This window comes from Pseudomonas sp. AU11447 (assembly GCF_001672555.2).
Lineage (GTDB): Bacteria > Pseudomonadota > Gammaproteobacteria > Pseudomonadales > Pseudomonadaceae > Pseudomonas > Pseudomonas nitroreducens.
This window is the reverse complement of sequence record NZ_LZDG02000057.1, coordinates 114,757-170,744: the sequence shown is the minus strand read 5'-3', so window position 1 is coordinate 170,744 and position 55,988 is coordinate 114,757. Positions and strand designations below refer to the sequence as shown.

The window sequence follows — 55,988 nt, the reverse complement described above, 5'->3', positions numbered from 1 at the left end:
TCGTGTCTGTCTTCGGCTGTCCTTGACTTGTCAAGGCAACCACTGTCCAGTAAGATTCGCCGTCTTATTTTCAGGCGGCCCCTGAGGCTATAACGAATGAAAACTTATACCGCGAAACCAGAAACTGTTAAGCGCGACTGGTTCGTCGTCGACGCTGCTGGCCTGACCCTGGGTCGTCTGGCTACCGAGATTGCTACCCGCCTGCGCGGCAAGCACAAGCCGGAATACACCCCGCACGTTGACACCGGCGACTACATCGTCGTGATCAACGCCGAGCAGGTTCGTGTCACTGGCGCCAAAGCTACCGACAAGATGTACTACCATCACTCGGGCTTCCCGGGCGGTATCAAGTCGATCAACTTCGAGAAGCTGATCGCCAAGGCTCCTGAGCGCGTCATCGAGACTGCCGTCAAAGGCATGCTGCCGAAGAACCCGCTGGGCCGCGACATGTACCGCAAGCTGAAAGTGTACAAGGGTGCCAACCACCCGCACACCGCTCAGCAGCCTCAAGAACTGAAGATTTAACGGGATAGCTCATTATGTCGGCGACTCAAAATTACGGCACTGGCCGTCGTAAGACCGCTACCGCTCGCGTCTTCCTGCGTCCGGGCACTGGCAAGATCTCCATCAACAACCGCTCCATCGAGCAGTTCTTCGGTCGTGAGACCGCTCGCATGGTTGTCCGTCAGCCGCTCGAGCTGACCGAGAACACCGAGAAGTTCGATATCTACGTGACCGTCGTTGGCGGTGGCGTAAGCGGTCAAGCTGGTGCGATCCGTCACGGTATCACCCGCGCTCTGATCGAATACGACGAGACCCTGCGCAGCTCGCTGCGTAAAGCCGGCTACGTCACTCGCGATGCCCGCGAAGTTGAACGTAAGAAAGTCGGTCTGCGTAAAGCGCGTAAGCGTCCGCAGTACTCCAAGCGTTAATACGACGCTTCGAAAAAAACGCCCAGATCCTTTGGACTGGGCGTTTTTTTATGTCTTCAATAAGTTCGTGCGGCAAGGTGTCGCATCCGCGCAAGCCGCGCCGTGCAAGGGTTTCAGGGGTTGCGTAACAGGCTATTACCTTGTCATCACAAGGGCTTTTCTTTACCATTTGGCGAATTTTTTGCGCGGCTCGAATTTTTACTTAAAAGCCTGATTTGAACAGGCTTGAAGCTGATGGGAGACGACTGAATGAGTAATGACGGCGTGAATGCAGGCCGGCGTCGCTTCCTTGTCGCGGCCACTTCGGTGGTTGGTGCGGCAGGAGCGGTCGGAGCTGCGGTCCCGTTCGTGGGGTCATGGTTCCCTAGTGCCAAGGCGAAGGCCGCTGGCGCGCCGGTGAAGTACAACGTGGCCAAGATCGAGCCAGGTCAGCAGGTGATCGCTGAGTGGCGCGGCAAGCCCGTGTTCCTGGTGCATCGCACCAAGGAAATGCTGGATGCGCTGCCGACCCTCGATGCGCAACTGGCCGACCCCGAGTCGAAGGCATCGGACCAGCCTGCCTACGTCGATCCCAAGGTGCGCTCGATCAAGCCTGAACTGGCCGTGATCGTCGGTATCTGCACCCACCTGGGCTGCTCGCCGACCTTCCGCCCGGAAGTCGCTCCCGCGGACCTGGGCCCGGACTGGAAGGGTGGTTATTTCTGTCCGTGCCACGGCTCCCATTACGATCTCGCCGGCCGCGTTTACAAGGGACAACCCGCGCCCCTGAACCTGCCGATTCCGCCCTATTCGCTTGATGGTGATGAATTGACCATCGGTGTGGACCAGGAGAAAGCCTGATGAACAAGTTCATGGCTTGGGTCGATGCCCGCTTCCCCGCGACCAAGATGTGGGAAGACCATCTGAGCAAGTACTACGCCCCGAAGAACTTCAACTTCTGGTACTTCTTCGGCTCCCTCGCACTGCTGGTCCTGGTTAACCAGATCCTCACCGGTATCTGGCTGACCATGAGCTTCACCCCGTCGGCCGAAGAAGCTTTCGCGTCCGTCGAGTACATCATGCGAGATGTAGATTACGGCTGGATTATCCGCTACATGCACTCCACCGGTGCATCGGCGTTCTTCGTGGTCGTCTACCTGCACATGTTCCGTGGCCTGCTGTACGGTTCGTACCAGAAGCCGCGCGAGCTGGTGTGGATCTTCGGCATGCTGATCTACCTCGCCCTGATGGCCGAGGCCTTCATGGGCTACCTGCTGCCCTGGGGCCAGATGTCCTACTGGGGTGCCCAGGTGATCATCTCGCTGTTCGGCGCCATTCCGGTGGTCGGCGAGGACCTGGCACAGTGGATCCGTGGTGACTTCCTGATCTCCGGCATCACCCTGAACCGCTTCTTCGCCCTGCACGTGATTGCCCTGCCGATCGTCCTGCTTGGCCTGGTCGTGCTGCACATCCTGGCGCTGCACGAAGTCGGCTCGAACAACCCCGACGGCGTGGACATCAAGAAGAAGAAGGACGAGAACGGCATCCCGCTGGATGGCATCCCGTTCCACCCGTACTACACCGTGAAAGACATCGTCGGTGTCGTAGTCTTCCTGTTCGTCTTCTGCACCGTGATCTTCTTCTTCCCGGAAATGGGCGGTTTCTTCCTCGAGAAGCCCAACTTCGAGATGGCGAACCAGTTCAAGACCCCCGAGCACATCGCTCCGGTGTGGTACTTCACCCCGTTCTACGCCATCCTGCGCGCCGTTCCGGACAAGCTGATGGGTGTCATCGCCATGGGCGCCGCCATCGCCGTGCTGTTCGTGCTGCCGTGGCTGGACCGTAGCCCGGTTCGCTCGATCCGCTACAAGGGCTGGCTGAGCAAGATCTGGCTGGTGATCTTCGCGGTTTCCTTCGTGATCCTCGGCTACTACGGCTCGCAAGCGCCGTCGCCGCTGGGCACCACGCTGTCGCGCCTGTGCACCATTCTGTATTTCGCCTTCTTCATCCTGATGCCGTTCTACACCCGGATGGAGAAAACCAAACCGGTTCCGGAAAGGGTGACTGGCTGATGAAAAAGCAATTCGCTGCATTTGTTCTGGCTCTGCTGCCCGTCTTCGGCTTCGCTGCCGAAGGCCATGGCCCGGCCCTCGACAAGGTCGATATCGACCTGACCGACAAGGCTGCCATGCAGGATGGCGCACGTACCTTCGCCAACTACTGCATGGGCTGCCACAGCGCCAAGTTCCAGCGTTATGAGCGTGTCGGCCGTGATCTGGGTATTCCGGAAGAGTTGATGCTGAGCCACCTGGTGTTCACCGGCGCGAAGATCGGTGACCACATGGATATCGGCATGAAGCCGGCTGACGCCAAGGTATGGTTCGGTGCTGCTCCGCCGGACCTGACCCTGGTAGCTCGCGTACGTGGTGCCGACTGGCTGTACACCTACCTGCGTTCGTTCTACGAAGATCCCAAGCGTCCGTGGGGCGTGAACAACAAGGTCTTCCCGAACGTCGGCATGCCGAACGTGCTGGTGAGCCTGCAGGGCCGCCAGGTCATCGGTTGCAAGCAGGTTCAGGTCGTCGAGGATGGCAAGAAGCAGTACGATCCCCTGACCGGTACCCCGCTGACCCACGAGGCTTGCGACCAGCTGACCATCGTGCCGAAATCCGGCCAGCTGAACGAAGCTCAGTTCGACGAGAAGGTGAAGAACCTGGTGACCTTCCTGGCTTATTCGGCTGACCCGAACAAGCTGGATTCTCACCGCATCGGCACCTACGTCCTGCTGTTCCTGGCCTTCTTCTTCGTGTTCGCCTACCTGCTCAAGCGCGAATACTGGAAGGACGTGCACTAAGCACCACCCGTCGTAGTAACAAGCGCGCGCCCTACGGGGCGCGCGTGCGTTTTTCTACCTCCCACAAGAAAGTCCTGCGAGGAGGCGCGCGGCATGGCCGCTATCAACAAGCTCACCTGCTTCTCCGACCCTGCCTGCCACTACAGCCATCGCGTGCGCCTGGTGCTGGCAGAGAAGAGCGTCGTTGCCGACATCATCGACGTCCCTGCCGGCAACATCCCGGCCAAACTCGCTGAAGTGAACCCCTATGGCAGCTTGCCGACCCTGGTGGACCGCGATCTTGCGCTCTACGAGTCGACGGTGGTCATGGAGTACCTCGATGAGCGTTATCCACACCCGCCGCTGCTTCCGGTCTACCCGGTGGCCCGCGCGAACAGCCGCCTGCTGATGCATCGCATCCAGCGCGACTGGTGCAGTCTGGTGGATAGAATCCTCGATACCCGTCGCAAGGACGCCGAGCGCGCCTTGGCGCGCAAGGAATTGCGTGAGAGCCTGACGGGTGTATCGGCGCTGTTCGCCGACAAGCAATTCTTCCTCAGTGACGAGCTGAGCCTGGTGGATTGCTGCCTGCTGCCGATCCTCTGGCGGCTGCCGATCCTGGGCATCGAGCTGCCGCGGCCGGCAAAGCCCCTGCTGGATTACATGGAGCGACAGTTTGCACGGGAAACTTTCCGTGCCAGCCTGTCCTCTATCGAACGTGATATGCGCTAAGGAGCCCGATGATGAACTCCAGTCGTCCCTACCTCGTGCGAGCCCTCTATGAGTGGATCGTCGATAACGGCTGCACGCCGCATATCCTGGTGAATTCCGAGTATCCCGGCGTGCGAGTGCCGCCGGGTTATGCCAGTGACGGACAGATCGTGCTCAACGTTTCCCCGACCGCTGTGCGCCACCTGCAGATGGACAACGAAGCGGTCAGCTTCGAGGGTCGCTTCGGTGGTGTTGCCCAGGGCCTGTACATCCCGTCTCAGGCTGTAATGGCCATCTATGCGCGGGAGAACGGCCAAGGCATGGTGTTCGACCTGGAGCCGCCGGTGCCCACCGATGACGAGGATCTGCCGGATGACGGCCCGTCCGACGAGCCGCCACGTCCCAGTGGTCGCCCGAGTCTCAAGGTGGTGAAGTAATAAAAAAAGGCGACCCGAGGGTCGCCTTTTTCATGCCTGCAATAAATGGCCCGCTCAGTCGATGTACTCGAACAGGCGGACGATCTTCTGCACGCCGTCCACGCCCTGGACCACCTGGGTAGCCAGATCGCCTTCCTTGCGGGTCACCAGGCCCAGCATGTAGACGATGCCGTTCTCGGTCAGCACCTTGATGCGGGTGGATGGCACGTTGGCGTCAGCGAGCATCTGGCTCTTGATCTTGGTGGTCAGCCAGGTGTCGTTGCTGCGGGCGGCCAGGGAAGAGGGCTGCAGGATCTGCAGCTCGTTGTGCACGGTCTTGACCTTCTGCACTTCCTTGGCGGCCTGCTCGGCCTTGTTCTTCAGGTCGGCGCGCGGGGTCTGGCCGGCCAGCAGTACCACGCCGTTATAGCTGATCACCACGACATGGGAATTGCGGTCGAGGTCCGGATCGGCCTTGGCGACGTTCACCGCCACCTTGGTTTCGATCAGCGAGTCGTCGATCTTGCTGCCCAGGGTACGGGTACCCTTGTCATCGTCGATCGGCTTGTCGCGGGTGGCGCTGACGAAGCTGCTGCAGCCACCCAGTGCCATGGTCACGGCCAGTGCGGCTGCGATCAGAGGGGTACGGGTCATTCTTCACTCCCGAACAGTTGACGGTCGATAAGGTCGCAGAGGCAATGGATGACCAGCAGGTGGACTTCCTGGATGCGTGCGGTGACCTTGGCCGGAACGCGGATTTCCACGTCTTCGGGCAGCAGCAACGATGCCATGTTGCCGCCGTCGCGGCCGGTCAGAGCTACGACAACCATTTCGCGATCATGTGCGGCCTGGATCGCCTGAATGACGTTCGCCGAGTTGCCGCTGGTGGAAATCGCCAGCAGCACGTCGCCCGGTTGGCCCAGGGCACGGATCTGCTTGGAGAAGACCTCGTTGTAGCTGTAGTCGTTGGCGATCGAGGTGATGGTCGAGCTGTCGGTGGTCAGGGCGACCGCTGGCAGGCTCGGGCGTTCGCGCTCGAAGCGGTTCAGCAGTTCGGAGGAGAAGTGCTGCGCGTCGCCGGCGGAGCCGCCGTTGCCGCAGGAGAGGATCTTGCCCTCGTTCAGCAGGGCATTGACCATGACCATGCTGGCCTGCTCGATATGCGGGATGAGCACCTCGGTAGCCTGTTGCTTGGTCTCGATGCTGGCATGGAAGAGCTGGCGGATACGGGATTGCATGTCCATCAGGTGTGACCTTTCGTCGGGCGTCTGATCAGGTGTCAAAAGCGTTGGGAATCCAGTTCAAGTGCCCTGCGGAGCCTGGGGTACGAATGTCGATGGCGACGATGTCGAACCGGCAGGGGTGACTGCTCCAGCGGGCGTTCTGTTGCAGGAAGAGTTCAGCGGAAATGGCCAGGCGTTGACGCTTGCGCATGTCCACGCTCTCCAGCGCTCCTCCCCAGGCGGAATGCCGGCGGGAGCGAACTTCGACGAATACTACTGTATCGCCGTCCAGCATGACCAGATCGAGCTCACCTCGGCGGCACGTCCAGTTCTGCGCCAGGAGGCGCAATCCATGCTGTTCCAGGTGGGCCAGGGCGGCGGCTTCGGCCCGCTGCCCGGCCTTCTGGGTGGGACTGTTGCCGATCAAATACCGCTGTTCTCCAGCGGCTGCACCTGACCATTCTTGAATTCCGCCCAAGGCAGGCGGCGCTCCACGCGTTGGCCGGCGCTGACGCTCAGGGTGCCGGTCAGGCCATCCACCTGCATGCTCGGCACCGCCTTGAGCTCCGGCAGGCGCGGGGCCAGCTGGTAGGCGTCGGCGCCCATGGCGTACAGGCGGCCGAGGCTGCCGTTGGCGGCCGGCCACTGCGCGGCGACCTGCTGGCGCAGGGCATTGTTGGGGTTCAGCAGCCAGGGGGTTTCGCAGAAGCGAATGCCGTTCAGGTCCTGGTCCTGTGCCGGGTTGTTTACGCCGGTGTACAGGTTGGAGGTGGCGTAGACCGGCAGGTCGCCAGCGTACTGGAAGGCCAGGGTCGGCTTGATCTGGCGGGCCTGCTGCGGGGTGGCGGCGAGGAAGATGAAATCAATGTCCTGGCGGCGCGACGGCTGGGTGTCGACGCTACTGTCGAGCACGCCCTGCAAGCGCTTGGCGCGACCTTCGCTCTGGCGCAGTTGCAGCAGGTCGGCGATCTGGCGAGCCAGCTCGACGGGCTGGTCGACGTGTTCGGCGGCGATCAGGGTGCCGCCGGCGGCCTGCCAGTTGCGGCTGAACGAGGCGAGTACGCGGTCGCCCCATTCGCCGCGCGGCACCAGGGCCACGGCGCGGCGCATGCCGTCGTTCCATGCGCGGTTGGCGACTTCGCGGGCCTCGTCCTCGGCAGACAGGCCGAATTGGAACAGCTGGGCAGGACCTTCCTGATTGCCGTCGGCGTAGTTCAGGGCCAGGGTGGTGATGGGCAGTTGCTGTTGGCTGCTCATCTGCTTGACCAGGTTCTTCTCCAGCGGGCCAACGACCAGTTGCACGCCATCGGCCTGGGCCTGGCGGTAGAACTCATCCAGCGAGCGTACCTGGGTGCTGTCGTAGAGCTTGATGTCCGGCTGCTGGCCGCCATTGTGCTGGGCCTGGTAGTGGGCGGCGAGGAAGCCGTCCTGCAGGGCGCGGGCGACGGAGGCCAGCTGGCCTTGCTGCGGCAGCAGCAGGCCTATCTTGTTCAGCGGCTGGGCAGCCAGGGATTTCAGCTTGGTCAGCGCGTCGGGCAATTGCTTGGCCGCCGGGTGGTCGGGGTTCTGCGCAACCCAGTTGTCGATGTTCGACTGCTGTTCTTTCAGGGTCGACGAGGATTTGGTGATGCGTGCCAGTTCCAGCCAGCCGTTCAGATCGCCTTCGTTGCTGCTGGCCTGCATCTGCTCGAGCGGCAGGCTGGAAACCAGTTTCCAGATTTCCTCGTGGTTGGCCTTGCTCGCCTCTGCATTAAGCAGCGGGTCGATGAAGACGCGTTCGCGGGCGGCGCTCAGGGTCTGTCCGTCGGCGGCCAGGGCGAGGGACTTGACCATGCCGGCGCGCGCCTGCAGGTCCACGGGCATTTCGCCCAGGCGCTGGAAGCTGGGGTGGTCGAAGGCCTTCAGGGCGGCCTTGGTCTTGTTGCGGGCCAGTTCGAGCTGGGCGCGCAGGGTGCTGGCGAAGACCTGTTGGGCGGGCTTCAGGCTCTCCAGCGGAATCTGGTCGAGGATCTGCGTGGAGCGGCCGAGGTCTTTCTGCTTGTAGGCCAGGTCGGCGGCGGAAAGGCGCAGGACTGCGGCTTCATCCGGCTTGGCGGTGGAGGCCTGCTGCAGCAACTGTTCGATGCTGGCGTCCGGGGTGCGCGGCAGTTCGCCGAGATTGGACGACGGGGAGGATGCACAGGCGGCGAGCATGCCGGCCAGGAACAGAGCGGATAGCGGACGCAGGCGAGCGATCATATCGGGCTTCTCGTGACGCATTCAAAGAGCTGCCGATTGTACCGAAGCGGCAAGGGGGACGCGATGGCGGCTGCCGGAATCGGGATACAATGCGGCTTTTTCAGATACTTCCGGCGAGGTTGGCGCGTGACACTTGGCACTCTTTATGTGGTGGCTACCCCCATCGGAAACCTGGACGACATCAGCGCCAGAGCGCTCAAGGTGCTGGCCGACGTCTCGCTCATCGCTGCCGAAGACACCCGGCACTCGGTGCGTCTGCTGCAGCATTTCGGCATCCAGACGCCGTTGGCGGCGTGCCACGAGCACAACGAACGTGAGCAGGGCAGTCGTTTTCTGACCAGGCTGCAGGCCGGCGAAGACGTTGCGCTCATTTCCGACGCGGGCACCCCGCTGATCTCCGATCCTGGCTATCACCTGGTGCGCCAGGCGCGCGCAGCGGGTATCCCGGTGGTGCCGGTGCCGGGAGCCTGCGCGCTGATTGCCGCACTTTCCGCGGCGGGGCTGCCGTCGGATCGTTTCGTCTTCGAAGGCTTCCTGCCGGCCAAGGTCGCCGGTCGCCGTGGGCGCCTGGAGGCGCTGGTGGATGAGCCGCGCACCCTGATCTTCTACGAGGCGCCGCACCGCGTGCTCGAGTGCATCGAGGATATGGCCGCGATCTTCGGCGACGAACGGCCTGCGCTGCTGGCCCGCGAGCTGACCAAGACCTTCGAGACCCTCAAGGGGCTGCCGCTGGGCGAGTTGCGCGAGTTCGTTGCGTCCGACAGCAATCAGCAGCGGGGCGAGTGCGTGCTGCTGGTGGCCGGCAAGCCTGCGCCGGAGGGCGATGTGGCGGTCGATGCGCAGACCCTGCGGGTGCTCGACCTGCTGCTGGCGGAGATGCCGGTCAAGCGTGCGGCGGCGCTTGCCGCGGAAATAACCGGGGCGCGCAAGAACCAGCTCTATCAGATCGCGCTGGAGCGCCAGGGCAAGGCTTGAGCTTGTCCTGAGCGTCGTCAACCGCTAACCTTGCCGACTGAGAGTCGATTGGACAGTCGCTGTTCCGTGGTGTTCCATCACGGGGTGGAGGAAAGTCCGGGCTCCACAGGGCAGAGTGCCAGGTAACGCCTGGGAGGCGCGAGTCTACGGAAAGTGCCACAGAAAATAACCGCCTAAGCGCGCAAGCGCCGGTAAGGGTGAAAAGGTGCGGTAAGAGCGCACCGCACGGCTGGCAACAGTTCGTGGCTAGGTAAACCCCACTCGGAGCAAGATCAAATAGGAACCCATTGGCGCGGCCCGCGTTGGGTTCGGGTAGATCGCTTGAGGCATGCAGTGATGTATGTCCCAGAGGAATGGCTGTCCTCGACAGAACCCGGCTTACAGATCGACTCTCACCACTTTTCCTCCACTTCTTCCCACATGACCATTTGTCGCTGACCGGAAGAAGTGCAGAACTTAAGAAATCACTTTAAGTATGAAAGCCCAGTGTTTTGAAAACACTGGGCTTTTCTCTTTTCTAGCGCGTCAAATTCCCTCCCCGAACCTCGCAAAAGCACGCTAAATCTCGGTCCTGTAAGGATTTTTCCCCTCCGGCTTACCTTGACGGTGGGGAGCGCGGATTTCTATAGTGTGCGGAAGTGGTATGAAGTGGGTAAAAGTGGGATCAACAGGCATGGATAGCCAACCACAGGGGAAGCGCTGACGTGTTTCGCGGAGCTAACGCCATCAGTCTCGACGCCAAAGGGCGCCTCGCGATGCCGAGTCGGTATCGTGACGAGCTCGTTTCGCGTTGCAATGGCCAGCTCATCGTCACCATCGATGCCGTCGACACCTGCCTCACCGTCTACCCCCTCCCTGAATGGGAACTCATCGAAGCCAAACTGCGCGAGCTGCCCTCGCTGCGTGAAGAAACGCGGCGCCTGCAGCGTTTGCTGATTGGTAATGCCGTTGACCTGGAGCTCGATAGCGCCGGGCGTTTTCTCGTTCCGCCGCGCCTGCGCGAGTACGCCGGCCTGGACAAGAAGGCGATGCTGGTCGGCCAGCTGAACAAGTTCCAACTGTGGGACGAAGACAAGTGGAATGCGGTTGCCGAGGCCGACCTCGCAGCCATCAAAGAGCCCGGCGGCCTGCCGGATGAATTGCGCGACCTTATTCTGTGAGCCTGCCTGTGACCAGTACCTTCCAACACATCACCGTTCTACTCGAGGAGGCCGTCGAAGCGCTGGCCCCCCTGGAGGACGGCCGCTATGTGGACGGAACCTTCGGAAGGGGAGGGCATAGCCGGGCCTTGCTCGGGAAGCTCGGCCCGGGCGGTCAACTGCTCGGGTTCGACAAGGACCCGCAAGCCATCGCGACGGGAAAAACACTGGCGGCCGAAGACGGCCGCTTCGTCATTGTGCAAAGGTCCTTCGCCGAGATGGGCGAAGAGTTCTCCGCGCGCGGCCTGCAGGGCAGCGTGAACGGTGTACTGCTGGACCTGGGCGTGTCTTCGCCGCAGCTGGATGACCCGGAGCGCGGCTTCAGCTTCCTCAATGACGGCCCGCTGGATATGCGGATGAACCCGGGCCAGGGCGTCAGCGCTGCGCAGTGGATCGCCAGCGCCGCGGAAGACGAGATCGCCCGCGTGTTCAAGGATTACGGCGAAGAGCGGTTCGCCAAGCGCATGGCTCGTGCCATCGTCCAGCGTCGTGCGGAGAAGCCTTTCGAGCGTACCGCCGACCTGGCTGCCGTCATCACCGAGGCCAACCCGGCCTGGGAAAAGGGCAAGAACCCTGCCACGCGCGCCTTCCAGGGCCTGCGCATCTTCATCAACAACGAGCTGGGCGATCTGGAGCGTGGCCTCGAGGCCGCGCTGGAAGGCCTGGCCGTGGGCGGTCGTCTCGTGGTGATCAGCTTCCACTCGCTGGAAGATCGCATCGTCAAGCAGTTCATGCGCAAGCAGGTGAAAGGCGAAGCGGACAACCTGCCGCGCAACCTGCCGATCCAGGTCAAGCCGTTCGATCCGCGCCTCAAGCTGATCGGCAAGCCTGTCTACGCCTCCGAGGCGGAGCTCAAGGCCAACCCGCGCTCGCGCAGCGCGGTCATGCGCATTGCGGAGAAGCTCAGATGAGCCGTCTCTTCTCCAAGCGCCTGCCCACCGGCAGCTTCTTCATGCTGCTGCTGTTCATCGGCGTGCTGCTGTCGGCCATCTCCGTTTCCTACAGCGCTTACTGGAATCGCCAGTTGCTCAACTCGCTGTACACCGAGCTCAACGTGCGCGACAAGGCGCAGGCCGAGTACGGCCGCCTGATCCTCGAGCAGAGCACCTGGACGGCCCATAGCCGTATCGAAGGCCTGGCGACCGACCAGTTGAAGATGCGCGTGCCCGATCCGACCGAAATCATCATGGTGGCACCATGAGAGACCTGGCCGGCGCTCGCTACCCCTGGCGCTTCCGCGTCGTCATCGCCCTGCTGCTGGCGATGGTGGCGGCGATCGCCTGGCGGATCGTCGACCTGCACGTGATCGACCATGACTTCCTCAAGGGGCAGGGCGATGCGCGTAGCGTTCGCCACATCACCATCCCCGCGCACCGCGGCCTGATCACCGATCGCAATGGCGAGCCGCTGGCCGTCAGTACGCCGGTCGCCACCCTCTGGGCCAACCCCAAGGAACTGGTGCTCGAGCGCGAGAAGTGGGACTTCCTCGCCGACGCGCTTGGCCAGCCCAAGGCCGCGCTGTCCGAGCGATTGGACGCGAACGCCGACAAGGAATTCATCTACCTGGTCCGCGGCCTGACCCCGGAGCAGGGCGAGGCGGTGATGGCTCAGGTTAAGGCCCATCGCATCCCTGGTGTCTATTCGGTCGAGGAGTTCCGCCGCTTCTATCCGTCGGGCGAGGTTGCTGCACAGGTCGTGGGCTTCACCGATGTCGACGACCGTGGCCGTGAAGGCGTCGAACTCGCCTTCGACAGCTGGCTGGCCGGCGTGCCGGGCAAGCGCCAGGTGCTCAAGGATCGCCGTGGCCACCTGATCCGCGACGTGCAGGTCACCCGCAATGCCAAGGCCGGCAAGACCTTGGCGCTGTCCATCGACCTGCGTCTGCAGTACCTGGCCAACCGCGAACTGCGCAATGCGCTGGTGGAGAACGGAGCCAAGGCCGGCAGCCTGGTGATACTCGACGTGAAGACCGGCGAAGTGCTGGCCATGGCCAACCAGCCTACCTACAACCCGAACAACCGCCGTAACCTGCAGCCGGCGATGATGCGTAACCGCGCGATGATCGACGTGTTCGAGCCCGGTTCGACCATGAAGCCGTTCTCCATGAGCGCGGCGCTGGAGACCGGCCGCTGGAAGCCCACCGACAAGGTCGAGGTCTACCCCGGCACCCTGCAGATCGGCCGCTACACCATTCGCGACGTTTCCCGTACCGAAGGCCCGGTGCTGGACCTGACCGGCATCCTGATCCGCTCCAGTAACGTCGGCATGAGCAAGGTCGCCTTCGACATCGGCGGCGAAGCCATTTACAGCGTGATGCAGAAGGTCGGCCTGGGTCAGGACACCGGCCTGGGCTTCCCGGGCGAGCGTGTCGGCAACCTGCCGAACTACCGTGAGTGGCGCAAGGCCGAGACCGCGACCCTGTCCTACGGCTATGGCCTGTCGGTAACCGCCATCCAGTTGGCCCATGCCTATGCGGCGCTGGCCAACAATGGCCGCAGCGTGCCGCTGACCATGGTGCGTGCCGATCGTCCGGCCGATGCCGTCCAGGTCATCCCCGAGCCGGTCGCCAAAACCATGCAGGGCATGCTGCAGCAAGTCATCGAGGCGCCGAACGGCGTGTACCGCGCCCAGGTGCCGGGCTATCACGTGGCCGGCAAGTCCGGCACCGCGCGCAAGACCGCGACTGGTACCAAGGGCTATGCCGAGAACTCCTACCGTTCCCTGTTCGCCGGGTTCGCGCCGATGAACAACCCACGCTATGTCGCCGTGGTGGTCATCGACGAGCCCAGCAAGGCCGGTTACTTCGGTGGCCTGGTGTCCGCGCCGGTGTTCAGCAAGGTGATGTCCGGCACGTTGCGCCTGATGAACGTGCCGCCAGACAACCTGCCGACGACCCCGCAGCAACAAGCCGATGCTGCGCCCGCTGCCAAAGGAGGGCGTGGCTGATGCCGATGAGCCTGAATCAACTGCTGCCGCAAGCCGAAAGCGGCGAGCTGATCCGTGAGCTGACCCTGGACAGCCGCACCGTCAAGCCGGGCGACCTGTTCCTGGCCGTGCCGGGTGGCCGCCAGGATGGCCGCGGGCATATTGCCGCCGCGCTCTCCCAGGGTGCTGCCGCGGTTGCCTACGAAGCGGAGGGCGCTGTCGACCTGCCGCCCAGCGATGTGCCGATGATCGCCATCAAGGGCCTGGCCAAACAGCTTTCCGCCATTGCCGGACGCTTCTATGGCGAGCCAAGCCGTGCCGTTGAGTTGGTCGGAGTGACCGGCACCAATGGCAAGACCAGCGTCAGCCAACTGGTGGCCCAGGCGCTCGACCTGCTGGGTGAACGTTGCGGCATCGTCGGAACCCTCGGTACCGGTTTCTATGGTGCGCTGGAAAGCGGCCGCCACACCACGCCCGACCCGCTTGCCGTACAGGCGACCCTGGCGCGCCTGAAACAGGCCGGCGCCAAGGCCGTGGCCATGGAAGTATCGTCCCATGGTCTGGAACAGGGCCGCGTCGCCGCTCTGGGGTTCGATGTGGCTGTATTCACCAACCTGTCCCGCGACCACCTGGACTACCACGGCTCGATGGAAGCCTACGGCGCCGCCAAGGCCAAGCTGTTCGCCTGGCAGGGGCTGCGTTGCCGGGTGATCAACCTGGACGACGACTTCGGCCGCCAGCTGGCTGCCGAGTCCCACGAATCGCGCCTGATGGGTTACAGCCTGAGCGACTCGTCAGCCTACATCTATTGCCGCGAAGCGAAGTTCAGCGATGCCGGCGTGCAGGCGCAGATCGTCACCCCGCAGGGCGAAGGCCTGCTGCGCAGTTCGCTGCTGGGCAAGTTCAACCTGAGCAACCTGCTGGCCGTGGTCGGTGCGCTGCTGGGCCTGGACTACCCGCTAGGTGATGTCCTCAAGGTACTGCCGCAACTGGAAGGCCCCATCGGCCGCATGCAGCGCCTGGGCGGCGGCGACAAGCCGTTGGTGGTTGTCGACTACGCGCACACCCCGGATGCCCTGGAAAAGGTCCTGCTGGCCCTGCGCCCGCATGTGCACGGCCAACTGCTGTGTCTGTTCGGTTGCGGTGGCGATCGTGACCGCGGCAAGCGTCCGATCATGGCGCAGATTGCCGAGCAGCACGCCGACCGCGTGCTGGTCACCGACGACAACCCGCGTACCGAGCAGAGCGCGGCGATCATCGCGGATATCCGCGCCGGTTTCGCCAAGCCCGACGCCGTCGAGTTCGTCCCGGGCCGTGGCGAGGCAATCGCCCGCCTGATTGCCTCCGCCGGTGTCGATGATGTCGTGCTGCTGGCTGGCAAGGGGCACGAGGATTACCAGGAGATCGACGGCGTACGCCATCCGTTCTCCGATCTTGATCAAGCCGCCAAGGCGCTGGCTGCCTGGGAGGTGAAGCGTGCTTAAGCCCCTGTCGCTCAACGAAGTCGCTGGCGCGCTGCAAGGCCGTTTGGTCGGTGCCGATGTCACTTTCGCCGCCGTGAGCACCGACAGCCGCGCCATCGAGCCGGGCCAGCTGTTCATCGCCCTGACCGGTCCGCGCTTTGACGGCCACGACTATCTGGCCGATGTCGCCGCCAAGGGCGCTGTTGCTGCGTTGGTCGAGCGTGAAGTCGCCGGTGCGCCGCTGTCGCAGCTGGTCGTGAAAGACACCCGCATCGCGCTGGGCCAGCTCGGCGCGCTGAACCGTGCTGCCTTCACCGGCCGTGTCGCTGCCGTGACCGGCTCCAGCGGCAAGACCACCGTGAAGGAAATGCTCGCCAGCATCCTGCGGACCCAGGGCGACGTCCTGGCGACCCGCGGCAACCTGAACAATGATCTCGGCGCGCCGCTGACCCTGTTGCAGTTGGCCCCCGAGCACCAGAGCGCAGTCATCGAACTGGGCGCCAACCGTGTCGGCGAGATCGCCTACACCGTTGCGCTGACCCGTCCGCAGGTTGCCATCATCACCAACGCCGGCACCGCCCATGTGGGCGAGTTCGGCGGGCAGGACAAGATCGTCCTGGCCAAGGGCGAGATCCTCGAAGGCCTGGCGGCCGATGGGGTCGCCATTCTCAATCGCGACGACAAGGCCTTCGATACCTGGCAGGCCCGTGCTGACGGTCGTCGCGTCTCCAGCTTCGGCCTGCACGATGTCCGAGCCGACTTCCACGCCAGCGACGTCAAGCGTGACGCCCGTGGTTGCCCGGGATTCACCCTGCAGGGCCCAGCCGGCGAGGCTGCCGTTCAACTGAACCTGCTGGGTGAGCACAACGTCACCAATGCGCTGGCCGCCGCTGCGGCCGCCCACGCCCTCGGTGTGCCGCTGGTCGGGATCGTTTCCGGGCTGCACAACCTGCAGCCGGTCAAGGGGCGCGCCGTAGCCCAGCTGGCGACGAACGGCATGCGCGTGATCGACGACAGCTACAACGCCAACCCGGCTTCAATCTGCGCGGCGATTGATATACTCGCCGGCTTTTCCGGCCGGACCGTCCTGGTCCTCGGGGACATGGGCGAGCTGGGTGCCTGGGCGGAATCCTCCCACCGCGAAGTGGGAACCTATGCCATTGGCAAAGTCACCGCCCTGTATGCGGTCGGACCGCTGATGAGCCACGCCGTACAGGCGTTCGGTTCCGCGGGCCGGCACTTCGCCGATCAGGCCAGCCTGATCCAGGCCCTGGCCGAAGAAGCTTCGACAACCACCATTCTGATCAAGGGTTCCCGCAGCGCGGCGATGGACAAGGTCGTCGCGGCGCTCTGTAGTTCCTCCGAGGAGAGTCACTAAATGCTGCTGCTGCTCGCCGAGTACCTGCAACAGTTCTACAAGGGCTTCGGCGTCTTCCAGTACCTGACCCTGCGCGGCATCCTGAGCGTGTTGACCGCGCTCGTCCTGTCGCTCTGGCTGGGCCCGTGGATGATTCGCACCCTGCAGATCCGCCAGATCGGCCAGGCCGTGCGCAACGACGGCCCGCAATCGCACCTGTCCAAGAAAGGCACGCCGACCATGGGTGGCGCGCTGATCCTCACGGCCATCGCCATCAGCACCCTGCTGTGGTCCGACTGGTCGAACCGCTATGTGTGGGTCGTGCTGGTGGTAACCCTGCTGTTCGGCGCCATCGGCTGGGTAGATGACTACCGCAAGGTGATCGAGAAGAACTCCCGCGGCCTGCCGAGCCGCTGGAAGTATTTCTGGCAGTCGGTATTCGGTCTGTGCGCGGCGGTCTTCCTCTTCATGACCGCCGAGACGCCGGTCGAGACGACGCTGATCGTGCCGATGCTGAAGAACGTCGAGATCCCGCTGGGCATCGGCTTCGTGGTGCTGACCTACCTCGTGATCGTCGGCTCCAGCAACGCGGTGAACCTCACTGACGGCCTCGACGGCCTGGCCATCATGCCCACTGTGATGGTTGGCGGCGCGCTGGGGATCTTCTGCTACCTGTCGGGCAACATCAAATTCGCCGAATACCTGTTCATCCCGAGCGTGCCGGGCGCGGGTGAGCTGATCATCTTCTGCGGCGCCATCGTCGGTGCGGGGCTGGGCTTCCTCTGGTTCAACACCTATCCGGCCCAGGTCTTCATGGGTGACGTCGGCGCGCTGGCGCTCGGAGCCGCGCTGGGCACCATCGCGGTGATCGTCCGCCAGGAAATCGTCCTGTTCATCATGGGCGGCGTGTTCGTCATGGAAACCCTGTCGGTGGTGATCCAGGTCGCCTCCTTCAAGCTGACCGGCAAGCGCGTGTTCCGCATGGCGCCGATCCACCACCACTTCGAACTCAAAGGCTGGCCTGAACCGCGCGTGATCGTGCGTTTCTGGATCATCACGGTAATTCTCGTGCTGATCGGCCTGGCCACGTTGAAACTGCGTTGAGGACTGATCGAGGATGAGCCTGATCGCTTCCGACCAATTCCGCATCGTTGTCGGCCTCGGCAAGAGCGGCATGTCCCTGGTGCGCTACCTGGCGCGCCAGGGCGTGCCGTTTGCCGTGGCCGATACGCGCGCGAATCCGCCGGAGCTGGCGACCCTGCGCGAGCAGTACCCGCAGGTCGAGGTGCGCTGTGGCGACCTCGACGCCGATTTCCTCTGCCGCGCCCAGGAGCTCTACGTGAGCCCCGGCCTGTCGCTGCGCGTGCCCGCGCTGGTGGAGGCTGCGGCTCGCGGCGTACGCATGTCCGGCGACGTCGACCTCTTCGCACGTCACGCGAAGGCTCCGATCGTCGCCATCACCGGTTCCAACGCCAAGAGCACCGTCACCACCCTGGTGGGCGACATGGCCAAGGCTGCCGGCAAGCGCGTCGCCGTGGGCGGCAACCTCGGCACTCCGGCGCTGGACCTGCTGGCCGATGACGTCGAGTTGTACGTGGTGGAGCTGTCCAGCTTCCAGCTGGAAACCTGCGAGCGCCTGAACGCCGAAGTCGCCACCTGCCTGAACGTCAGCGAAGACCACATGGACCGCTATGACGGCATGGCCGATTACCACCTGGCCAAGCACCGCATTTTCCGCGGTGCGAAGCAGGTCGTGGTAAACCGCGCCGACGCGCTGAGCCGCCCGCTGATCGCCGACAACGTACCGTGCTGGACTTTCGGCACCAACAAGCCGGACTTCAAGGCCTTCGGCCTGATTGAAGAAGACGGTGAGAAATGGCTGGCCTTCCAGTTCGACAAGTTGATGCCGGCCCGCGAGCTGAAGATTCGTGGCGCGCACAACCAGTCCAATGCCCTGGCCGCGCTGGCCCTGGGGCATGCCGTTGGCCTGCCTTTCGAGCCGATGCTGCAGACCCTGCGTGAATTCGCCGGCCTCGCCCACCGCTGCCAGTGGGTGCGCGAGCGTAACGGCGTGAACTACTACGACGACTCCAAGGCCACCAATGTCGGCGCCGCCCTGGCCGCCATCGAAGGCCTGGGCGCCGATATCGACGGCAAGCTGGTGCTGATCGCCGGTGGCGACGGCAAGGGCGCCGACTTCCATGACCTGCGTGGCCCCGTTGCCCAGCACTGCCGTGCTGTAGTGCTGCTGGGCCGCGATGCCGAGCTGGTGAGCGCTGCCATCGGCAATGCCGTACCCAAGGTTCGTGTGAATACCCTCGAGGAAGCCGTCGAGCACGCTGCCGACCTCGCCCTGCCGGGCGACGCTGTGCTGCTATCGCCGGCCTGCGCGAGCCTGGACATGTTCAAGAACTACGAAGAACGCGGACGCCTGTTCGCCAAGGCCGTGGAGGACCTCGCCTGATGTTCTCCTTCCTGCGCCCGTACCCGTCCCCGCTGATCAGCCGCAACGGCATCGATATCGACTTCCCGTTGCTGGCAGGTTGCCTGGCGCTACTCGGCCTGGGGTTGGTGATGGTCACTTCGGCATCCTCCGAAGTCGCCGCGGCGCAGTCCGGCAACCCGCTGTACTTCTCGGTCCGCCACCTGATCTACCTGGCCATCGGCTTCGTCGCCTGCGGCGTGACCATGATGGTGCCGATGGAAACCTGGCAGCGCTGGGGCTGGAAACTGCTGGCCGTGGCCTTCGTGCTGCTGGTCATGGTGATCACCCCCGGCATCGGCCGCGAGGTGAACGGCTCCATGCGCTGGATCGGCTTCGGCCTGTTCAACATCCAGCCCTCGGAGATCGCCAAGGTCTTCGTGGTGATCTTCATGGCCGGCTACCTGGTTCGTCGCCAGGAAGAAGTGCGCGAGAGCTGGCTGGGCTTCTTCAAACCGTTCGTGGTGCTGCTACCCATGGCCGGCCTGCTGCTGCGCGAGCCGGACTTCGGCGCCACCGTGGTGATGATGGGCGCCGCTGCCGCGATGCTGTTCCTTGGCGGTGTGGGCCTGTTCCGCTTCGGCCTGATGGTCGCGCTGGCGGTCGGCGCCGTGGTGCTGCTGATCCAGACCCAGCCTTACCGGATGGCGCGCCTGACCAACTTTACCGACCCCTGGGCCGACCAGTTCGGCGCGGGCTACCAGCTCAGCCAGGCGCTGATCGCCTTCGGTCGTGGCGGCTGGACCGGCATGGGCCTGGGCAACAGCATCCAGAAGCAGTTCTACCTGCCCGAAGCGCACACCGACTTCGTGTTCGCCGTACTCGCCGAAGAGCTGGGCATCGTCGGCGCCATGGCCACCGTGGCCCTGTTCGTCTTCGTCAGCCTGCGTGCGCTGTACATCGGCATCTGGGCCGAGCAGTCGAAACAGTACTTCTCTGCTTACGTCGCTTACGGCCTGGCCTTCCTGTGGATCGGCCAGTTCCTGATCAACGTGGGTGTGAACGTCGGCCTGCTGCCAACCAAGGGCCTGACCCTGCCGTTCCTCAGCTATGGCGGTTCGTCCCTGGTGATCTGCTGCGCCCAGCTGGGAATGCTGCTGCGCATCGAATGGGAACGCCGCACGGTGATGGGCAGCGAGGAATATGAATTCAGCGAAGAGGACTTTGCCGATGAAAGGTAACGTCCTGATCATGGCGGGCGGCACCGGCGGACACGTGTTCCCGGCCCTGGCCTGCGCCCGTGAGTTCCAGGCGCGCGGTTACAGCGTGCACTGGCTGGGCACTCCGCGCGGCATCGAGAACGACCTGGTACCCAAGGCCGGCCTGCCGCTGCACCTGATCAACGTCAGCGGCCTGCGTGGCAAGGGCCTGAAGTCGCTGCTGCGCGCACCGTTCGACCTGCTCAAGTCGCTGTTCCAGGCTATCGGCGTGGTTCGCCAGCTCAAGCCGGTCTGCGTGCTTGGCCTGGGCGGCTACGTCACTGGTCCGGGCGGACTGGCCGCCAAACTGTCCGGCGTGCCGCTGGTGATCCACGAACAGAATGCCGTCGCCGGCACCGCCAACCGCAGCCTCGCGCCGCTGGCCAAGCGCGTCTGCGAAGCCTTCCCGGATACCTTCGACAGCAGCGCCAAGCGCCTGACCACCGGCAACCCGGTGCGCGCCGAGTTGTTCCTAGAAGAGGGCGCCCGCGCGCCGCTGGCCGGTCGTCGGGTCAACCTGCTGGTACTGGGCGGCAGCCTGGGCGCCGAGCCGCTGAACAAGCTGTTGCCTGAAGCGCTGGCGCAGGTACCCGCTGAGATTCGCCCGGCCATTCGCCATCAGGCCGGTCGTCAGCACGACGAAATCACGGCGGAGCGTTATCGCACCGCGGGTGTCGAAGCGGACGTAGCTCCGTTCATCGCCGACATGGCCGCGGCCTACGCCTGGGCCGATCTGGTCATCTGCCGCGCCGGTGCACTGACCGTCAGCGAGCTGACCGCCGCCGGCCTGCCGTCCTTCCTGGTGCCGCTGCCCCACGCGATCGACGACCACCAGACCAAGAACGCCGAATTCCTGGTGCGGGAGGGCGCGGCCCTCCTGCTGCCGCAGAAATCTACCAGCGCTGCCGAACTGGCCGCGCAGCTGTCCGAGGTATTGATGCATCCCGATTCCCTGACCCGCATGGCCGCTCGCGCCCGCAGCCTGGCCAAGCCCGAGGCTACCCGCACGGTAGTCGATGCCTGCCTGGAGGTGGCCCGTGGTTAAAGAACCCACCGGCGTCACCCGCACCATGCGGCGCATCCGTCGCATCCACTTCGTCGGCATCGGCGGCGTGGGCATGTGCGGTATCGCGGAAGTGCTGCTCAACCTCGGCTACGAAGTCTCCGGCTCCGACCTCAAGGCGTCGCCAGTCACCGAGCGCCTGGAAAAGTTCGGCGCGGAAATCTTCATCGGTCACCGCGCGGAAAACTCCGACGGCGCTGATGTGCTGGTGGTGTCCAGCGCAGTGAACAAGTCGAACCCTGAAGTTGCCGCTGCGCTGGATCGCCGCGTGCCGGTGGTGCCGCGCGCCGAGATGCTCGCCGAGCTGATGCGTTACCGCCACGGCATCGCCGTCGCCGGTACCCATGGCAAGACCACCACCACCAGCCTGATCGCCTCGGTATTCGCCGCCGGTGGCCTGGACCCGACCTTCGTCATCGGCGGCCGGCTGAACGCTGCCGGCACCAACGCGCAGCTGGGCACTAGCCGGTACCTGGTGGCCGAGGCCGACGAGAGCGACGCCAGCTTCCTGCACCTGCAGCCGATGGTCTCGGTGGTCACCAACATCGACGCCGACCACATGAGCACCTACGGCGGTGACTTCAACAAACTGAAGCGCACCTTCGTCGACTTCCTGCACAACCTGCCGTTCTACGGCCTTGCCGTGGTCTGCGTGGACGACCCGGTGGTGCGCGAGATCCTGCCGCAGGTGGCGCGTCCGACCGTGACCTACGGCCTGAGCGAGGACGCCGACGTCCGCGCCATCAACATCCGCCAGGAAGGCATGCGCACCTACTTCACCGTGCTGCGCCCCGAGCGCGAGCCGCTGGACGTCTCGGTGAACATGCCCGGCCTGCACAACGTGCTGAACTCCCTGGCGACCATCGTCATCGCTACCGACGAAGGTATCTCCGACGAAGCCATCGTCCAGGGTCTGTCCGGCTTCCAGGGTGTTGGCCGGCGCTTCCAGGTCTATGGCGACCTGCAGGTGGAAGGCGGCAGCGTGATGCTGGTCGACGACTACGGCCACCACCCGCGCGAAGTCGCGGCGGTGATCAAGGCCGTGCGTGGCGGCTGGCCGGAGCGTCGCCTGGTGATGGTCTACCAGCCGCACCGCTTCAGCCGTACCCGTGACCTCTACGACGATTTCGTACAGGTGCTCGGCGAGGCCAATGTGCTGATGCTGATGGAGGTCTACCCGGCCGGCGAAGAGCCGATCCCCGGCGCCGACAGCCGTCACCTGTGCCACAGCATCCGCCAGCGCGGCCAGCTCGATCCGATCTACCTGGAGCGCGGTGGCGACCTCGCCTCGCTACTCAAGCCGCTGCTGCGTCCGGGCGACATCCTGCTTTGCCAAGGCGCCGGCGACATCGGCGGGCTGGCTCCGGCACTGATCAAGAATCCGATGTTCGGCGCCGCTGCTGCGGGCGCCGAGGGGAAGAAGCAATGAGTGACGCCCTCAAATCCGCCCTCGAGCCCCGCGCCTTCGGTCGCGTCGCCGTGCTGTACGGCGGCAAGAGCGCCGAGCGCGAGGTGTCGCTGAAGTCCGGCGCCATGGTCCTGCAGGCCCTGCAGGGCGCGGGCGTGGATGCCTTCGGCATCGACGTGGGCGACGATCTGCTGGAGCGTCTGACCCGCGAGAAGATCGACCGCGCCTTCATCATCCTCCACGGTCGTGGCGGTGAAGACGGCACCATGCAGGGCATGCTGGAAATCGCCGGCATCCCCTACACCGGCAGCGGTGTGCTGGCGTCCGCGCTGGCCATGGACAAGCTGCGTACCAAGCGCGTATGGCTGAGCCTCGGCCTGCCGACGCCCGACCACGCCGTGCTTGCCAGTGAAGAAGACTGCCGCGCCGCTGCGGCAAAGCTTGGCTTCCCGCTGATCGTGAAGCCGGCCAGCGAAGGTTCCAGCATCGGCATGGCCAAGGTGAGCAGCGAGCAAGAGCTGATTGCCGCCTGGGCTGCTGCCGCGAAGTTCGATCCGCAGGTGCTCGTCGAGCAGTGGATCAGCGGCCCCGAATTCACCGTCGCGATCCTCCGTGGCCAGGTGCTGCCGCCCATTCGCCTGGGCACTCCGCACACCTTCTACGACTACGACGCGAAGTACCTGGCCAACGATACCCAGTACCAGATTCCCTGCGGCCTGGATGCCGACAAGGAGCAGGAGCTCAAGGACCTGACCGCGCGCGCCTGCGATGCCCTCGGCATCCAGGGCTGGGGTCGGACCGACGTGATGCAGGACGCCCAAGGGCGCTTCTGGCTGTTGGAAGTGAACACCGCACCGGGCATGACCGACCACAGCCTGGTGCCCATGGCAGCGCGCGCGGCCGGCCTGGATTTCCAGCAGTTGGTGCTGGCGATCCTCGCCGACAGCGTCGAGGCAAGGGGGTAAGTCATGAACGGCGCGCAGCTTCGTCACCAGAATCCCGGAATCGGCCGTGCTCCCGCACGCAAGCCGGTGCCGCGGGGCGCCAGCCGTCTGGTGGCCAAGGAGCCGCTCAGCGCCCGCATGCCCAAGCCCAGCTTCGGCTTCCTGAAAGTGTTGCTGTGGCCTCTGGTGCTGGGCGTGCTCGGCGGCGGTGCCTACTACGGCGCGCAGTACGTGCTGCCTTATGCAGACCGTCCGATCGCCAAGGTCAGCGTGGAAGGCGACCTCAGCTACATCAGCCAGGCGGCGGTGCAGCAGCGGATCAGCCCCTACGTGTCGGCCAGCTTCTTCACCATCGACCTGGCCGGCATGCGCCAGGAGCTGGAACAGATGCCCTGGATCGCCCATGCCGAGGTGCGCCGTGTATGGCCTGACCAGGTGGTTATCCGCCTGGACGAGCAATTGCCCATCGCCCGTTGGGGTGACGAAGCCTTGCTGAACAATCAGGGTCAGGCTTTTGCACCGCGGGAAGTGGCCAACTACGAGCACCTGCCGCGCCTTTCCGGCCCGCAGCGCGCTCAGCAGCAAGTGATGCAGCAGTACCAGATTCTCAGCCAGATGCTCCGCCCGCTGGGCTTCACCATCGCCAGCCTGGACATGAGTTCGCGCGGCGCCTGGACCCTGGGCACCGCGCAAGGCGTGGAGATCATGCTGGGCCGCGACCACGCGGTAGAACAGATTCGCCGGCTCGTGACCATCTACGACAAGGCGCTGAAAGAACAGATTACGAAAATTGCCCGCATCGACATGCGCTACCCCAACGGCCTGGCCGTGGCGTGGCGTGATCCGGTGCCGGAAGCGACGGTGGCTCAGACCACCACCGCGCAGTGAGTTGAGGAGACTTCTATAAACATGGCAAGCGTGCAGAGCGGCAAAATGGTCGTCGGCCTGGACATCGGCACCTCCAAGGTGGTGGCGCTGGTGGGCGAGGTGGCGGCTGATGGCAAGCTGGAAATCGTCGGCATCGGGACGCATCCGTCGCGCGGCCTGAAGAAGGGCGTGGTGGTGAACATCGAGTCCACCGTGCAATCGATCCAGCGCGCCATCGATGAAGCCCAGCAGATGGCGGGCTGCCGTATCCACTCGGCCTTCGTCGGCATCGCCGGCAACCATATCCGCAGCCTGAACTCCCACGGCATCGTGGCGATCCGCGACCGCGAAGTCAGCGGCGCCGATATCGAGCGCGTGCTGGACGCGGCCCAGGCCGTGGCCATCCCGGCCGACCAGCGTGTGCTGCACACCCTGGCCCAGGACTACGTGATCGATAACCAGGAAGGCGTGCGTGAGCCGCTGGGCATGTCCGGCGTGCGTCTGGAAGCCAAGGTGCACGTGGTGACCTGCGCGGTGAACGCCGCCCAGAACATCGAGAAGTGCGTGCGCCGCTGCGGCCTGGAAGTGGACGACATCATCCTCGAGCAACTGGCTTCGGCCTACTCCGTGCTCACCGAGGACGAAAAGGAACTGGGTGTGTGCCTGGTGGACATCGGCGGCGGTACCACCGACATCGCCATCTTCACCGAAGGCGCCATCCGTCATACCGCGGTGATCCCGATCGCCGGCGATCAGGTCACCAACGACATCGCCATGGCGCTGCGCACCCCGACTCAGTACGCTGAGGAAATCAAGATTCGCTACGCCTGTGCACTGGCCAAACTGGCCGGCCCCGGCGAAACCATCAAGGTGCCCAGCGTTGGAGATCGTCCGCCGCGGGAACTGTCGCGCCAGGCGCTTGCCGAAGTGGTCGAGCCTCGTTACGACGAGCTGTTCACCCTGGTTCAGGCCGAACTGCGTCGCAGCGGTTACGAGGACCTGATTCCTGCCGGGATCGTCATGACCGGCGGCACCGCCAAGATGGAAGGTGCTGTCGAGCTGGCCGAGGAGATTTTCCACATGCCGGTACGCCTGGGCGTACCGCATAGCGTCAAGGGACTGGCCGACGTCGTGCGCAATCCCATCTATTCCACGGGTGTGGGGCTGCTCCTGTACGGACTGCAGAAACAGTCCGACGGCATCTCCATGTCCGGCAGCAGTTTCAGCAGTGACGAACCCAAGACACCGGTACTGGAAAAGCTTAAACGCTGGGTCCAGGGCAATTTCTGATTTACCACCGCGGTAAACGTAGGCGACACAACTAGAAAGGAAGGAGAGGGGAAATGTTTGAACTGGTAGATAACGTCCCGCAAACAGCAGTCATCAAGGTGATCGGCGTAGGTGGTGGCGGCGGCAATGCCGTGAACCACATGGCCAAGAACAACGTTGATGGCGTCGAATTCATTTGCGCCAACACCGATGCGCAGGCGCTGAAGAACATCGCCGCGCGCACCGTGCTGCAGCTCGGCCCGGGCGTGACCAAGGGCCTGGGCGCTGGCGCCAACCCTGAAGTAGGCCGCCAGGCCGCCATAGAGGACCGCGAGCGTATCGCCGAGGTTCTAGAAGGCGCCGACATGGTCTTCATCACCACCGGCATGGGTGGCGGTACCGGTACCGGTGCTGCTCCGATCATCGCCGAAGTGGCCAAGGAGATGGGCATCCTCACCGTTGCGGTGGTGACCCGTCCGTTCCCGTTCGAGGGTCGCAAGCGCATGCAGATCGCCGATGAAGGCATCCGCTCGCTGGCTGAAAGCGTTGACTCGCTGATCACCATCCCGAACGAAAAGCTGCTGACCATCCTGGGCAAGGACGCGAGCCTGCTGGCCGCCTTCGCCAAGGCTGACGATGTTCTGGCCGGTGCCGTTCGCGGTATCTCCGACATCATCAAGCGCCCGGGCATGATCAACGTCGACTTCGCCGACGTGAAAACCGTCATGAGCGAAATGGGCATGGCCATGATGGGTACCGGCTGCGCCAGCGGCCCGAACCGTGCTCGCGAGGCGACCGAAGCCGCGATCCGCAACCCGCTGCTGGAAGACGTCAACCTGCAGGGCGCCCGTGGCATCCTGGTGAACATCACCGCCGGTCCGGACCTGTCCCTGGGCGAGTACTCCGACGTGGGTAACATCATCGAGCAGTTCGCTTCCGAACACGCCACCGTGAAGGTGGGCACCGTGATCGACCCGGACATGCGCGACGAGCTGCACGTCACCGTCGTTGCCACCGGTCTGGGCGCTCGCCTGGAAAAACCGGTCAAGGTCGTCGACAACACCGTCCAGACCCAGGCCGTCAGCACCCAGGCTCCGGTTCAGCGTGAGCAGCAGTCGGTGAACTACCGTGACCTGGACCGCCCGACCGTCATGCGCAATCAGAACCACGGCGGCGCTGCCACCGCGGCCAAGCTGAACCCGCAGGACGATCTGGACTACCTGGATATCCCGGCCTTCCTGCGTCGCCAGGCCGATTGAGTCGATTTATCAGGAGTATCAATGTGATTGGTGTTCAGCAAAGGGCGGTTCTGCTATCATCGCCGCCCATTGTTGACAACAGTTCGCAACTTGCGCGAAAGCGGCCAAAGCCATGATCAGACAACGCACCTTGAAGAACATCATCCGGGCGACCGGTGTCGGCCTGCACTCCGGGGAGAAGGTTTACCTGACCCTGAAGCCGGCTCCCGTCGATACTGGCATCGTGTTCTGCCGGGCTGACCTCGACCCTGTGGTGGAAATTCCTGCCCGGGCCTCGAACGTCGGCGAAACCACCATGTCGACCACCCTGATCAAGGGTGACGTCAAAGTGGATACCGTGGAGCATCTGCTTTCGGCCATGGCCGGCCTGGGTATCGACAACGCCTATGTCGAGCTGTCCGCGTCGGAAGTACCGATCATGGACGGCAGCGCAGGTCCCTTCGTATTCCTGATCCAGTCCGCTGGCCTGCAAGAGCAGGACGCGGCCAAGAAGTTCATCCGCATCAAGCGCGAAGTAACGGTGGAAGAGGGCGACAAGCGCGCCACCTTCGTTCCGTTCGACGGCTTCAAGGTGAGCTTCGAGATCGATTTCGATCACCCGGTCTTCCGTGGTCGCACCCAGAAAGCCGTGGTGGATTTCTCCAGCACTTCCTTCGTGAAGGAAGTCAGCCGCGCCCGTACCTTCGGGTTCATGCGCGACATCGAGATGCTGCGTTCGCAGAACCTGGCTCTGGGTGGCAGCGTGGAGAACGCCATCGTGGTCGACGAGTATCGAGTGCTCAACGAAGACGGTCTTCGTTACGAGGACGAGTTCGTCAAGCACAAGATCCTGGACGCCATTGGTGACCTGTACCTGCTGGGTAACAGCCTTATCGGCGAGTTCATCGGCTACAAGTCCGGTCACGCCCTGAACAACCGTCTCCTGCGTACCCTCATCGCAGACAAGGACGCTTGGGAAGTGGTGACCTTCGAGGACGCCAAGACCGCGCCGATCTCCTATATGCGACCCGCTGCGGCCGTATAAGGAAACCTCCTCCTTTCAGCTACATATTCAAAGGCCACCCTCGGGTGGCCTTTTTTTATGCCCGCCATTTACTCCTCGCCGGGCTCCGATGAGCGGCGGCTACGGCTGGCGAGCCGCTCGAGCGCGGCCTTGAGTTGCGGGTTGCTGATGCCTTCGGCGGCTTCGTGCAGGGTGGCGGAGGCGGACTCGGTGATGCGGTTGGTGTTCACCCTGGTTGGCGCCTGGGTCGTCGGCTGCACTTTGAACAGAATGCGCGCCAGGCCCCTGAACTCCTCGAACGTGGCCAGTTGCCGCAGCAAACGGTTCTGCTGGTAGCGCAGGCGTGTAGCCCAGTGGCCATCGGTGACCACCAGCAACAGGCTGCCTTCACGCCAGGAGGCGACTCGGCAGTAGGGGCGCGCGGCGGGTTGCAGTTGCGAGTCGAGCAGTTCCTGCAGGCGCGAGAGGCGTTGCGCCTCGGCGAACAGCGACCGCAGTGGTTTGGCTTCGCGCAGCAGCTTGGTCATCGCCTTGGCGGGCAGGGGGCGGAAAGCCATGGAGAGCAACCGGGAATGAATGAAGATGGATGGTAACAGATGCGCTCAGGGCCAGATGCCACCGTCCACCCTTGAAGTTGCCCGCCCGCGTCACCATATCACCCACTCGGATTCAAAGTTGTCCGTCCATGCATTGCCCCGAGGCTCGCAGAATGCGAAGCTTCGGAGGATGACTTCGGCACTTTTTTCCCGGAAGTTTCCGGGTAGAATGCCCGCTTCATTGCCGTTCCGCGCCGCGGCCAGCCAGTCGGGCAGCCCTCCAATTCTCCAGTTCGGATGACCCAGTCGATATGTTTGCGCCTTTGTTGAAAAAACTCTTTGGAAGCAAGAACGAGCGCGAAGTGAAGCGCATGGCCAAGCAGGTTCAGGCCATCAATGCACTCGAGCCCCAGATGGTCCCGCTTTCCGACGAGCAACTGAAGGCCAAGACCGAAGAGTTCAAGGCACGCGTCGCCAAGGGCGAGACTCTCGACCAGATTCTTCCGGAAGCCTTCGCCGTCGCCCGTGAGGCTGGCAAGCGCGTGATGGGCATGCGCCACTTCGACGTCCAGTTGATCGGCGGCATGACCCTGCACGAAGGCAAGATCGCCGAGATGCGTACCGGTGAGGGCAAGACCCTTGTGGGTACCCTGGCTGTCTACCTGAACGCCCTGTCCGGCAAAGGCGTGCACGTGGTCACCGTGAACGACTACCTGGCCCGCCGCGACGCCAACTGGATGCGTCCGCTGTATGAGTTCCTCGGCCTTTCTGTCGGCATCGTCAGCCCGTTCCAGCCGCCGGAGGAGAAGCGTGCTGCCTACGCCTCCGACATTACCTACGGCACCAACAACGAATTCGGCTTCGACTACCTGCGCGACAACATGGCGTTCAGCCTGGAGGACAAGTTCCAGCGCGAGCTGAACTTCGCCGTGGTCGACGAAGTGGACTCCATCCTCATCGACGAGGCGCGGACTCCGCTGATCATCTCCGGTCAGGCCGAAGACAGCTCCGAGCTGTACATCAAGATCAACAAGCTGATCCCGCGCCTGAAGCGCCATATCGAGGAAGTCGAAGGCCAGGTGACCCAGCAGGGCCACTACAGCATCGACGAGAAGACCCGCCAGGTCGAACTCAACGAACAGGGCCATGCCTACGTTGAAGAGCTGCTGACCCAGAACGGCCTGCTGGCCGAGGGCGAGAGCCTCTACTCGGCGCACAACCTCAGCCTGCTGACCCACGTCTACGCTGCGCTGCGCGCCCACACCCTGTTCCACCGCAACGTGGAATACATCGTCCAGGGCGACCAGGTCCTGCTGATCGACGAGCACACCGGTCGTACCATGCCGGGCCGTCGCCTCTCCGAGGGCCTGCACCAGGCCATCGAGGCGAAGGAAAACCTGCCGATCCAGGCCGAGAGCCAGACCCTGGCTTCGACCACCTTCCAGAACTACTTCCGCCTCTACACCAAGCTGGCCGGCATGACCGGCACCGCCGACACCGAGGCCTTCGAATTCCGCCAGACCTACGGCCTGGACGTGGTGGTGATCCCGACCCACCGTCCGGTCGCGCGTAAGGACTTCAACGACCTGGTCTACCTGACCCAGGACGAGAAGTACGCCGCCATCATCACCGACGTGCAGCAGTGCCAGGCGCTGGGCCGTCCGATCCTCGTGGGTACCGCCTCGGTCGAAACTTCCGAGTACGTCTCGCAGCTGCTGCAGAACGCGGGCATCGAGCACAAGGTACTGAACGCCAAGTACCACGAGAAGGAAGCCGAGATCATCGCCCAGGCCGGCCGTCCGGGCTCGGTCACCATCGCCACCAACATGGCCGGTCGGGGTACCGACATCCTGCTGGGCGGCAACTGGGAAGTTGAAGTCGCCGCGCTGGAAAACCCCACCGACGAGCAGGTCGCGCAGATCAAGGCCGACTGGCAGAAGCGTCACCAGCAGGTCATCGAGTCGGGCGGCCTCCACGTGATCGCCTCCGAGCGCCACGAGTCCCGCCGTATCGACAACCAGCTGCGAGGCCGTGCCGGTCGCCAGGGCGACCCGGGTTCGAGCCGCTTCTACCTGTCGCTGGAAGACCACCTGATGCGTATCTTCGCCTCCGACCGGGTGAAGAACTTCATGAAGGCGCTCGGCATGCAGCCGGGCGAGGCGATCGAGCACCGCATGGTCACCAACGCCATCGAAAAGGCCCAGCGCAAGGTCGAGGGCCGCAACTTCGATATTCGTAAGCAACTGCTGGAGTTCGACGACGTCGCCAACGAGCAGCGCAAGGTGATCTACCACATGCGCAACACCCTGCTCGCGGCCGACAACATCGGCGAGACCATCGTCGAGTTCCGCGAAGAGACCCTTAATAACACCGTCAGCGAGCACATTCCGCCGCAGTCGCTGCCCGAGCAGTGGGACGTCGCCGGTCTGGAAGCCGCGCTGTACAGCGATTTCGGTCTGAAGCTGCCGATCCAGCAGTGGCTGGACGACGACGAGAAGCTCTACGAGGAAACCCTGCGCGAGAAGATCCTCACCGAGCTGGTCGCGGCCTACAACGAGAAGGAAGACATGGCGGGCGCCGAAGCCCTGCGTACCTTCGAGAAGCAGATGCTGCTGCGCGTACTGGACGACCTGTGGAAGGATCACCTGTCCACCATGGATCACCTGCGCCACGGTATCCACCTGCGCGGTTACGCGCAGAAGAACCCGAAGCAGGAATACAAGCGCGAGTCCTTCAACCTGTTCCAGGAACTGCTGAACTCCATCAAGCGCGACACCATCCGCGTGCTGTCCTTCGTCCAGGTTCGTCGCGAAGACCCGGCCGAAGAAGAAGCCCGCCTGCGCCGCGAAGCCGAGGAAATGGCCAAGCGCATGCAGTTCCAGCACGCTGCTGCGCCGTCCATGGACCAGGTCACCGACGAGCCGGAAGAGGAAGGCGAAGTACCGGCTGACAACGTGGTGCCGATGGAGCCCATCCGCAACGAACCGAAGATCGGCCGCAACGAGCCGTGCCCCTGCGGTTCGGGCAAGAAGTACAAGCACTGCCACGGTCAGGTGGAATAACGCCTCCCGACCCTGATACCGACGCCGCGACCGGCCCTGCCGCTCGCGGCGTTTTTCTCATCTGAATCGCTGATTCGTTTCACTGACTAGATTCACTGACTAGATAGGAGCGCGCCACATGGCTGTTGGTCTCGGCCCCATGTCCACCCTGCACCCGGTCCCCGGTTTCGAACTCGGCATCGCCTCCGCCGGCATCAAGCGACCCGGCCGCAAGGACATCGTGGTGATGCGCTGCGCCGAAGGCTCCACCGTGGCCGGTGTGTTCACCACCAACGCCTTCTGCGCCGCTCCGGTGATCCTGGCGCGCAAGCGCTTCCTGGGGCCGGTGCGCTACCTGCTGACCAATACCGGTAACGCCAACGCCGGCACCGGCGAGTCGGGCCTGGCCAACGCCATCCGTACCTGCGCCAAGCTGGCCGAGCTGGCCGGCGTTGCGGAAAGCGCCGTGCTGCCATACTCCACCGGTGTGATCGGCGAGCCGCTGCCGGTCGAGAAGATCGAAGCCGCGCTGCCCGCCGCACTGGCTAACCTGTCGGTGGACAACTGGGCCGACGCCGCCGCCGGCATCATGACCACCGACACCCTGCCCAAGGGCGCCAGCCGCCAGTTCGAGCACGACGGCGTGACCATCACCGTCACCGGCATCAGCAAGGGCGCGGGCATGATCAAACCGAACATGGCCACCATGCTCGGCTACATCGCCACTGACGCCAAGGTTGCCCAGGGCGTGCTGCAGGACCTGCTGCGCGACGCGTCGAACAAGTCCTTCAACCGCATCACCATCGATGGCGACACCTCCACCAACGACTGCTGCATGCTGGTCGCCACCGGTCAGGCGGCACTGCCGGAAATCACCGCCGCCACCGGTGCGCTGTTCGCCGCGCTGAAGCAGGCCGTGCTGGACGTGTCCATGGAGCTGGCGCAGGCCATCGTCCGCGACGGCGAAGGCGCCACCAAGTTCGTCACCGTGCAGGTGAACGGCGGCGCCACTCACCAGGAGTGCCTGGACGTCGGCTACGCCGTATCCCACTCGCCACTGATCAAGACCGCCCTGTTCGCCTCCGACCCGAACTGGGGCCGCATCCTCGCTGCCGTTGGCCGCGCCGGTGTGCCGGATCTGGATGTCAGCCTGATCGACGTGTACCTGGACGACGTCGCCATCGCCAGCCGCGGCGGCCGTGCTGCCAGCTACACCGAGGACCAGGGCGCGAAAGTCATGGCCCAGGAAGAGATCACCATCCGCATCGATCTCGGCCGCGGCACCTGCAGCGAGACCATCTGGACCACCGACCTGTCCCACGAGTACGTGAAGATCAACGCGGAATACCGCACCTGATCCGGCGCCGGCGCATCGCTTCATTCGGATTCCCGATTTTCATGGATCGATGAAAATCGGGAATTTGTTTTCATGGCTGCCGCACTCTAAGGTCTCCTGACTGACCTTCAAGAGCATCGCGTCCATGTCCCTCACCCTGATCATCGGCAGCAAGAACGTCTCCTCCTGGTCCCTGCGCGGCTGGCTGGCCATGCAGCTCACCGGCGCCGAGTTCGAGGAAGTCCTCATTCCCCTGGGTGGCCAGGACACCGCGCGGCGCATCCGCGAGCACTCGCCCAGCGGCAAGGTGCCGGCGCTCAAGTGCGAGCACGGACTGATCTGGGATTCCCTGTCGATTGCCGAATACCTCGCCGAACGTTTCCCCGAAGCCCATCTCTGGCCCCGTGGCGAAGCGGCCCGCGCGCTGGCACGTACGGTCTGCGCCGAAATGCACAGCGGCTTCATGGCGCTGCGTTCGAACATGCCCATGGACCTCCAGCGCAACCAGCCCCTGGCCGAAGTACCCGAAGCTGTGGCCGCGGATATCGCTCGCATCGTCGAGCTCTGGACGCTGTGTCGCCAGCAGTTTGGCCAGGACGGCCCGTTCCTGTTCGGCCACGCCAGCATCGCCGATGCGTTCTACGCGCCTGTCGCCACGCGCTTGCGCAGCTACTGCGTGACCCTGCCCATCGAGGCACAGAACTACGTCGACGCCATCTACGCCTGGCCGGCGTTCCGCCCGTGGCTGGACGCGGCGATGGTCGAACGCGCCTGAACCCGGCCGCCAATGACGGTAGAATGCCGGTCTGCGCGGGCCCTGCCTGAATCGGATTGAGGAGTAGCACTGTGAAACGAGTACATGTCGCCGCCGCCGTGATTCGCGGACTCGATGGCCGGGTGCTGATCGCCCGCCGTCCGGACGACAAGCACCAGGGCGGCCTCTGGGAGTTTCCCGGTGGCAAGGTGGAGGAGGGCGAAGCGGTGCACGTCGCCTTGGCCCGCGAGCTGAAGGAAGAGCTGGGCATCGACGTCGAGCAGGCGCGCCCCCTGATCCGGGTGCAGCACGACTACAGCGACAAGCACGTGCTGCTGGATGTCTGGGAAGTCTCGGCCTTTTCCGGTGCGCCCCACGGCGCCGAGGGCCAGCCGTTGGCCTGGGTTACCTCGCGCGACTTGCCGGACTATGAGTTTCCAGCGGCCAATGAGCCCATCGTGCAGGCCGCGCGACTGCCCGATCGCTACCTGATCACTCCCGATGGCCTGGAAATTCCCCAGTTGGTGCAAGGCGTGCGTGCCGCAGTGGCCAATGGCATCCGCCTGATCCAGCTGCGCGCGCCGAATATGTACAGCCCCGAGTACCGTGACCTGGCGGTGGATGTGCAGGGCCTGTGCGCTGGCAAGGCGCAGTTGATGCTCAAGGGGCCGCTGGAGTGGCTGGGCGACTTCCCAGCGGCCGGCTGGCACCTGACCTCCGAGCAACTGCGCAAATACGCGCCCAATGGTCGCCCGTTCCCGCGTGAGCGTCTGCTCGCGGCCTCCTGCCACAGCGCCGAGGAACTGGAGCTGGCGGCGCGCATGGGGGTGGATTTCGTCACCTTGTCGCCAGTGCAGCCCACCGAGAGCCATCCGGGCGAGCCTGCATTGGGTTGGGAGGCGGCAGCGGAGCTGATCGATGGCTTCAACCAGCCGGTGTTCCTGCTCGGTGGTGTCGGCCCGCAGGATCTTGAGCGCGCCTGGCAGACCGGGGCGCAGGGCGTGGCGGGTATTCGAGCGTTCTGGCCGAAGAACGAAGGCTGACAGGCATTTTGCGTGGGGCGGCGATGGGTATCGCTCCGCTCCACGCCATCCTACGATGCTCCCTGTAGGAGCAACTGTGTTCTTCAGGTGAGTCCGTACCAGCGCCTTCCCCTCACCCCAGCCCTCTCCCAGGGGGAGAGGGAGCCGCCGTGCCGGCGAACGACAAGGTTTCATCCTGCACCGAACAGTCCCCTCTCCCCCTGGGAGAGGGTTAGGGTGAGGGCTGATCCGAGCACAGGACTATCGAGTAGGGGCGGGCCATGCCCGCGATCGCGCGCACAGCGCGCTCCTACGAGTCGACTCTCGACCGATCAGGCGGGCTTCTCAGCGGCCTGCCAGAGAATCTCTTCCACGCCCTGGCGGCGGGCGATAAAGCGCGCGGCGACGAACAGCAGGTCGGATAGTCGGTTCAGGTAGCGCAGGCCTGCGCCTTCCAGCGGCTCCTCGGCATTCAGCCGCTGGCAGCGGCGTTCGGCATTGCGTGCCTGGGCGCGGCACAGGTGGGCGAGAGCGACCAGGCGCGAACCGCCGGGCAGGATGAAGTTCTTCAGCGGCCCAAGCTCCTCATTCCAGCGGTCGATCACTGTTTCCAGTCGTTCCACTTCGGCATCGTTCAGCGCACGGTACTCCGGCATCGCCAGCTCACCACCGAGGTCGAACAGGCGGTGCTGGATCGGCGCCAGCACACCGATCACTTCTTCCAGCGCACTGCTACGCGCCTCGTGTAGCCCGGCCAGCAGCAGGCCGAGGTGGCTGTTCAGCTCGTCCACGGCGCCCATGGCTTCCACGCGGGGGTGGTGCTTGGGTACGCGACGGCCATCGGCCAGGCCGGTTTCCCCGGCATCGCCGGTGCGGGTGTAGATCTTCGACAGGCGGTTGCCCATGCTCAATGCTCCTTGTCGTCGCGCGCCAGCAGAGGCAGCGGCGGGGAAATTTCGGCAGCCAGCGGCAGGCGGATGGTGAAGCAGGTGCCGACACCCAGCTCGGACTGCACCTCCATCTGCCCCTTGTGGTTATTGGTGACGATGAAGTACGAGACCGACAGGCCCAGCCCTGTGCCCTGGCCGACTTCCTTGGTGGTGAAGAACGGCTCGAAGATGCGCTTGCGCACGTTCTCCGGCATGCCGCAGCCGTTGTCCTCCACGTGGATTTCCGCCCAGGGCGGATTGAGCCGGGTACGCAGGGTGATGCGGCCGTACTCGCCTTCCTCTTCGTCGTCGCGCAGGTGGATGGCCTGGGCGCCGTTCTTCAGCAGGTTGAGCAGCACCTGCTCGATTTCGTTGGCGATTACCGGCACCGGGCCCAGGCGCGGGTCGTACTCGTGGACGATCTCCAGCGACTTGAAGTCGAAGCCGCCGGTGAGGTCGAAGTCGTTGCCGGCGATCTCCACGGCCTGTTCCAGCAGCGCCGGCAGCTCGCAGGCGGCCATCTGCCGGTGGCTGCGGCGGCTGAAGGAGAGCATGTGAGTGACGATCTTCGCAGCGCGGGAACCGGCGTACTGGATGCCATCCATCAGCTTGGGAATCTCCCGCGCCTCCAGGTAGTGGTTGAGGTCGTCCAGGCGCACGCCCACTTCGCCGGCTACCTCCAGGTTCTTCGGCAACTCCGGCGACAGTCGCCGGCGGATGTTCTGCACGTTGTGCAGGATGGCGCCGAGCGGGTTGTTGATCTCGTGGGCCATGCCGGCCGCGAGGCCGCCGACGGAGAGCATCTTCTCCGACTGCACCATCATCTCTTCCATTCCCAGGCGGTCGGTGATGTCGTCGATACGGATGACCGCGCCACGGCCGGTGCCGCCCATCAGCGGGTAGAAGGTCAGGGCGTAATGGCGCGGCGCGTCAGTGAGGGCCCAGGTGACGCGTTCGACGCGTTCGACCTTGTGCTGCTCGGCGGCGCGGGTGAGCTGCGGCAGGAAGGGCTTGAGCGACGGGAAGGCGAGGAATACCGGCTGGTTCACCGCATCGTCCAGGCTGGTGCCGGAGAGCAGGCTGGCTTCCTGGTTCCACTGGGTGACGTAGAGCTGCTCGTCCACCGCGATCAGCGCCGAGGGCATCGAGTCGATGATGCTGTTGAGGTAGTGCTGGAAGCCGGTGAGTTTCTTCTCGATCTTGCTGCGCACCTGGACTTCCAGCTCCAGCTTGCGGTTCGAGCGGCGGGTTTCCTCAGCCAGCGACTGGGCCTGTTCCACGGCTTCCTGGGCGTCGTCGCGGGCGCGCTTGAGCTGCTGTTCGCGGGCTTCGATGCGGGTCAGCATGGTGTTGAAGGCGTCGGCCAGCCGGCCGATCTCGTCGGCATTGCCGCGCTCGGCGCGCAGGGCGTAGTTCTCCTCGCGGGTGACCTGGCGCGAGAGCTCCTCCAGGCTGCGGATCGGCCGGGTGATCAGGCGGCGAATCTGCTGGGCGATGAGCAGCCAGAGCAGCACCGAGACGGCGAGGATCACCAGGCTGGCAGTCAGGGTGCCGGTGTAGAAGGCGCCCGGCAGCTCGCTGCTCGCCACCAGCAGCAGGTAGCCGCTGTTGCGGCCGGCCTGGGGCAGTTCGAACAGCGCGTTGAGGCGGTATTCGTGCTGGCGCCAGCGCTCCAGGTGATCGAGGCGCTCGGGCAGGGCAATGGGGCCGTTGCCCGGCGTCTGGGCGATGCGCTCGCCGTTGCTGTCATACAGTGCGGCGGCGCGCAGCGGCTGGTAGTCGTCCAGCTGGCGCAGCAGCACCTGGGCCTGGGTGGGCGAGGACAACGCTGGCTCGCTGAGCGCCGGGTTGGCGATCAGCCGTCCGATGGTCTGCAGCGCCTGGGGCGCAACGCTGTCCTGGGAAATCCAGTAGGCCGCGCTGATGAAGGCCAGGTTGGCCACCAGCATCACGGTCGCCAGCAGCACCAGCAGGGCGGCGAGGATCTTCTGGCCGACCGGCAGGTCTTCCAGGCGCTGGCGCAGGTTCATGGGTGAAGGCATGGGCGCTTTCTTGGAAAACAGGAGAGGCGGGCAGGGTAGCCCGCGATCAGGTGTCGGGCAATCCGCGCGCCACCAGGTAGGCGCGCAGGCGCTCGTGTACGGCTCGCAGTCGCGGCAGGGCGAGGTGCAGGCGGTCACCTTCGCGGCAGGCATGGCCGAGCAGGTAAGCGATCTCGCTGCGCCGGCCCTGGGCGACGTCCTGGTACATGGAGGAGAAGTTCGCCGCAGTGGCGGCAATCACGCGCTCCACGTCGCCCTGCAATTCCTGCGCAGCGGCGGGGTAGTTGCAGGCGTGCAGCAATTGGCCCAGTTCGTCGCACAGCGCGGCAACTTCGTCGGGGTGCCCGGCCAGTTCGCCATTGCGGCATTGGTGCAGCACCGTCAGCGGGTTGATCGCGCAGTTCAGGGCCAGCTTGCGCCACAGGCGTTCGAGGATGCTCTCGCTCCACTGGGCGGGAATCCCGGCTTGCTCCAGTTCGGTCAGCCAGGCCGGAGTGGGCCCGCCGTGCTCGTCGCCCAGCCAGGTCTGGCCATGGCCTGCGAATACCGTGCGGAAGTCGGATTCGCGGAATGCGCCTTCGGTGCTGGAAGCGTAAAGGCAGCGTGCGCGCGGCAGGTGGGTGCTGACCGCCTGCTGGCTACCCAGGCCGTTCTGCAGCAGGATCAGCTCGGCACCGGGGGCCAGGCGCGCCGCCACGCTGGCGGCGGCAGACTCGGCGTCGTAGGCCTTGCAGGCCAGCAGCAGGCGCTGGATCGGCGCGCCTTGCGCAGCGGTTTCGGCCGGTATCGGGTAGAGGCTCTCGCGACCGTCTTCGATCAGGGTGACGCCACCGAGGGCGCGGTAGGCGTTGAGGCGCTGGCGGTCGCGCAGCAGCAGGCGCACAGGCAGGCCGGCGCGGGACAGGCGGGCGGCCCACAGGCAACCGAGGCTGCCGGCGCCGAGGATAGACCAGGTCATGGGGGAAACTTCGCGGGTTCGGGGGCTTACCGCGAAGTTTAGCGCAGGCCGGTCAGTCGACTGGCGTTGATTCGCCCGCTGGCGAAGGCGTCGGGCAGCAGGGCACGGCCCTGCTGCATCAGTTGCTCGACTTCCACGGGCAGCGCCTTGGCGTCCAGGCCCACCAGGCTGATGCCGGCCTTGAGGGTGATGAAGCCTTCGCTGGTCTTGAACGCCTTGAGGTTCAGGCCTTCGTGCAGGCGGCGGAAGCTGCTGGGGGAGCATTCCTGCAGGTCTTCGAGCAGGGTGATCAGGGCGAAATGCTGGCCGTCGATGCGCGCCAGGACGTCCAGCGGTCGTACCAGTTGCTGCAGGCGCCGGGCGACGCCATGGAGCAGTTCGTTCTGGAATGACTGGCCGTGCTTCTGCCCCAGTTCGGCCAACTCCGGCAGGCCGATGAGCATGTAGCACACGGCGCCACCACGGGATTCCACCTGGCGGATGCTGTCGGCCAGCTTCTGCTTGAGGTAGCGCTGGTTGCCCAGGCCCGTGGCACTGTCCACCAGGTTGCGTTCTTCCAGGCTGGTGATGTTCTCGGTGAGCAGGCGGTTTTCCATCAGCAGGCGCTGCAGGGTATTGCTCAGGCGGTCGGCGGCCAGTACGCGGGGCACCAGCTGCTCGTTCATCGCCGACTTGCTGACGAAGTCGTCCACGCCACGGTCGAAGGCTTCGGCCAGGGCGTTGTCGCCCTCCTTGCCGGTGAGCAGGATGATGTAGGTGTAGTGGTCGCCGCTCTCGTCGAGCTGGCGCACTCGGGCGGTGAGCTCCAGGCCGTCCATCTCGGGCATCAGCCAGTCGGCGAGGAGGACGCTCACCGGCTGCTTTTCCAGCAGGTCGAGCGCTTCGCTGGCACTGCTGGCGAAGCGCACGTTCAGGTAGCCGGCCTGGCTCAGCGCGCGGCCGATCATGGCGCTGGAGAACTTGGCATCGTCGACTACCAGGATGCTGAGATGGTTGGTTGGCATGGAATGTCTCGGAAACGGGTAGGAAATGCCGGCTAACGACGTCAGAGGCCGGGCGCGGTCTTGTCTGTCAGTTATAATGACCGCGCATTTTTATCGTCAAGCCAGGCGTCGTCCCGTCTGTGAACCGGGTCGCGCCGTCCATCTGGAGAGATGTCATGCCTTCGTTCGACGTGGTGTCCGAACTGGACAAACACGAACTGACCAACGCCCTGGATAACGCTGCCAAGGAACTGGACCGCCGTTTCGACCTGAAGGGCAAGTGCAGCTTCGAGACCAAGGACAAGTCCGTCACCCTGACCGCCGAGGCGGATTTCATGCTTGAGCAGATGCTCGACATTCTTCGCTCCAGCCTGGTCAAGCGCAAGATCGATGTGCAGTGCATCGAAACCAAGGACCCCTTCCCGTCGGGCAAGGTGGTCAAGCAGGAAGTGACCTTCCGCGAGGGCATCGACAAGGATCTGGCGAAGAAGATCGTCGCCCTGATCAAGGACAAGAAGCTCAAGGTGCAGGCTGCCATCCAGGGTGAGCAGGTGCGTGTCACCGGCAAGAAGCGTGATGATCTGCAGGAAGCCATCGCGCTGCTGCGTGGTGAATCCCTCGGTATGCCGCTTCAGTTCAACAACTTCCGCGACTGATGCGCGCTGCTCTGTAAGAGCTGCGGAACCTCAGCGCCCGCGCGACGTCGCAGTAATAGAGTCGCTCGGCGAACTCCCGACCGCCATGGCTTGCCATGGCGGTTTTGTTTTTGGAATGGCAATAGACAAGGGGCCTGCATCCATGGATATGAATTACGAGCAGATCATGAACAGTGCGGAGGCCTGGACGCCGGTCGTCCTGGCTTACCTGGGCAATGCCGTGCTGGCGCTGTTGACCCTGCTGATCGGTTGGTGGGTGATCAACCTGTTCACCCGTCGTATCGGCGGGTTGCTGTCCACCAAGCATGTGGACAAGACGCTGCAGGGCTTCATCGGCAGCATGGTGAACATCATCCTGAAGATCCTGCTGATGGTCAGCGTGGCGTCGATGATCGGCATCCAGACCACCAGTTTCGTCGCTGCCATCGGTGCCGCCGGCCTGGCCATCGGCCTGGCGCTGCAGGGCAGCCTGTCGAACTTTGCCGGCGGCGTGCTGATCCTGCTGTTCCGTCCGTTCAAGGTCGGCGACTGGATCGAAGCCCAGGGCGTTTCCGGCACGGTGGACCACATCATGATCTTCCACACCGTGCTGCGCACCGGTGACAACCGTACGGTGATCGTGCCCAATGGCGCGCTGTCCAACGGCATCATCACCAACACCTCGACCCAGACGACCCGCCAGGTGACCTTCGATGTGAAGCTGGCCTTCGACGCCGACCTGGAGGGCGCTCGTGCCATCCTCAAGGAGCTGGCGGAGGATTCGCGCGTGCTCAAGTCGCCGGCGCCGGTGGTGGTGGTCGCGGGCCTGGGCGAGAACTCGGTGACCCTGTCGCTGCGCCTGTGGACCGCCAATTCCGACTACTGGGCCGTCACCTTCATGCTCAACGAGCAGGTGCGTCAGCGCCTGCGCGACGACGGCATCGACCTTGCGCCGAACAAGGTGGTGCGTGTGGTCAAGGGTGAAGAGGACGCCGTCCTGGCGGACTGATCCCTCACGCGGAACGAAAAAGGCCGGCATTTGCCGGCCTTTTTCATGGGCGCTGCTTCATCAGCAAGTTCAGGGGCGTTCGGCGCTGGCTGGCTGCGTTGGGGCTTCGCTGGCTTCCTCGGCGGCGCCGTTGGTCATGTCGTTCTTGCGCTGCAGCCACAGCCAGCCGATCAACAGCAGCGTCGGCACGCCGAGCAGGGCGGTGAAGAAGAAGAACCGCTCATAGCCCATGCCCTCGACCATGGCGCCGGAGTAGCCGCCGATGAAGCGCGGCAGCAACAGCATGGTGGAGCTGAGCATGGCGTACTGGGTCGCGGAGAACTTCAGGTTGGTCAGGCTGGACAGGTAGGCGACGAAGGCCGAGGTCGCCAGGCCGCCGCTGAAGTTGTCGAGCATGATGGTTACCACCAGCATGGTGACGTGGGGCTCCAGTACCTTCAGCAGGGCGAAGACGTTCTGCCCCATGAGATGCGGATCGTCGATCGCGCCCATCTGCGCCAGGAAGGCGAACAGCAGGTTGGTCGCCGCCGAGGCCGCGCCGCCGATGAACAGGATCGGCAGGATGCTGAAGCGGGCGATCAGCACACCGCCGGCCGCCGCGCCCACCAGGGTCATGATCACCCCGAACAGCTTGCTGACGGTGGCGATGGTGTCCTTGGTGAAGCCCATGTCGATGTAGAACACGCTGGCCATGGTGCCCATGACGGTGTCGGACATGCGGTAGGTGGAGATCAGCCCGAGCAGCAGCAGGGCCTGCCAGCGGTAGCGGCGGACGAACTCGGTGATCGGCGTCAGCACCGGGGCCATCAGCAGCCGACCCGGCGCGGAGATGCAGCTCAGGGCAATCAGCAGGTAGAGGAGGGCGAGCCACCACTTGCCGGCTTCGGTCATGTTGATGAATGCGGTGCCGGTCACCAGCAGGATGATCAGCACGATCACCGAAACCGCCTGGTGGACGAAGTCGAACTGCGGCAGGCCGCGCCCGTGCACGGCCAGCAGCAGCGGGCGGCGCACCTTCGACAGTAGCTCGCGGACCGGGCGGATCTGCCGGCGGCCGTGGGGCGTCATGCAGATGCCGATGAAGATTCCGTAGAGCGCCGCGCGCGGCCAAGCCTGGGCGGTCAGCGCGGTGAGCATGGCCGGCACGGAGATCAGCAGCACCAGCAGGGTCAGCACCGAGAGCAACTGGTGGTTGAAGGCGAAAGCCGAGCTGCCGGCCTGCGGTTGCACGTTCACCGGCGGCTCTTTCATCAGCAGGGTGGTGATCAGGCCGGGCAGGATGGCCAGCGAGCACACCGCGTAGGTCAGCGCCCAGGCCGACTGGCTGTAGTGCAGGGCACTGGAGCCGGCCCATTCGGCGAGGAACAGCACGCCGGCGGTGGCGAACAATACGGCGACCCGGTAGCCGGTCATGTAGCACGCGGCCAGCGCGGCCTGGCGGGTATTCTCGGCGATTTCCAGGCGGTAGGCGTCGATCGCGATGTCCTGGGTGGCCGAGGCGAAGGCCACGACCATCGCCAGGGCGATCAGCCAGTTCAGATGCGACTGCGGGTTGCACAGGGCCATGCCGAGCAGGCCAATGGCGATCAGGCCCTGGGAGAACACCAGCCAGGAGCGGCGACGGCCCAGACGGCCGATGAAGGGCAGGCGCCACTGGTCGAGCATGGGCGACCAGACCCATTTGAAGGCGTACACCAGCCCGATCCAGCTGGCGAAGCCAATGGTTTCCCGGCCGACACCCGCTTCACGCAACCACACCGAGAGTGTGGAAAGCACCAGCATGTAAGGCAGGCCGGCGGCGAATCCCAGCAGCAAAAGCGCGAGGCTGGCGGGAGACTTGTAGGCAATCCATGCCTCTCGCCAGGAATGCTCTTTCATGGGGGTGTTTTCCAGCAGGTCAAAAATTCTCGCGAACTTTACTAGGACTGCTCGCCGCTAGGCCAGCCGTGCCGACGTATGTCCACCCGATCGTTATGGATTCTGACACCCTCTGCACGCAATCGTGCGCGCTGTTCGTTACCCGAAACAGTGCCGATGGGCAGGCTGATGCGGCCACCGGCGGCGATCACCCGGTGCCAGGGCAAGCGGGTGCCTTCGGGGAGTTGGCTGAGGATGCGTCCTACCAGCCGCGCAGAACGGCCCAGTCCGGCGAGGCGGGCGACATCGCCATAGGTGGTGACGCAACCTTCCGGCACCTGGGCGATGACCAGGAAGATAGCCTCGCGTCGAACCTGCAGGCTCTCCAGCCCGAGATCGGGAAGCGGCGTGCTGGCCGTGGGCTTGGACTTGGGCATCGAATGCACCGTGGCAGAGGGGCTGACGCTCAGAATATCCGTTGGTGCGGGTCTTACAAGTCAGCTTATTCCTAAGATCCATCTGTCAGTCATGGTGAACTCCCTGCAACTGGGCCGGTCAGTCGTTGCTCTAGTGTCGGGTATCTGGATAATGCCCGGCTTTTTGCCCATTCAATCCAGTTGAATTCGACTCATGTTGCCCAGAACCCTGCTGTTCATTGCCCTAGCTTCCTGTTCCCTCTCCGCCCTCGCCGATACCGTCTGGTTGAAGAATGGGGACCGTCTGACCGGCACCATCAAGCTGTTCGACGGCGGCAAGCTGCTGCTGGCAACTGACTATGGCGGGGAGATCACCCTGAAATGGGACAAGATCAAGACCCTTGAGACGGACCAGAACCTGCTGGTGAAGTACGACGAGGAAACCGGCGAGCACTCCAAGGGCATCAAGCCGTCGGACGATGGCAAGGTCACGCTGGTCAACGGCCAGCCGCGTACCGTGGAACTGGCGAAGATCGAGCAGATGATGCCGCCCAAGCCGATCCTGGAAGACTGGGTATGGACCGGCAACGTCGACTTCTCCCTGGACCACAAGCAGGCCGAGAACGATGTCGAGGACTACGACATCGACTTCAAGACCAACGCCCGCCACGGCCGTTGGCGCCACAACCTGCAGGGTGAGTACAACCGCGAGAAGAAGAACAACCAGGTCAGCACCGACAACTATTCGGCGCAGTACGCCCTCGACCGCTTCCTCGACGAGCACTGGTTCTGGCAGGGGCAGGCGCAGTACAAGCGCGACTGGATCGAGGACCTGCAGAAGAAGCGCACCGTCGGTACCGGCCCGGGCTACCAGTTCTGGGATAACGAGCTGGGCGCGTTCTCCCTGGCGACGCTGGTCAACCGCAACGACTACGAATTCGTCGACGATGAGAAATCCCACTTCTACAGCACCAGCCTGAAGTGGGACTACAACCGCTACCTGCTGGCCAAGCAGTTCGAGCTGTTCACCAACGGCGAAGTCAGCAAGCCTCTGGAGTCCAATGTGGACTACGAGCTGGAGAGCGAGGCGGGCATCCGCTACAAGCTGACTTCCTGGGCGTCCCTGAGCCTGAAGGCCGAGTGGGACAAGCTCAGCGGCAACGATGGCGACGTCAACGAGCGCCGCTACACCGTTGGCCTGGGCGTGGGCTGGTAACGCCGATTTATGTAGGAGCGAGCTTGCTCGCGAACAACCCCAACGACGGCGGGGAAACGTTCGCGAGCAAGCTCGCTCCTACAAAAAGCACAAAAAAGCCCCGCACATGGCGGGGCTTTTTTTCATGGGCGGGAGGATTACAGGCGCAGGCCGCCGTCCAGCTCCAGCACGCGGCCGGTGTAGTAGTCGTTCTCGAGGATGTAGGCCACCGAGTGGGCGATTTCCAGCGGCTTGCCCAGGCGCTTGAGTGGGATGCCGGAGGTCATTTTCTCCAGCGCTTCGGGTTTCATGCTGGCGACCATGTCGGTCTCGATGAAGCCCGGAGCTACGCCGGCCACGCGGATGCCGTAGCGCGCCAGTTCCTTCGCCCACACCACGGTGTCGGCGGCGACGCCGGCCTTGGCCGCGGAGTAGTTGGCCTGGCCCATGTTGCCCGCGCGGGAGATGGAGGAGATGTTGACGATCGCGCCTTCGTTCTTCAGCTCGATCATCTTCGCTGCCACTTCGCGGGTGCAGAGGAACACGCCGGTCAGGTTGACGTCGATCACGGCCTGCCATTGGGCCAGACTCATCTTGCTCAGCTCGCCGTCCTTGACCTTGATGGTCAGGCCGTCGCGCAGGATACCGGCGTTGTTCACCAGGCCATTGATGGCGCCGAAGTCGCTGGCGACCTGGGCCACCATGTGGGTAACCTGTTCTTCATTGGCGACGTTGCACAGATAGGCGCGGGCGTCACCGCCGGCGGCCTTGCAGGCAGCCACGGCTTCGTCCAGTTTTTCGGCATTGAGGTCAACCAGCGCGACGCGCGCGCCCTTGCCGGAGAGGTACTCGCCCATGGCGCGGCCCAGGCCCTGGCAGCCACCGGTGATGATGATGACCTTGTCTTTCAATTGCATCGGAACAACCCCACGAACAGTTTCTGGTGAAAGGCCCCGCCGGCAGCTGTGCACAGAGTCAGTCCTGCCCGTCCGTTTGCGACGGATTCTTTGCGAGGAGTCATAAGTTGAGCGTGAAAGCTGCCAAGCATGCCCGAGAACTGCTGCTCAAGGAATACCGCGGCGTCCTCTCCACCCACTCGAAGAAGTGGTCCGGGTTTCCCTTCGGCTCCGTGGTGCCCTACTGCCTGGACGAGGCGGGCCGGCCGCTGATCCTGATCAGTCGCATCGCCCAGCACACCCACAACCTGCAGATGGATGGCAAATGCTCGTTGCTCATCGGCGAGCGTGGCGTCGACGACATCCAGGCCGCCGGCCGCCTGACCCTGCTGGCCGAGGCGCTGATGATCGAGGATGTCGACGCCATCGCCGGCGCCGCCGAGCGCTACTACCGCTATTTCCCTGGTTCGCAGGACTACCACATCGTCCACGACTTCGATTTCTGGGTTCTCAAGCCGGTGCAGTGGCGCTTCATCGGCGGCTTCGGCGATATCCACTGGCTGGGCGCTGACCGCGTGCCGCTGGCCAATCCCTTCGTCGGCGAGGCGGAAAGGAGCATGGTCGAGCACATGAACAGCGACCATGCCGGTGCCATCGAACACTACGTCGAGCTGGCCGGGCTGCCCGCGGGCAAGGATCCGCAGCTGGTGGGAATTGATACCGAAGGTTTCCACCTGCGTATCGGCCAGGGCCTGCACTGGCTGCCGTTCCCTGTGCCCTGCGGTAATCCTGGTGCGGTGCGCCAGGCGCTGGTGCAGTTGGCCAGGGCGGACGCCTGGCCGGGTAGTGAAGTCATCCAGGCTTGAACAATCCCCGGGCATTCCCTTGAAATTGGCGCGGGACGTCGCCACCTTTCCCGTTATCTGGGTAAATGCCCCGCCAAGGAAACATCGATGCGAGTTCCTCTTTTCCTGATTCTTCTGTTCCCGCTGATCGAGCTGGCCGTGATGATCAAGGTCGGCAGCGTGATCGGCGTGGGCTGGACCCTGCTGCTGATCATTGCCGGTGCCTTCATCGGTGCCGCCGTTCTGCGTGTCGCTGGCGTCGCTACCGCGCTGCGTGCCCGCGAGCGCCTGAATCGTGGCGAGCTACCCGAACAGGAAATGCTCGAAGGCCTGGTCATCGCCCTGGGTGGTGGCCTGCTGATGCTGCCGGGCTTCATCAGCGACGCCATCGGCCTGCTCTGCCTGATCCCCTTCACCCGCCGCCTGATGCTTGGCCGCGTGCGCCAGCGCATGCAGGAACAGGCCGAGCGCCGCCGGGCCTTTGCCGACGATCCCGCCGCCCAGCAACGCGGTGGCCCCAGCGTGATCGAAGGCGAGTACCAGCGCCGCGAGGAAGACCGCGACCGCCTGCGTTGAGTTTCGGGCGGTTTCGGCCGCCGCGAGCACCCTCCGTTTGCAAAAAAATTTTCGTCACACCCTTGAAATGCCTTGTAGCGACCTTATGTACCGGTCACCGCAAGGTCCCTGTCGCATGGACAGGCTGCTCTTTACGCGTCTCGCCAGCCGGGACGCAAACCGGCAACGCCGGATTCAATAAAACCTGCCGGGCATCGATCTGGCCGTTGGAAATCACAGTTTGGGAGAGTTACGACTATGAAGCTTCGTCCTCTGCATGACCGCGTCGTCATCCGTCGCAGCGAGGAAGAGACCAAAACCGCAGGCGGCATCGTGCTGCCGGGTTCCGCCGCCGAGAAACCGAACCGCGGTGAAGTGGTCGCTGTTGGTGCCGGCCGTGTCCTGGACAACGGCGAAGTTCGCGCTCTGGCCGTCAAGGTCGGTGACAAGGTGGTGTTCGGTCCTTACTCCGGCAGCAACGCCATCAAGGTCGACGGCGAAGAACTGCTGGTGATGGGCGAGTCCGAGATCCTCGCCGTCCTGGAAGACTGATTTCAGTCCGTCCACTCCCCACCGAATTCGATTTAGAGGAAACAGAACATGGCTGCCAAAGAAGTTAAGTTCGGCGATTCCGCTCGCAAGAAAATGCTGGTCGGCGTAAACGTCCTGGCCGACGCGGTTAAAGCGACCCTCGGCCCGAAAGGCCGTAACGTCATCCTGGACAAGAGCTTCGGTGCTCCGACCATCACCAAGGACGGCGTTTCCGTCGCCAAGGAAATCGAACTCAAAGACAAGTTCGAGAACATGGGCGCCCAGCTGGTGAAAGACGTTGCCTCCAAGGCCAACGACGCTGCCGGTGACGGCACCACCACCGCTACCGTTCTGGCCCAGGCCATCGTCAACGAAGGCCTGAAAGCCGTCGCTGCCGGCATGAACCCGATGGACCTGAAGCGCGGCATCGACAAGGCCACCATCGCTATTGTTGCCCAGCTGAAAGAGCAGGCCAAGCCCTGCGCCGACACCAAGGCCATTGCCCAGGTCGGCACCATCTCCGCCAACTCCGACGACTCCATCGGCAACATCATTGCCGAAGCCATGGACAAGGTCGGTAAAGAAGGCGTGATCACCGTTGAAGAAGGCTCGGGCCTGGAAAACGAACTGTCCGTCGTAGAAGGCATGCAGTTCGACCGTGGCTACCTGTCCCCCTACTTCATCAACAAGCCGGACACCATGGTTGCCGAGCTCGACGGCCCGCTGCTGCTGCTGGTCGACAAGAAGATCTCGAACATCCGCGAAATGCTGCCGGTCCTGGAAGCCGTTGCCAAAGCCGGCCGTCCGCTGCTGATCGTGGCTGAAGACGTCGAAGGCGAAGCCCTGGCTACCCTGGTCGTCAACAACATGCGTGGCATCGTGAAGGTCGCAGCCGTCAAGGCTCCGGGCTTCGGCGACCGCCGCAAGGCCATGCTGCAGGACATCGCCATCCTGACCGGCGGCACCGTCATCTCCGAAGAAGTCGGTCTGAGCCTGGAAGGTGCCACCCTGGAGCACCTGGGTAACGCCAAGCGCGTCGTACTGAGCAAAGAAAACACCACCATCATCGATGGTGCTGGCGCTCAGGCCGACATCGAAGCTCGCGTCCTGCAGATCCGCAAGCAGGTCGAAGAGACTTCCTCCGACTACGACCGTGAGAAGCTGCAAGAGCGTCTGGCCAAGCTGGCCGGCGGTGTTGCCGTGATCAAGGTTGGCGCTGCCACCGAAGTCGAGATGAAAGAGAAGAAAGCCCGCGTTGAAGACGCCCTGCACGCTACCCGTGCTGCGGTCGAAGAAGGCGTGGTGCCTGGCGGCGGCGTCGCTCTGGTACGTGCTCTGCAGGCCATCGAAGGCCTGAAGGGCGACAACGAAGACCAGAACGTCGGTATCGCCCTGCTGCGTCGCGCTGTCGAAGCTCCGCTGCGCCAGATCGTTGCCAACTCCGGTGACGAGCCGAGCGTCGTGGTCGACAAGGTCAAGCAAGGTTCGGGCAACTACGGCTACAACGCTGCTACCGGCGTGTACGGCGACATGATCGAGATGGGTATCCTCGATCCGGCCAAAGTCACCCGTTCGGCCCTGCAAGCCGCTGCTTCCATCGGCGGCCTGATGGTCACCACCGAGGCCATGGTTGCCGAAGTGGCCGACGACAAGGCTGCTCCGGCCATGCCGGACATGGGCGGCATGGGTGGCATGGGCGGCATGATGTAAGCCACCCGGCACCTGCTGTAGGAAAAAGCCCCGCCTAGGCGGGGCTTTTTCATGGGCGCGGGTTATGCCAGACTGCGGCGCAGGAGATGGCATTCCTCCTTCAACCGCCCTTGTGGCTGATGATGCCTACGCATTGACCTGGAAAGGCGCGTAGGCGCTCGCCTGCAGCCTGTCCAAATCATCCCTTCCAGGACAGGATCATGTTGAAATCCATTCTCGCCGTATCCCTCGGCGCCGCCCTCGGAGCCTTGCTGCGCTGGGTTCTCGGGCTCAAGCTCAATACCCTTTTGCCGTCGATGCCGCCGGGCACGGTGGTCGCCAATCTGGTTGGCGGCTACATCATCGGCGCGGCCATCGCCTTCTTCGCCAACACCCCCGGCGTAGCGCCCGAGTGGCGCTTGCTGATCATCACCGGGTTCTGCGGTGGCCTCACGACTTTCTCGACCTTCTCGGCGGAAGTCGTCGTGCTGTTGCAGCAGGGCCGGCTGGCCTGGGCCATGGGGACTGTCGCCACGCACCTTGCCGGATCCCTGTTGATGACCCTGGCCGGGCTTTGGTCGGTGAACGCACTGATGGGCCGCTAGGGTCGGGCAGGAGAGGTCCCGCTCGGGCGCCAGCGATAGAGAGGCCACAGGCCTTCGGAGGAAGAGATGAACGGCTACCAGTTGAAGTTCTTCACCCAGCAGGATCGCAAGCATGCCGGCCTGCCGCTGGCCCAGTGGTTGCTGGAGGAGGCGCGCCGGCAAGGTGTTCGCGGCGCCACCCTGATGACGGCGAGCGAAGGATTCGGCAAGACCGGGCGCATTCACTATGCGCACTTCTTCGAACTGGCCGACCAGCCGCAGGAAGTCACCATGGCGGTCAGCGAGGAAGAGTCCGGGCGTATCTTCGCAGCCATTCGCCAGGCAGGTGTGAAGCTGTTCTACGTGAAGACGCCAATCGAGTTTGGCGTCACCGGCGAGGATGACTGACCACCGCGGAGCTCTAGTGCTCAGCGGGCTGCGGTGTCAGTGCTACCGTGTCAGTGCGAACAAGTGTGAAAAAACCGTTAAAGGCGCTTAAGGTCCATTTAAGCCAGTTAGGCTAGAGTGCTGTTCGCGAAAGGAGAGCACATGCGTATTCTGTTGGTTGAAGACAATCGGGACATCCTGGCCAATATGGCCGACTACCTGGGCCTCAAGGGCTACACGGTGGATTGCGCCCAGGACGGCCTGTCCGGATTGCACCTGGCGGCGACCTCCCATTACGACCTGATCGTACTGGACGTCATGCTGCCGGGGCTGGACGGTTTCACACTGTGCCGCCGGCTGCGTGAAGACGCGCGCCGCGACACACCGGTGATCATGCTCACCGCCCGCGACCAGTTGGACGACCGCCTGCAGGGCTTCCGTTCGGGCGCCGACGACTACCTGCTCAAGCCCTTCGCATTGTCCGAACTGGCCGCCCGCATCGAGGCGGTGCTGCGCCGCAGCCAGGGTGGCGGTCGCCGCGAGTTGCAGGTCGCCGACCTGAGCTACAACCTCGACACCCTCGAGGTGAACCGCGCCGGCAAACCGCTGAAACTCAACCCCATCGGCCTCAAGCTGCTGGCGGTGCTGATGCAGAAGAGCCCGCACGTGGTGCGCCGCGATGTACTCGAGGAAGCCGTCTGGGGCGATGACTGCCCTGACAGCGACAGCCTGCGCAGCCACGTGCACCAGCTTCGCCAGGTGATCGACAAGCCCTTCGCGTCCTCCCTGCTGCACACGGTGCACGGTGTCGGTTACAAGCTGGCAGAGGAAACGCATGGAGTATAAGCAGAGCCTTTCCCGCCGGATTGTCTTTGCCTTCGTACTCATGACCGCCGCCGTCGGCGGCCTGTTCTCGGTGGGAATCGTCGGCGTTGTTCACATCGTCGAGGAGCGTCTGATTTCCCGCGACCTGGGTGGTGAGCTGGATCGCATCCTCAATGAGGACCTGGGCAACGGCCAGGCTCCCAAGCTCGATCCGGGCATGCGTTTCTTCATCAGCGATGGCGCCGGCGTCTACGCCATGCCGCCGGCATTGCGCCGGCTGGATGAAGGGTTCCACGAAGTCTTCGATGGCGAGTTGTCCTTCCATGCGCTGGCGCGCGACGTCGATGGTCGCCGCTTCGTCCTGCTGCAGGATCAGAGCGACTTCGAAGCACGCGAGCAGATTCTCTACGCGGCTGTGGTTACCGGCTATGTCCTGAGCCTGGCCTTGTCCGGGGTGCTGGGCTGGCTGCTGGCGCGCAAGGTCATGGAACCGGTGGCACGCCTGGCGCGCCAGGTTCGGCATCGCGATCAGTTGCTCGAGCTGGCGCCGCCCATGTCGCCGGATTACGCCAACGACGAAGTGGGTGAACTGGCGGCGGCTTTCGATTACGCCATGGGGCGGCTGCACGACGTGCTGACTCGGGAAAAGCTCTTTACCAGCGATGTCAGTCACGAACTGCGTACGCCGCTGATGGTGATCGCCACCAGTTGCGAGCTGTTGGCGGAGGAGCCGGGACTCAGCGCGCGGGCGCGCGCTCAACTGGCGCGCATGAACAGTGCCTGCGAGGAAATGCGCGACCTGGTGCAGACCTTCCTCATGCTGGCCAGGGCCCAGCGCAAGGACATGGCCATCGTTTCTCGGGCCGGGCTGCGGCAGATCGGAGATGAGTTGGTAGCGCAGTGGCGCGGCCCCATCGAGGCAAAAGGTTTGACGCTGGTATACGAGGCGAACCAGGAGATGACCGGGCAATTCAACGCGCCTTTCCTGCGCTCGGTGATGAGCAATTTATTGCGCAATGCGATGCATTACACCGAAAGCGGCAGCATCCGCTTACAACTTGGACCGAGCGGATTCTGGGTCGAAGACACCGGCGCTGGCATCCCGGAAGAGCAGCGAGAACGGGTCTTCCAGCCGTTCGTTCGAGGCCAGAACCCGCGTGGTGAGGGGCTTGGGCTCGGGTTGTCGCTGGTCAAGCGGATCTGCGCCTCCGAAGGCTGGGACGTCACGCTGCGTCCCGCAGAACCCCATGGCTGCCGCTTCGAAGTTCGCCTAGCCGTGGTTTGACAAAATCTTCACAAGTGCATGACCCGGCTGTGACAGGCTGGTTTGTATCGTTCGCCCTGAATTCGGGAAAGGTAATAATCCGATGACTGAAAAACCCGTCGACTTGGAATTCTCCCAGAAGTACGACCGCCAGCATGCGCAGCGTTACCTGCGCAAGCACCAGGCCGGACTGTCCCGGAAACTTTCCCATTGGCGCGATGTCCAGATAGCCCGCCAGGCCCTCAAGCTTGCCGGCCAGCCCAACCTGGTGCTCGACCTGCCGTGTGGCGCCGGACGCTTCTGGCCGATGCTGGCTGAAAAGGAGAATCGGGTGATCATCGGGGCGGACAATTCGCCTGACATGATTGCCGTCGCCTGTGCCGGTCAACCGAATGAGGTTGTAAAACGCGTCCGACCTTTGCAGACTTCGGCGTTTGCCATTGATCTGCCGGACAACGCCGTCGACAGCATCTTCTCGATGCGCCTGATGCACCACATCGGCGAATCTGATGATCGTTTGACGATGCTGCGCGAATTTCACCGCGTAAGTCGCGATTCGGTGATCCTGTCGCTGTGGGTCGATGGCAACTTCAAGTCCTGGAAACGTGCGCGCGCCGAGTCGACCCGCAAGAAACACGCCTACCAGAACCGCTTCGTGATTCCCGCCAAGACCATCGAGGCGGAGTTCCGCCAGGCTGGTTTCAAGGTCCAGGATCACATTGATTTCGTCCCGCTCATCCATATGTGGCGGGTCTACATTCTGCGTAAGGAGTGATGGATGGCCGTTGATCTGGCTTCGCTGCAGCAAATTTCCGGTGAGAACGCCATCGACCGTTGGCTCCAGGTACCCGGCAAGTGGGTCGAGGAGCCGAACCGTCGGCGCGGTGGCGAGAGCGGTGTGCAGCGAGTCCTGACCTCTGACGGCCGGATGCTCTATCGCAAGCAGCAGATGGGCCACATCTACCGTGACCTGCTGCATCCCTTTGGCTACCCCACGGCGATTCGCGAGCGCAATGCGCTCAAGGCTGCCGAAGCGCTGGGAGTCAGGGTGCCGCCCCTGGTCTATGCCGGTTGCCGCAAGGTGGACGGTGAATGGCAGGCCCTGCTGGTCACCGAATCCCTCGACGGTTTCAGCAGCCTTGAAGACTGCTATGCCCGTGGCGATCAGGAACGCTGGGGTGAAGCGCTGCACCAAAGAATTCTGCAACATTACGGTAGTACCCTTGCAAAACTTAACGCCGGCCGCTGGCAACACGGCTGCCTTTACCTCAAGCACGTGTTCGTGAAGGTGGACGGCGACAAGATCGAAGTGGCCCTGATTGACATGGAAAAAGCCCGCCAGCGCTTCAGCGCCCAGCGAGCTGCGCGTCATGATCTTCGCCAGGTGAAACGCCGCTCGTCGTGGACTGAGGCGCAATGGCAGGCCTTTGTCTATGGTTACCAAGCGGCGTTTGGCAGCGCCATCAAAGGGTTGCAGACATGAAGTTAGAAATTACGCGAGGTTTGCTCCTCGTTGGCGCGCTCGGGGTGGCAACCCTGGCGGCGGCGGCCTGGCATGAGCCGGGGCCTTCGGTCATCACCGGAAAAGGCGGCCTGGACAGCTGCCCCATCCCGCCCAACCTGCGCGCCAAGCAACAGGACATCCGCCCGGACGATGACCTGCTGCTTTTCCTCTTCGGGATGTCGCAGAGCAAAGCACGCTGATTTCTGATTCGAACTCAAAACCCCGCCTCGGCGGGGTTTTTTGTGGGCGGCCGGTTTAGACTGCCGATTCGAAGCCTGCAATGAGACGAGCATGAGCGACAGCGCATTTTCCCGGCGGATCGTGCAGAACCTGCTGGATACCGATTTCTACAAGCTGAGCATGATGCAGGCAGTGCTGCACAACTACCCCAACGCCGAGGTGGAGTGGGAGTTCCGTTGCCGCAATGAAGAGGATCTGCGCGCCTACCTGGATCCGCTGCGCGAGCAGATCGAGCGCCTGGCGGAGCTTTCCTTCGCGCCGCAGGACCTGGCCTTCCTCGAGCGCATCCCGTTCTTCAAGCCGGACTTCATCCGCTTCCTTGGCCTTTTCCGCTTCAACCCCAACTACGTCCAACTGGGTGTGGAGAATGAGGAGCTGTACCTGCGGCTCAAGGGCCCATGGCTGCATGTGATCCTCTTCGAAGTGCCGCTGCTGGCGATCATCAGCGAAGTGCGCAACCGACACTGTCATCCGGGCGCCACGCTGACGATGGTCCGCGAGCGGCTGCAGGAAAAATTCGACTGGTTGCGCGGGGAGGCCAGCACGGAAGAACTGGCCGGCTTCAAGATGGCTGATTTCGGCACTCGCCGACGCTTCTCCTACCCGGTGCAGGCGGCGGTGGTGCGGGACTTGCGCGACGGCTTCCCGGGGCATTTCGTCGGCACCAGCAACGTTCACCTGGCGCGCGAGCTGGGCGTCAAGCCGCTGGGCACCATGGCCCATGAGTGGCTGATGGCGCACCAGCAACTCGGCCCGCGGTTGATCGACAGCCAGGCCGCCGCGCTGGACGCCTGGGTGCGCGAATACCGTGGGCAGCTGGGCATCGCCCTGACCGACTGCATCACCATGGACGCCTTCCTGGCGGACTTCGACCTGTACTTCGCCAAGCTCTTCGACGGCCTGCGCCACGACTCGGGCGACCCACTGGAATGGGCGGAAAAGGCCATCCAGCATTACGAGCGGCTGGGAATCGACCCGCAGACCAAGACCCTGGTGTTCTCCGATGGCCTCAACCTGCCACGGGCACTGGAAATCTACCGTGCGTTGCGCGAGCGCATCGACGTCAGCTTCGGTATCGGCACCCATTTCACCTGTGATGTGCCGGGCGTGCAGCCGATGAACATCGTGCTGAAGATGACCGCCTGCAATGGCCATCCGGTGGCGAAGATCTCCGATGCGCCAGGCAAGACCCAGTGCAAGGACGAGAACTTCCTTCACTACCTCAAGCACGTCTTCAAAGTGCCGAGGTAGCCGATTGCGCGGCGCGCCGGGACGCGCCACTCTTGCTCAAGTACTCATCGCGCCAGGCTTGCTGGCGCGACAGGCCCACTGAAGGGGAACAACGGATGTCAGCCACGAACGAACTCATCATCGGTGCGGGTCCCGACGGGCAGCCGGTCGGCCAGTCCTGGAAGCTCGCCAACCGCCACGGCCTGATCGCCGGCGCCACCGGCACCGGCAAGACGGTGACCCTGCAGCACCTCGCCGAGTCTTTCAGCGATGCGGGTATCGCGGTGTTCGCTGCGGACATCAAGGGTGACCTGTGTGGCATCGCCGCCGCCGGTAATCCTCAGGGCAAGGTGGCCGAGCGCATCGCCAGCATGCCGTGGCTGAACTACAAGCCCCAGGCCTACCCGGTCAGCATCTGGGACGTGGCCGGCAAGACCGGTCACCCGCTGCGCACCACGCTGTCGGAGATGGGCCCGCTGTTGCTGTCCAACCTGCTGGAACTGACTGAGAGCCAGCAGGCCGCGTTGTTCGCCGCCTTCAAGGTGGCCGACCGCGAAGGCCTGCTGCTGCTCGACCTGAAGGACCTCAAGGCGCTGCTCAACCACTTCAAGGAACACCCGGAAGTGCTCGGCGAGGACCGAGCGCTGTTCACCGCGGCTTCGTCCCAGGCGCTGCTGCGGCGCCTGGCGCTGCTGGAGCAGCAGGGGGCCGAGGACTTCTTCGGCGAGCCGGCACTGCAACTCGAAGACCTGCTGCGCCCCGAGGCCGATGGTCGCGGGCGCATCCACTTGCTGGATGCCAGCAAGCTGGTACACGACGCGCCCAAGGTCTACGCCACCTTCCTGCTCTGGCTGCTGGCCGAGCTGTTCGAACAACTGCCCGAGCGCGGCGATGCGGACAAGCCGATCCTCGCGCTGTTCTTCGACGAGGCGCACCTGCTGTTCAACGGCACGCCCAAGGCTTTGCAGGACCGCCTGGAG

General features: G+C 63.9%; 56 protein-coding genes, 1 other RNA gene and 1 riboswitch (1 of these 58 running past the window's edge). Of the genes, 45 read left to right on the top strand and 12 right to left on the bottom strand.

All coding sequences use genetic code 11. The annotated features are described in order from the left end of the window. The first annotated feature begins 96 nt into the window (after positions 1 to 96). From rplM to A6723_RS22135, 7 genes are all read left to right on the top strand, one after another. The gene (gene rplM / locus A6723_RS22165) at positions 97 to 525 is read left to right on the top strand and encodes a 50S ribosomal protein L13 (RefSeq protein WP_015475857.1); all 429 of its coding nucleotides are present in this window, start codon (positions 97 to 99) and stop codon (positions 523 to 525) included. Positions 526 to 539: 14 nt separating this feature from the next. After that, on the top strand, positions 540 to 932 hold the full coding sequence (gene rpsI, locus A6723_RS22160; RefSeq protein ID WP_015475858.1) for a 30S ribosomal protein S9: 393 nt from the start codon (positions 540 to 542) through the stop codon (positions 930 to 932). 249 nt (positions 933 to 1,181) lie between these two features. Further along, on the top strand, positions 1,182 to 1,772 hold the full coding sequence (gene petA / locus A6723_RS22155; protein ID WP_054906598.1) for a ubiquinol-cytochrome c reductase iron-sulfur subunit: 591 nt from the start codon (positions 1,182 to 1,184) through the stop codon (positions 1,770 to 1,772). After that, entirely contained in the window at positions 1,772 to 2,983 is a 1,212-nt protein-coding gene (locus A6723_RS22150; protein WP_045209611.1) for a cytochrome bc complex cytochrome b subunit, read from the top strand. The genes petA and A6723_RS22150 overlap by 1 nt, the downstream gene beginning before the upstream one ends. Then, positions 2,983 to 3,765, top strand: a complete 783-nt coding sequence (locus tag A6723_RS22145; protein ID WP_054906597.1) for a cytochrome c1 — start codon at positions 2,983 to 2,985, stop codon at positions 3,763 to 3,765. The genes A6723_RS22150 and A6723_RS22145 overlap by 1 nt, the downstream gene beginning before the upstream one ends. Before the next feature lie 93 nt (positions 3,766 to 3,858). After that, complete coding sequence (locus A6723_RS22140) at positions 3,859 to 4,476, top strand: glutathione S-transferase N-terminal domain-containing protein (protein WP_054906596.1); 618 nt, start codon at positions 3,859 to 3,861, stop codon at positions 4,474 to 4,476. Between the two features lie 11 nt (positions 4,477 to 4,487). Next, positions 4,488 to 4,892 (top strand): ClpXP protease specificity-enhancing factor, encoded by a 405-nt coding sequence (locus A6723_RS22135; protein ID WP_017518115.1) that lies wholly within the window; start codon positions 4,488 to 4,490, stop codon positions 4,890 to 4,892. 54 nt (positions 4,893 to 4,946) lie between these two features. Here the strand turns inward: A6723_RS22135 and A6723_RS22130 are convergent, their stop codons facing one another. The 4 genes from A6723_RS22130 to A6723_RS22115 are packed head-to-tail and all read right to left on the bottom strand — an operon-like array spanning position 4,947 to position 8,332. Beyond that, positions 4,947 to 5,525, bottom strand: coding sequence for a BON domain-containing protein (locus A6723_RS22130; RefSeq protein WP_024764053.1), 579 nt, complete (start codon positions 5,523 to 5,525; stop codon positions 4,947 to 4,949). Continuing rightward, complete coding sequence (locus A6723_RS22125) at positions 5,522 to 6,115, bottom strand: phosphoheptose isomerase (RefSeq protein WP_017518113.1); 594 nt, start codon at positions 6,113 to 6,115, stop codon at positions 5,522 to 5,524. Before A6723_RS22125 ends, A6723_RS22130 begins: the two co-directional genes overlap by 4 nt. Positions 6,116 to 6,143: 28 nt before the next feature. Beyond that, positions 6,144 to 6,521: a YraN family protein gene (locus tag A6723_RS22120; RefSeq protein ID WP_054906595.1), complete on the bottom strand. Its 378-nt coding sequence runs from the start codon at positions 6,519 to 6,521 to the stop codon at positions 6,144 to 6,146. Next, positions 6,518 to 8,332, bottom strand: coding sequence for a penicillin-binding protein activator (locus A6723_RS22115; RefSeq protein ID WP_054906594.1), 1,815 nt, complete (start codon positions 8,330 to 8,332; stop codon positions 6,518 to 6,520). The genes A6723_RS22120 and A6723_RS22115 overlap by 4 nt, the downstream gene beginning before the upstream one ends. A 126-nt stretch (positions 8,333 to 8,458) precedes the next feature. On the opposite strand from A6723_RS22115, the gene rsmI reads away from it, so the two are divergent. The 18 genes from rsmI (at position 8,459) to lpxC (ending at position 27,766) form a co-directional block, all read left to right on the top strand. Then, a complete protein-coding gene (gene rsmI / locus A6723_RS22110) occupies positions 8,459 to 9,307 on the top strand; it encodes a 16S rRNA (cytidine(1402)-2'-O)-methyltransferase (RefSeq protein ID WP_082450423.1) in 849 nt (282 codons plus the stop codon). A gap of 40 nt (positions 9,308 to 9,347) precedes the next feature. Next, an RNA gene (rnpB, locus tag A6723_RS22105) (RNase P RNA component class A) lies at positions 9,348 to 9,704 on the top strand. A 307-nt stretch (positions 9,705 to 10,011) separates the two neighbouring features. Then, positions 10,012 to 10,467 (top strand): division/cell wall cluster transcriptional repressor MraZ, encoded by a 456-nt coding sequence (gene mraZ, locus A6723_RS22100; RefSeq protein WP_024764056.1) that lies wholly within the window; start codon positions 10,012 to 10,014, stop codon positions 10,465 to 10,467. 8 nt (positions 10,468 to 10,475) lie between these two features. Next, a complete protein-coding gene (gene rsmH / locus A6723_RS22095; protein ID WP_139093034.1) occupies positions 10,476 to 11,417 on the top strand; it encodes a 16S rRNA (cytosine(1402)-N(4))-methyltransferase RsmH in 942 nt (313 codons plus the stop codon). Beyond that, positions 11,414 to 11,707, top strand: a complete 294-nt coding sequence (gene ftsL / locus A6723_RS22090) for a cell division protein FtsL (RefSeq protein WP_024764058.1) — start codon at positions 11,414 to 11,416, stop codon at positions 11,705 to 11,707. Before rsmH ends, ftsL begins: the two co-directional genes overlap by 4 nt. Continuing rightward, positions 11,704 to 13,452, top strand: coding sequence for a penicillin-binding protein 2 (locus A6723_RS22085; RefSeq protein ID WP_054906593.1), 1,749 nt, complete (start codon positions 11,704 to 11,706; stop codon positions 13,450 to 13,452). Before ftsL ends, A6723_RS22085 begins: the two co-directional genes overlap by 4 nt. Continuing rightward, positions 13,452 to 14,915 carry a UDP-N-acetylmuramoyl-L-alanyl-D-glutamate--2,6-diaminopimelate ligase gene (locus A6723_RS22080; protein ID WP_054906592.1) on the top strand — a complete coding sequence of 488 codons (1,464 nt, stop codon included), beginning with the start codon at positions 13,452 to 13,454 and terminating at the stop codon, positions 14,913 to 14,915. Before A6723_RS22085 ends, A6723_RS22080 begins: the two co-directional genes overlap by 1 nt. Beyond that, a complete protein-coding gene (gene murF / locus A6723_RS22075; RefSeq protein ID WP_054906591.1) occupies positions 14,908 to 16,272 on the top strand; it encodes a UDP-N-acetylmuramoyl-tripeptide--D-alanyl-D-alanine ligase in 1,365 nt (454 codons plus the stop codon). The genes A6723_RS22080 and murF overlap by 8 nt, the downstream gene beginning before the upstream one ends. Further along, positions 16,273 to 17,355 (top strand): phospho-N-acetylmuramoyl-pentapeptide-transferase, encoded by a 1,083-nt coding sequence (mraY, locus tag A6723_RS22070; RefSeq protein WP_054906590.1) that lies wholly within the window; start codon positions 16,273 to 16,275, stop codon positions 17,353 to 17,355. Between the two features lie 13 nt (positions 17,356 to 17,368). Next, entirely contained in the window at positions 17,369 to 18,715 is a 1,347-nt protein-coding gene (murD, locus tag A6723_RS22065; RefSeq protein WP_054906589.1) for a UDP-N-acetylmuramoyl-L-alanine--D-glutamate ligase, read from the top strand. Further along, on the top strand, positions 18,715 to 19,914 hold the full coding sequence (gene ftsW, locus A6723_RS22060) for a putative lipid II flippase FtsW (RefSeq protein ID WP_017518101.1): 1,200 nt from the start codon (positions 18,715 to 18,717) through the stop codon (positions 19,912 to 19,914). The genes murD and ftsW overlap by 1 nt, the downstream gene beginning before the upstream one ends. Further along, complete coding sequence (murG, locus tag A6723_RS22055; RefSeq protein WP_054906588.1) at positions 19,904 to 20,977, top strand: undecaprenyldiphospho-muramoylpentapeptide beta-N-acetylglucosaminyltransferase; 1,074 nt, start codon at positions 19,904 to 19,906, stop codon at positions 20,975 to 20,977. The genes ftsW and murG overlap by 11 nt, the downstream gene beginning before the upstream one ends. After that, the gene (gene murC / locus A6723_RS22050; RefSeq protein ID WP_054906587.1) at positions 20,970 to 22,424 is read left to right on the top strand and encodes a UDP-N-acetylmuramate--L-alanine ligase; all 1,455 of its coding nucleotides are present in this window, start codon (positions 20,970 to 20,972) and stop codon (positions 22,422 to 22,424) included. The genes murG and murC overlap by 8 nt, the downstream gene beginning before the upstream one ends. Beyond that, positions 22,421 to 23,368: a D-alanine--D-alanine ligase gene (locus tag A6723_RS22045; protein WP_054906586.1), complete on the top strand. Its 948-nt coding sequence runs from the start codon at positions 22,421 to 22,423 to the stop codon at positions 23,366 to 23,368. Before murC ends, A6723_RS22045 begins: the two co-directional genes overlap by 4 nt. A 3-nt stretch (positions 23,369 to 23,371) precedes the next feature. Beyond that, on the top strand, positions 23,372 to 24,235 hold the full coding sequence (locus A6723_RS22040) for a cell division protein FtsQ/DivIB (protein ID WP_054906585.1): 864 nt from the start codon (positions 23,372 to 23,374) through the stop codon (positions 24,233 to 24,235). 21 nt (positions 24,236 to 24,256) lie between these two features. Next, on the top strand, positions 24,257 to 25,504 hold the full coding sequence (gene ftsA, locus A6723_RS22035) for a cell division protein FtsA (RefSeq protein WP_024764065.1): 1,248 nt from the start codon (positions 24,257 to 24,259) through the stop codon (positions 25,502 to 25,504). Between the two features lie 53 nt (positions 25,505 to 25,557). After that, the gene (gene ftsZ, locus A6723_RS22030) at positions 25,558 to 26,742 is read left to right on the top strand and encodes a cell division protein FtsZ (RefSeq protein ID WP_017518095.1); all 1,185 of its coding nucleotides are present in this window, start codon (positions 25,558 to 25,560) and stop codon (positions 26,740 to 26,742) included. Positions 26,743 to 26,854: 112 nt separating this feature from the next. Continuing rightward, positions 26,855 to 27,766, top strand: a complete 912-nt coding sequence (gene lpxC, locus A6723_RS22025; protein WP_024764067.1) for a UDP-3-O-acyl-N-acetylglucosamine deacetylase — start codon at positions 26,855 to 26,857, stop codon at positions 27,764 to 27,766. Between the two features lie 68 nt (positions 27,767 to 27,834). Here the strand turns inward: lpxC and A6723_RS22020 are convergent, their stop codons facing one another. Next, positions 27,835 to 28,302 carry a DUF721 domain-containing protein gene (locus tag A6723_RS22020; protein ID WP_054906584.1) on the bottom strand — a complete coding sequence of 156 codons (468 nt, stop codon included), beginning with the start codon at positions 28,300 to 28,302 and terminating at the stop codon, positions 27,835 to 27,837. A 290-nt stretch (positions 28,303 to 28,592) separates the two neighbouring features. Here A6723_RS22020 and secA point away from each other — a divergent pair, with 290 nt between their 5' ends. The 4 genes from secA (at position 28,593) to A6723_RS22000 (ending at position 34,455) form a co-directional block, all read left to right on the top strand. After that, entirely contained in the window at positions 28,593 to 31,343 is a 2,751-nt protein-coding gene (gene secA, locus A6723_RS22015) for a preprotein translocase subunit SecA (protein ID WP_024764069.1), read from the top strand. A gap of 118 nt (positions 31,344 to 31,461) precedes the next feature. Continuing rightward, positions 31,462 to 32,679, top strand: a complete 1,218-nt coding sequence (gene argJ / locus A6723_RS22010; protein WP_054906583.1) for a bifunctional glutamate N-acetyltransferase/amino-acid acetyltransferase ArgJ — start codon at positions 31,462 to 31,464, stop codon at positions 32,677 to 32,679. Positions 32,680 to 32,803: 124 nt separating this feature from the next. Next, positions 32,804 to 33,433, top strand: a complete 630-nt coding sequence (locus tag A6723_RS22005; protein ID WP_054906582.1) for a glutathione S-transferase family protein — start codon at positions 32,804 to 32,806, stop codon at positions 33,431 to 33,433. A gap of 71 nt (positions 33,434 to 33,504) precedes the next feature. Further along, positions 33,505 to 34,455: a Nudix family hydrolase gene (locus tag A6723_RS22000; protein WP_054906581.1), complete on the top strand. Its 951-nt coding sequence runs from the start codon at positions 33,505 to 33,507 to the stop codon at positions 34,453 to 34,455. Between the two features lie 311 nt (positions 34,456 to 34,766). On the opposite strand, the gene A6723_RS21995 is transcribed toward A6723_RS22000, so the two are convergent. Genes A6723_RS21995 through A6723_RS21980 form a run of 4 tightly spaced genes read right to left on the bottom strand, consistent with a single transcriptional unit; the run spans position 34,767 to position 39,367 of the window. Then, positions 34,767 to 35,339 carry a cob(I)yrinic acid a,c-diamide adenosyltransferase gene (locus A6723_RS21995; RefSeq protein WP_054906580.1) on the bottom strand — a complete coding sequence of 191 codons (573 nt, stop codon included), beginning with the start codon at positions 35,337 to 35,339 and terminating at the stop codon, positions 34,767 to 34,769. A 2-nt stretch (positions 35,340 to 35,341) separates the two neighbouring features. Continuing rightward, a complete protein-coding gene (locus A6723_RS21990; protein ID WP_024764074.1) occupies positions 35,342 to 37,393 on the bottom strand; it encodes an ATP-binding protein in 2,052 nt (683 codons plus the stop codon). Between the two features lie 58 nt (positions 37,394 to 37,451). After that, positions 37,452 to 38,363: a putative 2-dehydropantoate 2-reductase gene (locus A6723_RS21985; protein WP_054906579.1), complete on the bottom strand. Its 912-nt coding sequence runs from the start codon at positions 38,361 to 38,363 to the stop codon at positions 37,452 to 37,454. A 38-nt stretch (positions 38,364 to 38,401) separates the two neighbouring features. Beyond that, positions 38,402 to 39,367, bottom strand: a complete 966-nt coding sequence (locus A6723_RS21980) for a response regulator (protein ID WP_024764076.1) — start codon at positions 39,365 to 39,367, stop codon at positions 38,402 to 38,404. A gap of 155 nt (positions 39,368 to 39,522) precedes the next feature. Here A6723_RS21980 and A6723_RS21975 point away from each other — a divergent pair, with 155 nt between their 5' ends. After that, the gene (locus A6723_RS21975; protein ID WP_037016362.1) at positions 39,523 to 40,002 is read left to right on the top strand and encodes a YajQ family cyclic di-GMP-binding protein; all 480 of its coding nucleotides are present in this window, start codon (positions 39,523 to 39,525) and stop codon (positions 40,000 to 40,002) included. A gap of 142 nt (positions 40,003 to 40,144) precedes the next feature. Next, a complete protein-coding gene (locus A6723_RS21970) occupies positions 40,145 to 40,990 on the top strand; it encodes a mechanosensitive ion channel family protein (RefSeq protein ID WP_054906578.1) in 846 nt (281 codons plus the stop codon). A 69-nt stretch (positions 40,991 to 41,059) separates the two neighbouring features. Here A6723_RS21970 and A6723_RS21965 read toward each other — a convergent pair whose 3' ends face one another. After that, positions 41,060 to 42,868 carry an AmpG family muropeptide MFS transporter gene (locus A6723_RS21965; RefSeq protein WP_054906577.1) on the bottom strand — a complete coding sequence of 603 codons (1,809 nt, stop codon included), beginning with the start codon at positions 42,866 to 42,868 and terminating at the stop codon, positions 41,060 to 41,062. A 41-nt stretch (positions 42,869 to 42,909) separates the two neighbouring features. Continuing rightward, positions 42,910 to 43,284 (bottom strand): MGMT family protein, encoded by a 375-nt coding sequence (locus A6723_RS31445; protein ID WP_054906576.1) that lies wholly within the window; start codon positions 43,282 to 43,284, stop codon positions 42,910 to 42,912. A 193-nt stretch (positions 43,285 to 43,477) separates the two neighbouring features. Between A6723_RS31445 and A6723_RS21955 the strand changes: the two genes are divergently transcribed. Then, complete coding sequence (locus A6723_RS21955) at positions 43,478 to 44,479, top strand: DUF481 domain-containing protein (protein ID WP_054906575.1); 1,002 nt, start codon at positions 43,478 to 43,480, stop codon at positions 44,477 to 44,479. A 137-nt stretch (positions 44,480 to 44,616) separates the two neighbouring features. Here A6723_RS21955 and A6723_RS21950 read toward each other — a convergent pair whose 3' ends face one another. Continuing rightward, complete coding sequence (locus tag A6723_RS21950; RefSeq protein WP_024764082.1) at positions 44,617 to 45,375, bottom strand: SDR family oxidoreductase; 759 nt, start codon at positions 45,373 to 45,375, stop codon at positions 44,617 to 44,619. Between the two features lie 107 nt (positions 45,376 to 45,482). On the opposite strand from A6723_RS21950, the gene A6723_RS21945 reads away from it, so the two are divergent. From A6723_RS21945 to A6723_RS21885, 13 genes are all read left to right on the top strand, one after another. After that, positions 45,483 to 46,220 carry a HugZ family protein gene (locus tag A6723_RS21945; protein WP_054906574.1) on the top strand — a complete coding sequence of 246 codons (738 nt, stop codon included), beginning with the start codon at positions 45,483 to 45,485 and terminating at the stop codon, positions 46,218 to 46,220. Between the two features lie 87 nt (positions 46,221 to 46,307). After that, entirely contained in the window at positions 46,308 to 46,775 is a 468-nt protein-coding gene (locus tag A6723_RS21940) for an FxsA family protein (RefSeq protein WP_024764084.1), read from the top strand. 237 nt (positions 46,776 to 47,012) lie between these two features. Beyond that, positions 47,013 to 47,306, top strand: a complete 294-nt coding sequence (locus tag A6723_RS21935) for a co-chaperone GroES (RefSeq protein ID WP_009617968.1) — start codon at positions 47,013 to 47,015, stop codon at positions 47,304 to 47,306. 48 nt (positions 47,307 to 47,354) lie between these two features. Continuing rightward, positions 47,355 to 48,995, top strand: a complete 1,641-nt coding sequence (gene groL / locus A6723_RS21930) for a chaperonin GroEL (protein WP_054906573.1) — start codon at positions 47,355 to 47,357, stop codon at positions 48,993 to 48,995. A gap of 73 nt (positions 48,996 to 49,068) precedes the next feature. Beyond that, positions 49,069 to 49,131, top strand: a riboswitch (Fluoride riboswitch). Between the two features lie 64 nt (positions 49,132 to 49,195). Continuing rightward, complete coding sequence (gene crcB, locus A6723_RS21925) at positions 49,196 to 49,579, top strand: fluoride efflux transporter CrcB (protein WP_054906572.1); 384 nt, start codon at positions 49,196 to 49,198, stop codon at positions 49,577 to 49,579. Between the two features lie 66 nt (positions 49,580 to 49,645). Beyond that, a complete protein-coding gene (locus A6723_RS21920) occupies positions 49,646 to 49,966 on the top strand; it encodes a DUF190 domain-containing protein (protein WP_054906571.1) in 321 nt (106 codons plus the stop codon). Between the two features lie 141 nt (positions 49,967 to 50,107). After that, positions 50,108 to 50,791 carry a response regulator transcription factor gene (locus tag A6723_RS21915; RefSeq protein ID WP_024764087.1) on the top strand — a complete coding sequence of 228 codons (684 nt, stop codon included), beginning with the start codon at positions 50,108 to 50,110 and terminating at the stop codon, positions 50,789 to 50,791. Next, positions 50,781 to 52,055, top strand: a complete 1,275-nt coding sequence (locus A6723_RS21910; RefSeq protein WP_054906570.1) for a HAMP domain-containing sensor histidine kinase — start codon at positions 50,781 to 50,783, stop codon at positions 52,053 to 52,055. Before A6723_RS21915 ends, A6723_RS21910 begins: the two co-directional genes overlap by 11 nt. Before the next feature lie 82 nt (positions 52,056 to 52,137). After that, positions 52,138 to 52,809 (top strand): class I SAM-dependent methyltransferase, encoded by a 672-nt coding sequence (locus A6723_RS21905; protein ID WP_054906569.1) that lies wholly within the window; start codon positions 52,138 to 52,140, stop codon positions 52,807 to 52,809. A gap of 3 nt (positions 52,810 to 52,812) precedes the next feature. Continuing rightward, positions 52,813 to 53,517 (top strand): lipopolysaccharide kinase InaA family protein, encoded by a 705-nt coding sequence (locus tag A6723_RS21900; protein WP_054906568.1) that lies wholly within the window; start codon positions 52,813 to 52,815, stop codon positions 53,515 to 53,517. Continuing rightward, a complete protein-coding gene (locus tag A6723_RS21895) occupies positions 53,514 to 53,738 on the top strand; it encodes a hypothetical protein (protein ID WP_024764091.1) in 225 nt (74 codons plus the stop codon). The genes A6723_RS21900 and A6723_RS21895 overlap by 4 nt, the downstream gene beginning before the upstream one ends. A 91-nt stretch (positions 53,739 to 53,829) precedes the next feature. Next, a complete protein-coding gene (pncB, locus tag A6723_RS21890) occupies positions 53,830 to 55,029 on the top strand; it encodes a nicotinate phosphoribosyltransferase (RefSeq protein ID WP_054906567.1) in 1,200 nt (399 codons plus the stop codon). 95 nt (positions 55,030 to 55,124) lie between these two features. Further along, positions 55,125 to 55,988, top strand: the 5' portion of a protein-coding gene (locus A6723_RS21885; protein WP_037018801.1) for a helicase HerA-like domain-containing protein. 615 nt of this gene lie beyond the right edge of the window; only the first 864 of its 1,479 coding nucleotides appear in the window; the start codon lies at positions 55,125 to 55,127; its stop codon lies beyond the right edge, outside the window.

Coding starts and splice junctions, on each gene's coding strand:
- rplM (WP_015475857.1), top strand. CDS start 97: ATGAAAACTTATACCGCGAAACCAGAAACTGTTAAGCGCGACTGGTTC.
- rpsI (WP_015475858.1), top strand. CDS start 540: ATGTCGGCGACTCAAAATTACGGCACTGGCCGTCGTAAGACCGCTACC.
- petA (WP_054906598.1), top strand. CDS start 1,182: ATGAGTAATGACGGCGTGAATGCAGGCCGGCGTCGCTTCCTTGTCGCG.
- A6723_RS22150 (WP_045209611.1), top strand. CDS start 1,772: ATGAACAAGTTCATGGCTTGGGTCGATGCCCGCTTCCCCGCGACCAAG.
- A6723_RS22145 (WP_054906597.1), top strand. CDS start 2,983: ATGAAAAAGCAATTCGCTGCATTTGTTCTGGCTCTGCTGCCCGTCTTC.
- A6723_RS22140 (WP_054906596.1), top strand. CDS start 3,859: ATGGCCGCTATCAACAAGCTCACCTGCTTCTCCGACCCTGCCTGCCAC.
- A6723_RS22135 (WP_017518115.1), top strand. CDS start 4,488: ATGAACTCCAGTCGTCCCTACCTCGTGCGAGCCCTCTATGAGTGGATC.
- A6723_RS22130 (WP_024764053.1), bottom strand. CDS start 5,525: ATGACCCGTACCCCTCTGATCGCAGCCGCACTGGCCGTGACCATGGCA.
- A6723_RS22125 (WP_017518113.1), bottom strand. CDS start 6,115: ATGGACATGCAATCCCGTATCCGCCAGCTCTTCCATGCCAGCATCGAG.
- A6723_RS22115 (WP_054906594.1), bottom strand. CDS start 8,332: ATGATCGCTCGCCTGCGTCCGCTATCCGCTCTGTTCCTGGCCGGCATG.
- ftsL (WP_024764058.1), top strand. CDS start 11,414: ATGAGCCGTCTCTTCTCCAAGCGCCTGCCCACCGGCAGCTTCTTCATG.
- A6723_RS22085 (WP_054906593.1), top strand. CDS start 11,704: ATGAGAGACCTGGCCGGCGCTCGCTACCCCTGGCGCTTCCGCGTCGTC.
- A6723_RS22080 (WP_054906592.1), top strand. CDS start 13,452: ATGCCGATGAGCCTGAATCAACTGCTGCCGCAAGCCGAAAGCGGCGAG.
- mraY (WP_054906590.1), top strand. CDS start 16,273: ATGCTGCTGCTGCTCGCCGAGTACCTGCAACAGTTCTACAAGGGCTTC.
- murD (WP_054906589.1), top strand. CDS start 17,369: ATGAGCCTGATCGCTTCCGACCAATTCCGCATCGTTGTCGGCCTCGGC.
- ftsW (WP_017518101.1), top strand. CDS start 18,715: ATGTTCTCCTTCCTGCGCCCGTACCCGTCCCCGCTGATCAGCCGCAAC.
- murG (WP_054906588.1), top strand. CDS start 19,904: ATGAAAGGTAACGTCCTGATCATGGCGGGCGGCACCGGCGGACACGTG.
- A6723_RS22045 (WP_054906586.1), top strand. CDS start 22,421: ATGAGTGACGCCCTCAAATCCGCCCTCGAGCCCCGCGCCTTCGGTCGC.
- A6723_RS22040 (WP_054906585.1), top strand. CDS start 23,372: ATGAACGGCGCGCAGCTTCGTCACCAGAATCCCGGAATCGGCCGTGCT.
- ftsA (WP_024764065.1), top strand. CDS start 24,257: ATGGCAAGCGTGCAGAGCGGCAAAATGGTCGTCGGCCTGGACATCGGC.
- ftsZ (WP_017518095.1), top strand. CDS start 25,558: ATGTTTGAACTGGTAGATAACGTCCCGCAAACAGCAGTCATCAAGGTG.
- lpxC (WP_024764067.1), top strand. CDS start 26,855: ATGATCAGACAACGCACCTTGAAGAACATCATCCGGGCGACCGGTGTC.
- A6723_RS22020 (WP_054906584.1), bottom strand. CDS start 28,302: ATGGCTTTCCGCCCCCTGCCCGCCAAGGCGATGACCAAGCTGCTGCGC.
- secA (WP_024764069.1), top strand. CDS start 28,593: ATGTTTGCGCCTTTGTTGAAAAAACTCTTTGGAAGCAAGAACGAGCGC.
- argJ (WP_054906583.1), top strand. CDS start 31,462: ATGGCTGTTGGTCTCGGCCCCATGTCCACCCTGCACCCGGTCCCCGGT.
- A6723_RS22005 (WP_054906582.1), top strand. CDS start 32,804: ATGTCCCTCACCCTGATCATCGGCAGCAAGAACGTCTCCTCCTGGTCC.
- A6723_RS21995 (WP_054906580.1), bottom strand. CDS start 35,339: ATGGGCAACCGCCTGTCGAAGATCTACACCCGCACCGGCGATGCCGGG.
- A6723_RS21990 (WP_024764074.1), bottom strand. CDS start 37,393: ATGAACCTGCGCCAGCGCCTGGAAGACCTGCCGGTCGGCCAGAAGATC.
- A6723_RS21985 (WP_054906579.1), bottom strand. CDS start 38,363: ATGACCTGGTCTATCCTCGGCGCCGGCAGCCTCGGTTGCCTGTGGGCC.
- A6723_RS21980 (WP_024764076.1), bottom strand. CDS start 39,367: ATGCCAACCAACCATCTCAGCATCCTGGTAGTCGACGATGCCAAGTTC.
- A6723_RS21975 (WP_037016362.1), top strand. CDS start 39,523: ATGCCTTCGTTCGACGTGGTGTCCGAACTGGACAAACACGAACTGACC.
- A6723_RS21970 (WP_054906578.1), top strand. CDS start 40,145: ATGGATATGAATTACGAGCAGATCATGAACAGTGCGGAGGCCTGGACG.
- A6723_RS21965 (WP_054906577.1), bottom strand. CDS start 42,868: ATGAAAGAGCATTCCTGGCGAGAGGCATGGATTGCCTACAAGTCTCCC.
- A6723_RS31445 (WP_054906576.1), bottom strand. CDS start 43,284: ATGCCCAAGTCCAAGCCCACGGCCAGCACGCCGCTTCCCGATCTCGGG.
- A6723_RS21955 (WP_054906575.1), top strand. CDS start 43,478: ATGTTGCCCAGAACCCTGCTGTTCATTGCCCTAGCTTCCTGTTCCCTC.
- A6723_RS21950 (WP_024764082.1), bottom strand. CDS start 45,375: ATGCAATTGAAAGACAAGGTCATCATCATCACCGGTGGCTGCCAGGGC.
- A6723_RS21940 (WP_024764084.1), top strand. CDS start 46,308: ATGCGAGTTCCTCTTTTCCTGATTCTTCTGTTCCCGCTGATCGAGCTG.
- A6723_RS21935 (WP_009617968.1), top strand. CDS start 47,013: ATGAAGCTTCGTCCTCTGCATGACCGCGTCGTCATCCGTCGCAGCGAG.
- groL (WP_054906573.1), top strand. CDS start 47,355: ATGGCTGCCAAAGAAGTTAAGTTCGGCGATTCCGCTCGCAAGAAAATG.
- crcB (WP_054906572.1), top strand. CDS start 49,196: ATGTTGAAATCCATTCTCGCCGTATCCCTCGGCGCCGCCCTCGGAGCC.
- A6723_RS21920 (WP_054906571.1), top strand. CDS start 49,646: ATGAACGGCTACCAGTTGAAGTTCTTCACCCAGCAGGATCGCAAGCAT.
- A6723_RS21915 (WP_024764087.1), top strand. CDS start 50,108: ATGCGTATTCTGTTGGTTGAAGACAATCGGGACATCCTGGCCAATATG.
- A6723_RS21910 (WP_054906570.1), top strand. CDS start 50,781: ATGGAGTATAAGCAGAGCCTTTCCCGCCGGATTGTCTTTGCCTTCGTA.
- A6723_RS21905 (WP_054906569.1), top strand. CDS start 52,138: ATGACTGAAAAACCCGTCGACTTGGAATTCTCCCAGAAGTACGACCGC.
- A6723_RS21900 (WP_054906568.1), top strand. CDS start 52,813: ATGGCCGTTGATCTGGCTTCGCTGCAGCAAATTTCCGGTGAGAACGCC.
- A6723_RS21895 (WP_024764091.1), top strand. CDS start 53,514: ATGAAGTTAGAAATTACGCGAGGTTTGCTCCTCGTTGGCGCGCTCGGG.
- pncB (WP_054906567.1), top strand. CDS start 53,830: ATGAGCGACAGCGCATTTTCCCGGCGGATCGTGCAGAACCTGCTGGAT.